This is a genomic window from Pseudoalteromonas sp. NEC-BIFX-2020_002, from assembly GCF_013002825.1.
Classification (GTDB): Bacteria; Pseudomonadota; Gammaproteobacteria; order Enterobacterales; family Alteromonadaceae; genus Pseudoalteromonas; species Pseudoalteromonas neustonica.
The window spans coordinates 57,672-115,342 of record NZ_JABEPJ010000006.1 but is presented as its reverse complement, the minus strand read 5'-3'; the positions used below and the strand labels follow the sequence as shown (position 1 = coordinate 115,342).

Sequence of the window (57,671 nt, the reverse complement as noted above, 5' to 3'; positions counted from 1 at the left end):
CAGATGCTGCATCATTGAAAACCAAAGCGGTGCGTGATGGCGACGAATACGTGATCAACGGCTCAAAAATGTTTATCTCTGGCGCAGGTGAAACCGAAGTATTGGTAGTTATGGCACGTACTGGCGGTGATGGCGCTGCCGGTATTTCTGCTTTTGTAGTCCCTGCTGATGCTAAAGGTGTTGAATATGGCAAAGCTGAAGAAAAAATGGGCTGGAACGCACAACCTACACGCTTAATTAGTTTTGAAGATGTACGCATACCCGCACACAACTTATTAGGCGCTGAGGGAGAAGGCTTTAAATTTGCAATGCAAGGCCTAGATGGCGGACGCATCAACATTGCAACCTGCTCAATTGGCACTGCCCAAGCCGCACTACAAACAGCCCGTGAATATTTAAAAGAACGCGAGCAATTTGGTAAACCACTGGCTGCGTTTCAAGCACTGCAATTTAAAATAGCCGATATGAATACTGAACTTGTTGCTGCGCGCCAAATGGTGCGATTAGCAGCGTTTAAGCTCGATTCAGGCGACAGTGAAAAAACCACTTATTGCGCCATGGCAAAACGTTTTGCCACCGATGTAGGCTTTACAGTGTGTAATGATGCATTACAAATTCATGGTGGCTACGGTTATATCAAAGAATACCCACTTGAGCGCCATGTACGAGATGTACGCGTTCATCAAATTCTTGAAGGTACTAACGAAATTATGCGGGTGATTATTGCTCGTCGTATTTTAGCGCAATCAGCAGCCGATATTCTATAAGGAACGCGAAATGTCAAACCCAAGTATTGATTTAACCATTGAAGGCCACGTAGCGATTTTAACCATGTCTAACCCGCCAGCGAATACCTGGACTAAAGACACCTTGATAGCCTTAAAAGACACGGTAAATGAGCTAAACGATAATAAAAACGTCTATTCATTAGTGATCACTGGTGAAGGTGAAAAGTTTTTTAGTGCGGGCGCTGACTTAAATGTATTCGCAGGTGGTGATAAAGGCGTAGCAGCGACCATGTCGCAGGTATTTGGCGAAGCATTTGAAGCATTAACAGCGTTTAGAGGTGTATCAATTGCTGCAATTAATGGCTATGCCATGGGGGGCGGTTTAGAAGTGGCTTTGGCGTGTGATATTCGTATAGCGGAAGAGCAAGCACAAATGGCATTGCCAGAGGCCAAAGTTGGCTTACTGCCGTGTGCTGGTGGCACACAAAACCTTGCTTGGCTTGTTGGTGAAGGCTGGGCAAAACGGATGATTTTGTGTGGCGAGCGCTTAAAAGCGGATAAAGCCCTGCAAATAGGTTTAGTCGAAGAAGTGGTACCACAAGGTGAAAGCTTTTCCGCAGCACTTAAACTTGCTAACCAAGTAGCCGATCAAAGCCCTGTTGCTGTAAGCGCTTGTAAAACGTTGATACAAAAAGGTCGCACTCAACCCATGGCACATGCATTACCACTCGAACGCGAGTTGTTTGTTGGTTTGTTTGATACAGAAGATCAGCAAGAAGGGGTTAACGCCTTTTTAGAAAAGCGTAAGGCAAATTGGGTGAACGGCTAATGGTTGAGTTAACGCTATTAAACACACAGGATGCCCCCGTCGTTTTTGAAACAGCGCGTGCAGAAAATGGCTCGTTGATTGGCTTTGCAACACTCAACGCTCCTAAATCGTTAAACGCCCTCAATTTTGACATGATCAAACTATTAGAGCCGCAGCTAATTGCATGGGCAGATGATAGTAATATTGCCATGGTTATACTCAAAGGTGCAGGGGAGAAAGCCTTTTGTGCTGGCGGTGATGTAGTTAGCTTACATAACGCAATGAAAACTGGCGAGCCTGCCAACTTAATTGAAGATTTTTTTACCCAAGAGTATCGTCTTGATCATTTAATCCATTGTTACGACAAACCGATCTTAGTGTGGGGTAACGGGATTGTAATGGGCGGTGGCCTTGGTTTAATGGCGGGTGCTAGCCACCGTGTTGTGACCGAAACATCCCGTATAGCCATGCCAGAATTAACAATTGGTTTATACCCTGATGTAGGCGGAAGTTACTTTTTACATAAAATGCCCCAGCATGTTGGCTTGTTTTTAGGGCTAACCGCAGCGTCTATTAATTGCGATGATGCGATGTTTGTATCGTTGGCTGATCACTACGTTAAAGCTGATAAGTACGACAGTATGATTGATCAACTCGCTGCGATTAAGTGGGGAAAAACAGCTGCGTTAAATCACGATAAACTCACTACATTACTAACCGAGCTTGATAACATATCCGGGCGCATGCCAAAAGGAAATGTAAAAGCTAATTTAGCGACTATTCAAAAACTCGCTGAGTTTACAGATTTAAAAGAGAAAGTTAATTACATTTTAAACCTAGACACTGATGACGTTTGGATTACACGTGCGCAAAAATCATTAAAGCATGGTTGCCCATTAAGTTGTGCTCTAGTTGAGCGCCAACTTGCTAACTCAAAAGGTAAAAGCTTAGGCGAGTGTTTTCAAATGGAATTGGCTATGTCGGTTCGCTGTGGTGAAGTCGGTGAATTTCAAGAGGGTATCCGCGCGTTACTGATTGATAAAGACGGTGCACCCAACTGGCAATTTAAAACAATTGAGCAATTACCTGCGCAATTAATTGAGAGTTTCTTTACTGCTCGCTGGGATAATGACTCGCATCCACTTAAACAACTTACACAAGGATAATGATATGTCACTTTCTATCGGTTTTATTGGTTTAGGAAATATGGGCGGCCCTATGGCTGCAAACCTTGTTAAAGCAGGCCATCAGGTTAAGGTGTTTGATTTAAACCAATCGGTCGTAAATCAACTTGCCGAGCAGGGCGCGATTGAAGCGACAGACGCCAAACACTGTGCAAGTGATGTTGATGTGTTGATCAGTATGCTCCCTGCTAGTAAGCACGTTAAATCACTGTACTTAGGTGAGACTGGCCTTGTACATATTTTAGCAAAATCGACCTTAGTAATAGATTGCTCGACCATTGATGCTGCATCGGCGCGTGAAGTAGGGGCTGAACTTAGTGAACATGGCATTGCTTTTGTAGATGCGCCGGTATCGGGTGGAGTTGCAGGCGCAACAGCAGGCACATTGACCTTTATTGTAGGCGGTGCTGATGAGCAATTTACTAAAGCACAACCTGTACTTGCTGATATGGGTAAAAATATTTTTCATGCTGGAGATATCGGTGCGGGGCAAGTCGCAAAAATCTGTAATAACATGCTACTGAGCATTTTAATGGCAGGTACCAGCGAAGCAATTCAAATGGGTATTAATAATGGTCTAGATCCAAAAGTACTGAGCGATATTATGACGGCAAGCTCGGGTCGCAACTGGACGCTTGAACTTTACAACCCGTGTCCAGGCGTAATGGACACAGCTCCCGCAAGTAACAATTATAAACCGGGCTTTATGGTTGATTTAATGGCAAAAGATTTAGGCCTTGCGATGGAAGCAGCGCAGCAAAGTAATTCATCAACCCCAATGGGGTCAATGGCAAAAAATCTTTATACTATGTTGCAGCATCAAGGTGCTGGCAGTGATGATTTTAGTGCCATATTTAAATTATTCTCAAAGGAGTAACAGGTGGAAATTAAAAACAACACCGTAGTGATCACCGGCGGCGCACAAGGCTTAGGCTTTGCAATGGCGCATAAATTTGCTCAATTAGGCGCTAACATTGCCTTGATTGATATGCAGCAAGACTTACTTGATGCAGCAGTGGCTGAACTTGAGGGGCATGGCACTACTGTAAAAGCATACGTTGCCAATGTAACGGATGAAGACGCCATAGTGAGTACGTTTAATACAATCAACAATGATTTTGGTCATATTGGGGTATTAATTAATAATGCAGGTATTTTACGCGATGGTATGTTTATCAAAGCAAAAGAAGGCAAAGTGGTTGCTAAAATGGCACTTGATCAATTTAAGTCAGTAATTGATGTGAACTTAACCGGTGTGTTTTTAGCGGGCCGTGAAGCTGCGTGTCACATGATTGAGTCGGGCAAAGGTGGCGTGATTGTAAATATGTCCAGTGTTGCTCGTGCTGGAAATATTGGTCAAACTAACTATGCAGCATCTAAAGCGGGTGTTGTTGCTATGACTACAGGCTGGGCTAAAGAACTTGGCCGTTTTGGTATTCGAGTGGGTGCTATTGCGCCAGGTGTTATTCGCACAGCAATGACCGACGCCATGAAACCAGAGGCAAAGCAGCGCATGTTAGCAGTAACGCCGGTTGGGCGTTTTGGTGAAGCGGAGGAAATTGCCCATACTGCGCAGTACATTATCGAAAACGACTTTTTCACCGGTCGCGTTGTAGAAATTGATGGTGGTATACGCTTGTAAAGCTAAGCAAGCAATAGTTATTATTACACGGTAAGCCTTGGCTTGCCGTTTTTTTAAGGCAGTAGCTAATACCAATCGGCTTAAAAATTTAACCATTCTAGCGGACTAAATAAAGCGCTAACTGCGTTAGTAATTTTTCATGTACGACTGCATGTCAAAATTTCTACCTTGTTATCACTGTATTTATCTTTCGCTATAAATGGTCATTAACTTAACACGATTGGTACAAATATACTCGCGATTCAAATTCACTGTATTTATGTACAGCTTTTTGTTTGGGAGCCATGCTAATGCTACTAATCATGTATTTTTTTGCTGTATTTATACATTTAAAGCCAATTTGCCATTGTCTCGATCACCTTCTAATATTAATACTCTATTTGTTCTTCGGTATTATTTAATAATCGACTTTGGGATTTAATATATATGATAGAAATTAATGAACAAATATTAACAGATATAAACAGAAATTTTATTATCCCACCAAAACCGCAAATACTCAGTGATTTACAAAATTTAGCAGCACTAGATGATGCTTCTATTGCTGATGCAGCAGATGTTGTTGTTAAAGACTTAGCGATTTCATCAGCGATACTAAAAATTATAAATTCCCCCGCCTATGGTCTATCTCGTACTGTGTCAGATATTAAGCAAGCCGTTATGTTTCTTGGTTGGGATGGTGTTAACGCGCTGGTACAAGGGCTTAAATTAAAGCATATGTTCGCTGCAGAAAATAGCTGTATCAGTTTAGAGCGATTTTGGGACACATCGACAGAAATAGCTAATGTAAATATGATGATTGGTCAGCGATTTAAGAAGCAAATAGCCATTGAATCTTTGTACACTTTAGGTCTTTTTCATGATTGCGGTGTTCCGCCAATGGCTATTAAATACGATAGCTACTTAAAAGCACTTCATTTATCTAACCAATCCGGTAAAGAAAGTATCACTGAGATTGAAGAGCGTTTATACAATACAAACCATGCGATTGTTGGGTATTATTTTGCAAACAGTTGGCACTTACCAAAAGAGATATGTAAATTAATACTCAACCACCATGACTTGAGTATTCTGGACGATGTTACAGACAGTGATATGCAAATTAGCTTTGCAATCCTTAAGATGTCAGAGAATTTAGTCAACTTAGTTAAGCGGGGGACCCCCTTAACTGAATGGAATACAATTGAGGTGAAAGCACTCGATGTTTTACATATGAATGATGATGAGTACGTTGATCTACAAGAGGATGTAATTGATTATTTAAACAGCGAGCACTAGGTCGTGTTGACCTTTGTGGATTGAAATTTGTTCAATCTAGGGGCGATTTAATCGCGGCGCGAGGTTTGTAACCTAGCGGGCTCGATAACTGCTCCTGCGTTTTTCTACTAGCTCACATCCATGTGAGAATAAGTAAAAACCGAGCAAAAAAGAGTCAATCGCCCCTAGGAAGAACCCTTTAGGCAGCGCATGTTTGGCATTTATACTGCGTTATCGCCGATTTATGCGGAACAACCACACACCATAGGCTCTGCCTTGCCTAAATACCAAACATACTGCTGCAAAATTAATCACGAAAGGTCAACACGCCCTAGCTGTTTAAATACCAGTTAATTAGGTTTATATACTATATTGACTCTCTTAATAAAGCCTGCATAAAATACTTAGCTACGCCTTACAAAACCAAGCTAACACCTTTAAGTCTCACTAAGGGTGGTTTGCTATTTTGCTCGATTACATACGTCATGTCTTGATTTGCTCACTGAGCTGAATGATTTTTAATCTGCTGTGCCAGCAGGTGCTAAATAGTCGTGGGGTTTTCTTGTAATTCAATGCTATAAAAAGAATAATTGAGCTCATAACGTATCAAAAACCACATTATTGAGATATTCAGTGAAAGCCAAAGAAATCCGTAATTTTTACATCAATGAAGAGCAGTCTGTGTATTTGCTTTCGCATCATGATGCTAAAAAACATCGCCAATGGCTTAATATCTGTATAAAACAGCTTACCTTACTTGGTTATTCTGATGTAGAAATGATTGGCTCTGGCGCATTTGGCTTTGTGTTTGCAGGACTAGATGACAAAAAACAACCATGGGTTTTCAAATTTTCTCGTATTACACTCGCTCAAAGTGTGCGTGATAGGCTTGAAGATGAAGCGTATATGCTTTCTCAGGTTGATAACCCACTAGTACCGAAATTTTATGCTTTTGAGAGAATAAAAAAGCAAGGGATCCTAATGATGGCCCGCGCTTTAGGAGAAGACTTAGAAAAGGTATCACTAAAACGAGGGCGTTTTAGTGCTGCTGCAATTACAGATCTTGCGCTTAAATTACGTAATGTATTAATTGATCTACGTAATCAAAAAAATGGGCTCACGCCTCAGCCTATAGTTCATGGTGATATCAAGCCTTCTAACTTAGTGTGGGATGAAGCTAACCAAGGGTTATCGCTGGTGGATTGGGGGAGTTCTGTGTATGCCCAAGTCGACAGTGCGGGTAACCCGATAGCCAGTAATTTTATGGATCTAATGTCTGGTGATTTAAGTACTACTAATGCGCGAATGGGGGATGTGTACTTTATAGGTGATGAGCAAATGTCAGGTGCCAAATCATCCCCACGATTTGATGAACAAGGGGTGGCTTCTACCTTATATGCACTGGCTTCTGCACAGTCATGCCGGTTTGGCGCTCAAGTTATTCCTGCAAGTTCATTAGGATTACCTATAGAGCTTGCTAAAGTAATTGATGGCATGCTGTCAAAAGACAAAGCAATACGCGATCGCGCGGGTGATTATTTTATACGCAATATGCCAAGTATGGCAAAAGCATATTTACCGCCAGTAACTTTAAATAAAGAGCTAAGAGCACATATTCCATTTTGGTACGGCAGTGATAATGAGCACCCAGATACAGTTGTTTACAGCTCACGAAAACAATTTTTGCGCCAAGCAGATCATAATCAGCAATTATTAGATGTAAACGATGCCCAACTTGATCGCTATTATAAAGAGTTTCTATTTGATACTGGTGATACTGAAAAAGCATTTTTAGCATCAATTAGTCGATTAGCGAAATATCCCGCAGTAGGAGGTTTAAGCTTTCATTGGAAAGAAGACTCGTTGTATGTGGAATCATCTTTAATTATGCATGATAAGAATTTAGGTCATGCATTCACGCAAGCTATTAATAATACGGTTATGCTAGCGCAAGGTATAAGCCAAAAAGGATTATTTAAGTGTTGCCTGTTTGATGCACGTAAGACGATTCAATTAGAGCGAGATGGCACCGGTGCATTTAAATTTGAACAACTTCCTGAACTTGATTATGAAGTTATGAATTTAAAAAGTTCAGATGTAACGAGACCGCATTCTTATTTTGAAGATGGTAAAGATCCTGACGAGCAATTAAAACTGCCAAATAAAGTGATAAAATGTGTATTTGAGCTTAATCAGATCCATCATACGGGGTGTATTATTTTTGAAGCTCTACCAGATCGAATGAAAATACATCATTACTATCGTTTATTGGATGCAAACAAAGAAACTGAATTTAAACGGCTGTTAAATAAATTGATGCAATATGCGGTGGGGATTATAGACGTAGGAGTTGCTGGCTTTATGAAGTTACCGTATAAAAATACTCGAGAGTTTTCATTATGTGATCAACAGCCTGAATTTTACTTCCCAAAAGATCCAAAACGTTTTGACAGTGATGCCACTGACCCAAAAGATAACTAAGGGGTGCCCTAGGGTTAATTAAAAAATATAATAGTGTAGGTTAACTTCAACTCACTAAGTGACTCGTAATAATTTATTAAGCCTATTAGGGCTTAATAAATTATGAATCAGTTTCAATTTATTATAATAAAGATCTTAAAATCTTATTTGAAATACAGTTGATGAGCCTTCGCATTCTAGTGACTTATCCAATGCCTCACCTAAATCAGAACTTTGAAAGTGCCAAACTCTACCATTATCTAATCTACATTCAACAACCCAATCACCTCTAGAAAAATTAGCGCCATTTGATGATATTGCAAAGTGGCTCATACACGATAATACTATTACTGTTCCTGCTAAGATTAATTTTTTCATTTTTATTCCATTCCTTAAAATTATAATAATATTAGATACTAAATTAGTGTCTGTATTAGGTACTAGATTGTAAATGAGGGTAATTCAAATTGTTTTTTTTGTCAGTGATTTTTCGAGGTAGTACCAGCTTAAATTTAGGGATAACGAAGCGACTAAAGGTAAGTAAAAACGAAAAAGCTATTAATACCAATCTGCATAAATGTTTGAACAATTTAACTAATTAAATCAAGACTATAACTTCGTTAAAAAATTTTTGCTTAGAACAATTAGATATAAAATTTTTTGCCTAGGGCGTGTTGACCTTTGTGGATTGAAATTTGTTCAATCTAGGGGCGATTTAATCGCGGCGCGAGGTTTGTAACCTAGCGGGCTCGATAACTGCTCCTGCGTTATTCTACTAGCTCACATCCATGTGAGAATAAGTAAAAACCGAGCAAAGCTTGTGCGTCCTGCTCACGCCCCTAGGAACAACCCTTTGGGCAGCGCATGTTTGGCATTTATACTGCGTTATCGCCTATTCATGGGGTACAACCACATACACAGGCTCTACCTTGCCTAAATACCAAATAGATTATTGCTGCAAAATTAATCACGAAAGGTCAACAGGCTCTAGTTATAGCGCAATTTTTTTGTCATTAAATAGACTCCATATCTATCCAGATTGGTATAAGTTATTGAACCCAAATAGCAACTCAGCTATGGTTTGCTTATCAACAAGGTAAAATAAGTCATTCTAGTGGCTTATTATGACGCTCAGGATTTATAATGAACTACGAAGAGTTTAATCAGTTTTGCAGATCCTTTCCAGCTACTACCTATATAATTCAATGGGGTAATTGCCATGTCTGGAAAGTTGACGGTAAAGTATTTGCTATAGGTGGCTGGTCAGATAATCAATCACCAGCTTTTACATTTAAAGCTTCAGAGCAAAATTTCGTTTTTCTAAGTGAAAGTGAAGGCTATAAACCAGCCCCATATTTTGCTAATCGTGGAATGAAGTGGATTCAGCAGTTTAATAATACAAACAAAGAAGATCTGCAATATTACCTTAAAGAATCATATCGCTTAGTTTCTTTAGGGTTAACTAAAAAAAGGCAGAAAGAGCTAGGTTTAAATCAAGAGGTAAGTGCATTGTGATCCGCAAAGTTAGAGGCTTCTAGTCAATAGCTTCAGTATAATAAGCATAGCGATATAAAATGTAGGATGGATTTGGTTTTTATACCAATCGTGTTGAGGTAATGACCATTTATAGCGAAAGATAAATACAGTGATAACAAGGCAGAAATTTTGACATGGTGTTGTTCTCGGCAATTGCTCCTGCATTGCTCTACCTCCTGAATCCATGCAGTCGTACATGAAAAATTACTAACGCAGTTAGCGCTTTATTTAGTCCGATAGAATGGTTAAATATTTAAGTCGATTGGTGCTAATCGTTATGTCTAAAAATAAAGCTGAGGTGCATTAAACTGGTTAGCTTGAGCGAACACCAAGTATAGTAGTTTAATTGCTCTTATCATAAAAGTCAGGATTGCCGACTTTTATGATTTATTCAAAAGCGGATTTATAATTATAAGGGCTTAGTTACCCCAAGGGTTACTTGCATTTGAGCGATTTTTACGGGTGCGAGCGCGGTCTTTCGCTTCTTTTTTAGCCTGAATACGTTTTGCATCACTAAAGCTTAGTTCACAAGGTTCACCAGGCTTATCACCTTCAGGAATAATACGATCACGAGGTGGGAGCTCATATTGTACGTCATCAGGCTTTGGTAGGTTTTTTAGGCGATAAAGATAAAAGTTATCAACTTTATCTTGGGCCCACTGAGTTTTTCGTAAAAACTTAACTGCAGATTTGATATCTGGATTATTTTTAAAGCAATTTAGTTGTAAATAAGCGTGTAAAAGTTCCCAGCCGTATTGATCGACTAACTCTGATACAACTTGTTCTAGTTTTACACCTTGCAGCGGATTATTGCTGAATAAATCTTCATTACTCATATTTACACTCTTTTTCAAAATCTAATGGAACAATTATAATTTTTATAAGCAAAATTTGATACAAGAAAATCAATCGTATTTATGATCATGAGTTTGCCTATAATTGGCAATTAACTACAACTCGACCTCGTATTGTTCCTGCCATTAAGTTATTAGCTGCTTCAATGACATCAGGTAGGCTAATTTCGGTCGATATTTTATCTAAGTAGCTACTTTCTACAAGCTCAGCTAAACGTTGCCATGCTTCTACTCTGTCAGGTTTTGGGCGCATAACACTGTCAATACCCATTAATGAAATCCCGCGCAAAATAAATGGGGCTACGGACGCAGGTAAATCCATACCTTGTGCCAAACCACACGCTGTCACAACGCCGCCATATTTTAATGATGCACAAATATTAGCAAGTGTGTGGCTGCCAACAGAGTCAATAGCCGCGGCAAATCGTTCTTTAGCTAACGCCTTACCTGGAGTTGATAATTCATCACGATGAATTACTTGTTTTGCTCCAAGTTGTTTTAAGTAATCTGTTTGTTCAAGGCGCCCAGTCGCAGCAACTACGCTGTATCCTAATAGGTTTAATAGATACACGGCAAAGCTTCCTACGCCACCGTTTGCACCTGTGACGAGTACATCACCAGAGTCAGGTGTTATGCCTTGTTTTTCAAGTGCAATAATACTGAGCATAGCAGTGTATCCTGCTGTGCCTATCTGCATCGCTTGTTTAGGTGATAATTTTACGGGGAGTGGAATAAGCCACTCTGAGTTTAACGATGCTTTCTGTGCAAGCCCACCCAAGTGTTTCTCACCCACACCAAAACCGTTGAGCAAAACGAGTTGACCGTTTTGGAATTCATTAGACTTAGTTTTAGTGATTTTACCTACTAAATCAATCCCGGGGATCATTGGAAAAGTACGTACAACAGGGCCTTTTCCTGTAATGGCTAAGCCATCTTTGTAGTTAAGGGTACTAAAAAGTACGTCTAACTCAATATTATTGTTGGGTAATAGATCTGTTGTTATTGTTTGCAACGCGGCTGTATAGGTATTATCAATGTTATTAATAACAATGGCTTTAAATTCATTTTTCATGTTGAATCCTTTTAGACCGATCGTCTTTTAATTGGGAAATAAAATGCGCAATTACCTAAGCAATGCGCGTAAAAACATTTCTGTGTAGAGCGTTAGTGGGTAGGGGGTTTTGGTTAGTTTTGCACGCATTACTGCACCTTCCCAGCCTATCCAAAAATACTCACTCATTTGGTGGGTATTAACAGTGCTTGAAATGACATTATCTTGCTGGGCTTGATCTAAACAAACCTGTATAAGGCTTTGCCATGATTCGTAGCATTGTACTAGTTTAGTGTTAAATTCATTATTTAAATGGTTTAACTCTTGATTTAGGTTACCAATTAAGCAACCTCGATTATAATCGTATTTATGCATCGAACGTGCAGCACTTTGTGTGAAATTAATAATGCGCTCTAAATACGGTGCATCACTTTGCGACAAGTAGCGATTGAGTTTGGCTATAAAGTAGCTGTTATAAGCATCAACAACCTCCAGTCCATAAGCTTCTTTACTGCTAAAATAATGGTAAAACGATCCTTTAGGCACACCTACTTTCTTTAAAATTGTATCGAGCCCTGTTGCACTAAAGCCAAATTCAGAGAGAGTTTCCACGCCTGCTGAAATCAATAATGCTTTTGTGTCGGCATTACTGCGATTAGCTTTTGGTGGGCGACCACGTCGCGGTTGCTGTTCGGTATTTTTTATCATATTCATATATTAGACCGATCGTATTTATATGTGCAAGTATTAATTTTATTCGTAAAAATATTGCGATTGTTAACTTATTGATTATGTTTTTTTCGATAAAGTAAGAAATATAAGAACTTCTTTAGATTTAAATAGTTGAAATAAAATTGTCATAATTACATTTATTTTAGGAACTATCAGAGATATTGACTGGTCATAATTAAAGCACATGAGTACCTCTGATTGATTAGATTGCCGTAATTTATGTATGAATATAAATCGCTGAGTCAGTGGTATGACCATATTGCTTTTTAAAATGTTAATTCATTTTTGCATCAGCAGCTTAGTTAATGTCAATTTATTTAATTGCATTTGTGATTTGAATTTAACAGTTTTATTAACTATTCATTAAATGTAGATGTCATAAACGCTACAAATATATAAATATAAAAGGTGAGGATTTACCTATGAAGAGACAGAAAAGAGATCGGTTAGAAAGAGCTCATTCTCAAGGCTTTAAAGCAGGCTTAGCAGGTCGTTCAAAAGACCTTTGCCCTTATCAACAAATAGATCCTAAATCAGAATGGTTAGGTGGTTGGCGTGAGGCGATAGATAGTCGTAACTTGTATAAGACCTAAAGGTTAGATCAAATTTAAGCAAAAACGCCTCGCTAAAATAGCGAGGCGTTTTTGCAGCAATGTTTTAAAATTAAAACGCGCTAGTATCTTGAAAAAGGCCTACTTTAAGATCTTTTGCTTCATAGATTACACGGCCATCAACTTCAACGGTGCCGTCAGCCATTCCCATGAATAAACGTCGTTTAATTACGCGCTTCATCGTTAAACGATAGGTGACTTTTTTAGCGGTAGGTAACACTTGGCCAGTAAATTTAACTTCACCTACACCTAAAGCACGACCAAGACCAGGACCACCTGACCAACCAAGGAAAAAGCCAACTAATTGCCACATCGCATCTAAACCAAGGCAACCAGGCATTACAGGGTCACCTTTAAAATGGCAATCAAAAAACCATAAGTCAGGGTTGATATCTAGCTCTGCAACTATTTCACCTTTACCGTGTTCACCACCATCATCAGTGATCGAAATGATGCGATCCATCATTAACATGTTATCACTTGGCAAGCGGCAATTGCCTTCACCAAACATATCGCCTTGACCACATAGGATCAAATCTTCTTTTGTATAGCTATTTTTAGGTTCCATAACACTTTTTCGTCGCTTAGAAATTGCAGAGTACTTTAGCGTACACTTGTACGCTAAACAACTCTGAGCAGTTAAAAAATAGTTGATTAGCACGTAAATCAATCTAAAAAGATAAATAACATGTTAATTTCACGTTTAAAATAAAAGAATTTTTATCAAATTCTGTCATCAAGACTTCAAAAAAATAGACGAAAAATTAAGGATATGCTTAAACTTAATGTTGCATATATCTAATTACGTCTTATTTTCATTAATGCGTTAGTTAAATGGCTTTTAATTCAAACCTAAACTCGCTTCTTGAGGTGGTTTGGGTATAATTAGCCTGATTTTTTAACCAGTATAAAGGAAGTTTATGATCCTTTTTGTTAACGCACTTACAGTAATTGATTTTTCTTATCTGTGTAATAAACGAGGCGCAGTTGGCGAAAGCTGGATTGTTGATTTAACGTTGCACGGTCAATTAAATGAAGAGTCGATGGTTCTCGATTTTGGTTTAGTTAAAAAACAGATCAAAGGTATTATTGATGATTGTATTGATCATAAGCTAGCGATACCGTCAATTATTCAAGGTGAAGTAGTCGCATATGATGACTATAGAACACTTGATTGTACTTTTGGTGACGGCCATCACTTAGCGATGAGTGCGCCGCATCAAGCATTTTGTATGATCGATGCACCTGTTATTAATGAACAATCAGTCATCGACTTTTTAATCGCTACAATTATGCCGCAACTGCCTAGTAACATAGACAAAATCGAGATTGAACTAAAGCCTGAGCATAGTAAAAGCTTTTATTATCATTACAGTCATGGGCTTAAAAAGCATGACGGGAATTGCCAGCGTATTATTCATGGCCATCGGTCACAAATTGGTATTGCATTAGATGGTATGGCTATGCCTCGTTTACAAAAACAATGGGCTGATAAATGGCAAGATATCTATTTAGCGACCGCTGAAGATGAAATTAAAGCAGAGCAATTAATTCACATCACAGCAAAAAAAGATGATTTATGTTTTGCATATACGGCTGCCCAAGGTTATTTCGAAATGGTACTGAGTAAGGTTCGTTGCGATATTTTACCCGTAGATACAACCGTTGAATGTATAGCAGCTTACTTAGCTGAACAAGTTAAATTAGTACACCCTGATAATGATGTAAAGGTTACGGCATATGAAGGTGTCGCTAAAGGGTCAATTTGTTATGCGTAATTTTATTTTAGTAGGCGCATTATCAACATTAAGCTTTTTTAGCCAAGCAGTCGAATTAAAAGGCCATTTAACGCAAGGTGGTTTAGTCACCGGGCAGCTTGAAGACGCTACTTTGATAAAGTTTAATGGTGAGCCATTAAAAGTAACAAAGGAGGGTTTTTTTGCATTTGGCTTTGGCCGTGATTCGCAGCTTAAGCACACTTTATCGTGGGTTGATAGCAACAGCAAGGCACACGAGCAACCTATATTGATCACCAAGCGTGATTATAATATCGATAAAATCACCGGTGTTGCTAAAAAATATGTATCGCCACCTAAAGAGGTGAGTGCACGTATCAGCCGTGAAGCTGTTGCTGTTCGTAATGCACGAAAAGTAGATTCAGAACTAACCTACTTTTTAGATCCTGTTTATAAACCTGCCGAAGGGAGGATTTCGGGTGTTTATGGTAGTCAACGTTACTTTAATGGAGAACCCCGCAGGCCTCATTTTGGCTTAGATATTGCCAATAAAACGGGTAGTCCAGTGTATGCGCCTGTAAGCGGTACTGTTGTTTTTGCTGATGTTGATTTGTATTATTCTGGCGGGACCTTAATTTTAGATCATGGGCATAGCGTTACATCAACTTATATTCATTTGAGTAAATTAGATGTAAAAGTAGGTGATAAAATTATCCGTGGGGAAAAAATAGCTGAAATAGGCGCTACAGGACGAGTGACTGGCCCGCATTTAGATTGGCGTTTTAATTGGAAGGGCGAACGCCTTGATCCAGCTCTTATGATGTTAGACACATTAGCAAACAAAAAGTAGAAACTATGACAACTGAAGTAAATCGTGAAAAGATTATTGCACAGCGAATTATTGATTCAACAACATCTGTTACTAAAACGGTATTCCCTGGACGGACTAATCACCACAATACTTTATTTGGTGGTGATGCATTAGCATGGATGGATGAAGTCGCATTTATTGCAGCGACTCGTTTTTGTCGAAAGCCACTAGTCACTATTTCATCTGATCGAGTCGACTTTAAAGAAGCAATTCCTGCAGGAACGTTTGCTGAACTAATATCAAAAGTTGTTCACGTTGGTAATACAAGCTTAAGAGTCGATGTTGAAATATTTTTAGAGACTATGCATAAAGATAACAAACACTCAGCAATTACAGGAAGTTTTACCTTTGTGGCTGTTGATGATAACCATCGTCCGACACCTGTTGTATGTGACAAAATGATTTATGGTTTCGATAAATAAAAAGTATGCGAATAAGCTTAAATTGGGCTTATTCGCAACGCAAATAAGAACACATCATACTTAATTTTAAATAAATAATAATAAGCACCTTTGATAATCTTTACTAAAATAATTATCAAAGGAGGGGTTATGGCAATATTTCTCGGTGGGGTTTATATTTTTGTATTGTTCTTGGCTTTTAACAAAATAGATAACTATGTGTTGGATTTAATAGCCTCTTTTAGAGGCCAGCTAATTTATTGCTTGGTCTTAATTAGTTTACTGCTATTTTTGAAGATTAAAAAAACGGCTATGGTTTTATTAAGTATTTCTTTTGTTTTGCTGTTAGCTCACTATGCACCATTTCAAAGTAAATTTAACATAACAAAAGAAGATAAAATCACGGTTAAATTAATAAACCTGCATTACTATAATCAGCATATTAAAACTGTGCTACAAGATTTTTATGAAGAAAATACATGGGACATTTTAGTTCTTCAAGAGTTTAATGATACACATCGTAGTGAATTAACTAAGTTTAATGAACAATTTTCACTCTACGGGTATGACTCAGTAGAAGGTTCCCCGTTTGGTATTGTGGTTGTTTCTAGACTGCCAATTATATTTCGATATTTAAATACACAGGAAAATCGAAAGCTTGGTTATATTAAGTTAGGTTTTTTAAAAAATGACGAAGTACTGTATGGCTTTTTTTTACATCCACCTTCACCTCGTTCAAAAGAGCTTTGGATGCAACGAAACCAGTTACTTCGTGTGTTAACTACAGCTGTTACAAGTACTGATAGTAGTTGGTTTATAACAGGGGATTTAAATACAGTTAGCTGGTCTCGTTATTTTCCAAGTGATCTCGGTGAAACATGCGTTGACGCCTACGGTATTTATTCTAGCTGGTCTCCTTTTAGTCAGTTATTTAGTGAAGTTACAGGGGTACCGATTGATCACTGTATTGTAAGTGAAAACATTAAACTTAGAGAGGTCTATTTATCAACAATAAGAGGTAGTGATCATCGTTCTTTAACATTTAAAATGATAGAAAGGTAGATAATGTTCACAGCATTTTTTTGCGTAAACAACTATTTTCAATTAACAACCTAATAAGCATCACTAATTCAAAATTATCCCATGGTTTGGATGTTATCAAATGAGCAATGTTTTGTTTAATCGCAGACTTAGATGTTTCTAAATCTGCATAGCCTGTGAGCAACATTCGTGAGCAGTCAGGTTGGATCTGTTTAAACTGCTCTAGCAAATTCAAGCCATCAATATTTGGCATAAGCAAATCAGAAATAACCAGATCTATTTCATTTTCTTTCGCATACTTAATCGCCTCTAAAGGATTAGTAAATAGAATAAGAATAAAGTCTGCTTTGAGTAAGCGATTTAAAGCTCGTAAAATCGCTTCGTCATCATCGACTATCACAATAGTATGTGACATTATTTATTTCCTACAAGGCTTTTAAGATCATAAAGTAGGTGTTTAAAATTTCGTTTATGAGGAAATAAATAAAATGCTTTTTGAGAACACATTAATGCTTTGCCTCGCTTGCCGACTTCTCTGTAAAACTCGCCATAACATTCATTAATTCTAGCTTTAACTTTAGCATTTTCTAAAAAACTTAAGTTTTTGATATTACGATTAACAATTTCAACCATCGCGGTCAGTCTGTTAAGTCTATTTGCTGTGATTGAATTACTTCTCATTAAGTAATGCATAGCACATTGTTGTGAATAGGCAACATTTCCAATATTCGCTAGTTTTAACCAGCAATCTAAATCACTTGCGCTGGTTAGTTTATTATCAAAACATCCAGCCTCTATAATTGCGCTTCGACGGACCATGACTGTTGATGTGCCGACTACGTTTGCGTACATTAATTTACTCAGCGCATCATCAAAGGTTTTGTAATCATTTATAAGAGACTTACTTTTAGAAAAATTAGCTTCAGGCCAATACTCAAAGCACTTAATAATCTCTTTGCCATCTTCTGTTATGTGCATGTAATCTGTAAACGAGAGAACACAATCAATATTTTTTTTCATATAATTAAATTGTGAAAATAACTTATCCTCGCACCAATAGTCATCAGCATCCAAAAAAGCTATATATTCTGATTGTGCTTTTTCAATTGCTAAGTTTCTAGCATTAACAACTCCTTGTCTGCTTTGTTTGATCAGTACAATCTGAGGGACAGTTTTTTGTTCATGTTCTATCCAGTCAACGCTACCATCTGTTGAACCGTCGTCGATAATAATAATCTCTACTAATATGTTTTTTTGCATAACAATACTATCGATACATTTAGCTAAGTAATCTATACAATTGTAATTTGGGATTATAACGCTAACATCAGGTTTCATATCCATTCTCTCTTTAATTACCTTAAGTAATACTACGCAATTACGAAGCCAAGATTTAATGCCCATTTAAACACTATTTTTAAGTTTTAATTTGTTAAACGCATTGCATTTTGCAAGTATTTTGCAAAGCGGTGATAATATGAGCGGTTTTAGTGGTTTTTTATAAGGCACGGATATTGCCACTTAATAGTTAATATATATTCTTTGGGAATTAACTATGAAACACATTGGCATCCTTGTACCAAGCTTTCCAATTGCATCTGAAACTTTTGTAATCACTGAAATTAACGCATTAGTAGCTACGGGTCATAAAGTGACTGTTATTACGTTTGAAAAAACAAAGCTGGTAACAGCTTTAGATATCAATGTTAATGTTGTAACAATAGATAAACCATCAATTATAAGCATCTCGAATTTTACTACAAAATTACCTACGCTTTTTAAAGCACTGAATTACTCAAATAAATTTAAATCTATTTCAACACCATCATTATTAGCTTATGGAAATGAGATTGCTCGTTTAATTAATAAATTCAATATAAACCATCTGCATTGTCACTTTATGCATGGTCCATTAGCTTATGGGATCATCGGCGCTAAAATTGCTGGGATCACTGTATCGTCTATAGGTCATGGCCATGATGTGTATGTTAATAAAGCTGATTTAGAGCAAAAAGTTGCATTGTGCGACTTCTCTGTTGCTGTATGCAAAGATATGGCTGACCAATTTAAGGAATACTCAAAAAACTCTATCAAATTACTTCATTGTGGTATCAGCCTTGAGCAATTTAGGTTCTCACCTAGATCACTTAATGAGTCTGTTAAGTTATTATTTATTGGTCGTTTAGTGGAGAAAAAAGGCTTACAATTTTTATTACCTGCTTTAAAGCAACTGCCTAATGAATTCAATATTACTTTAGATGTAGTAGGGGACGGCCCAATGTTAAATGATTTGATTTATATGGCTGAGAAACTAGGAATTCGAGATCAAATCAAATTTTTAGGCAAAAAGTCTCCTGATTGGATCGCTCAAAATACTATCGAATACTCTGCACTTATCGCTCCATTTTGCATTGCTAACAATGGCGACCGTGATACAGGTCCCGTTGTATTAAAAGAAGCTATGGCCTGCGGCGTACCTGTACTAACTACTAGCCTTATGGGGGCGAATGAAATAGTAACTAATCAAGTAGGTTATAAATGCTTACCAGGGAGTATTTCTGATATCACAAAAATGATCTATAAGTTTTACTTGCTAACACCACATCAACGCTTTGAAATGGGCCAAAATGCAAAGAAACTTGTTGCTAAACAATTTAATGCAACGCATCAGGCAAAAAAACTCTCACAATGGGTGCAAGCCCTATAGGAGAGCCTATGACAGGCTTAAAGCAAATACTATATTTTGGTATATCTGTTGTCGTTGTTAAAGGACTTGGGTTTTTATTACTGCCAGTAACGACAAGGCTTTTAGATTTAACAGAGTTTGGGGAATTAAACTTTTTGGTTTCTGTCTCCTCGGTGTGTTCACTTTTGCTATGTTTAGGTTTGCCAGAGCTTTTATTTAAACAACAGTATAATGACAACCGATTAAAGCTTGCTTTGTTTAGAGATTGTTTAGTTTTAAGCGCTGTTGTTTGTAGTTTATTTATTGTAATTGCTTTGATTTTTACACATAAAATTATTGTGCATTTACCTGCTAATGTAGCACCACTTGATTTTCAACTGTTATGTATCAACTTGTCCTTATCCGCTTTACTAGCAATACCTTATACATATTTTAGAGTTTACAATTTAGCTAAACATTATTGCGTATTAGCCGTCTGCCATGGTTTATTACAAACTGTAGTTACGATCTCATTATTACTTTTGGGAAAAGGCATCACCGGTGTCATGTTTTCAGGAATGATCAGCACGTTACTGATTTTGCTCATTGCGCTATTTTTTGTAATAAAAAAATTAACAATTACCTATGCATCCATTTCATGGCGACTCAATAAACAACATAGCGCTTTTTTATTGGCTATCATAGTATCGTCACTATGTGTGTACGCAGGCAATGGCGCTGAAAACTGGTTTATTGTTGCGCATGAGGGAGAAGCCGTCTTAGCCCAATATTATGTTGCTGTACAGTTTGCAGTTATGACTTCTTTCACGTTCGAACCAATTAGAATGTGGTGGTTTGCCAAGCGTTTTGACTTTATAAAAGAAGACAAAGTTAACTACAGTTTTAGTGCGGTGCGCAGTCTTAATATTGGTTTAGCGTTATGCGCTATTATGTTGATACTAGCTCCAATATTATTCAATCTGGTTTTACCTTCAGCATATCAAACAAACACTTGGTGGTTACCCGCCTTAATAATTATTGTTGCAATAAGGCATCATAGCGATATTTTAAATATAGGCTGTTTTATGCATAAAAATGGTTTGTACGTAACATTAATAAATGCATGTGCAGCAGTAATCGCAATGATTGGGTTATGGTTGTTGGTTGCAAATGAAGGTGTTAACGGTGCAATTTTAGCATTGTTAATAATGCAGTTATTTAAAGCAGCCAGTTTTTTTGTGATAAGCCAACGACTTGAAAAAATACAAATTAACGTCAAAGACTTAATAGTGAGTTGGATTTCACTTGCTTGTTTGTTCTGTAGCGTAGTCTTTTACCCACAATGGTTTGTTTTACATATTGGTATCCTCACTGCATTTTTAGTTTTTCTTTCATTACTCTATAAAACAGATATTCAGCGAGTAATTAAAGCTTTCCCTACAAGGCATGTTGATGCATCAATTCTATAAAAATAATAGTCATCTTATTAATGCAAGCTTAGTTACATTTTTAGTAGTTGGGTTGTATCTTCAACTAGGACCTATTGCTGTATTTGCTTTTTTGATTCTACCTTTTGCCGCATTTACAGCAGTTAAAGTAAGTGTGGCCTTTATTATTTTATTTATTTTATTTAGTTATTTTAGACTACACGAAGCATTCCCTGTGCTAATGCCTCTGAAGATCCCCAAGCTTTTAGCATTGGCGTCTATTTTAGGGATCGTGTGGCATTTATTTATTTCAAAAAAACTTAAGCCACATTGGAGTACAACTCATCTAATTTTTGTAATTTGGTTTGTGTGGCTCACAGTGTGTGTATTTAGTGCTGCAAATAAAGGGATCGCAATAGAATATTGGTCAGGTGTATTGGTCAAAGTGCTAATTATGGTTTTCGCTATTAGTTGGTGGATGACATCTCTTTCTCATTTTAATAGTGTTCGCCTAGGTATTATGGTGTCGGGGGTTACCATAGCAATTGTTGCTTTAAGCAATAAAATCAATGGTATTGGCCTAGTAGAAGGCACTCGGGTTACGATTTCTCGCGATATTCGCTCTCAATTAGGCGACCCAAATGATTTGTCTTTAGTATTGATGTTTCCAGTCTCTTTTTTAGCCGCCGAGATGTTTAACACAAATGCACACTCGTTGCGTAGATTGCTAGCTGCAATCGGTTTGCTATTAGCAATATCAGGAGTTATAGCAACACAAAGCCGAGGAGGGTTACTCGGTATTGCTGCAATTATATGTTTTTTCTTATACCAAAAAATTAAAAATCCGCTAATCGTTGCTGGTATCGGCGTAGTGGGGATGTTGGTACTTATGATTTTTGCCGGTATTACTGATCGTCAAAGCGGAGGGGCTCAAGAAGGCGGCGTTGATGAGTCGGCAATGGGACGTATTTATGCATGGCAAGCGGCTATTAATATGGCGCTTGCTAATCCTTTAACAGGGGTTGGAGTGAATAACTTCTTTGTTAATTATTACTTTTACAGTCCGCATTGGGATGGCAAGAATCATGCAGTGCATAGTACATGGTTTCAAGTATTAGGAGAAACGGGCTTTGTTGGACTATGTATTTTCATTCTAGTTATAGTCAGCATTTATAGAAGTTTGTCGCGAGTTTTTACGCTTATAAAAATTAACCGTAACGACAACATTGCAATAAATGCTTCGGCACTAAAAGCCGGTTTAATTGGCTTTATGGTATCTGGAACCTTTTTAACTCAAGCATTTACTTGGCCTTTGTACATAATTTTAGCACTGACAATTGCATTAGAAAAGCTTGCACTTGAAAGTCAAAAGGAGTTATAGCATGATTTTAAATTTCAAAATGTGGTTAAAAAATAGTGATAGTTCATTAGCTAAGTCACTTTTTAAAATCGCAAAAACCATTCGAAATCCGCAAATGTTCGTCATTCCAGGTTTGCATTTTGCGATCTATAAATTACATAATTTTCTCATTGCAGTGGTGAGTGAATTAATGCGCATTTTTTATTTTACGCCACTTTTCAAAAGCCAAATTAAGGGTTCAAAACAAGGGCTCTTCCTTTATTCCGGTATGCCGCAACTACTGGGTAATATTGAAATTAGTTGCGGTAATAATAATCGTATTTCGGGAATAAGTACGTTTTGTGCAAGAGGGAGTAACGGTATGACGCCGAAACTTATTATTGGAAACAACGTTGATATTGGATGGCAAAATGCATTTTCAGTAGGTCGATTAATAGTGCTTGAAGATGATGTACGCCTAGCTGGACGTGTCTTTTTAGCTGGTTTCCCAGGGCACCCAATTGACTGTGATAAACGCGCAGCAGGCTTACCCGATGATGAGTCTCAAGTAGGTGATATAGTCATAAAACAAGGCGCATGGATCGGCACAGGCGTTACTATACTCGCTGGCGTAACAATAGGTCGCGGGGCAATAATTGGGGCAGGCAGTGTAGTGACCAAAGATGTTCCAGCAATGACTATCGCTGCGGGTAATCCAGCTAAAGTCGTAAAAAATATAGAGGGCTGATATATGAAGTTTGTTGTTTTTGGAGAAGATTGGGGGAGACACCCAAGTAGTACTCAGCACTTGTTTAAAGAATTATCTGAAAAGCATGAAGTGCATTGGATAAATTCAATCGGAATGAGGAAGCCAAGCATTAAAGTTGTTGATATTAAAAGAGTTTTCCAAAAGTTGATGCAACTCTTTAGCAGCAATACGAACAAAAAAAATCAAGCAACGTCTGCTGAAAACGATAAGTTAATGAAAGTGTATAATTTATTTATTTTACCATGGCATGACTTTAATTTAGCGAGGATGTTTAACCGTTATTTATTTTCACGCTGTTCATTCTTAAATGAACAGCCTATTATTTATTGGTTAAGCGTACCCACTGCCATTTCTCTAATATCCCCACGAAAAGGAATCGATCGTGTTGTTTATTACTGTGGTGATGATTTTAGCGCATTAGCGGGGGTTGATCATCAAATGGTTGAGCCATTTGAATCTGCATTGATAAAAAAAGCTGATTTAATCTACGTTATTAGCGATTTTTTGGCTGATAAAATGCCCAAAGAAAAAGTAGAATTACTAACTCATGGTGTTGATTTTGATTTATTTCATAACAGAGCAGTAAAAGCAATTGAACTCAAAGGCATAAATAAACCAAAAATAGGCTTTTATGGCTCTTTAAATGCTTGGCTAGATAAAGCGCTATTATACAAATTAGCTACAAATCGTACTCAGTATGAGCTGGTTCTTGTTGGAAATATAAGCGATGATTTTAGCGACTTGTTGGCGCTTTCCAATGTGACGCATATAAATGCTGTTGATCATGCTAGGCTTGCTCAATTTTCACAACATTGGCAAGTTTCGTTACTCCCTTTTATAGATAATGAGCAAATAAGAGCTTGTGATCCCCTCAAACTAAAGGAATACCTTGCATGTGGTACTCCGATCGTAGCCACCAGTTTTCCTGCTGTAAATAAATACCAAGAAACTATTTTAGTTGCTCATGATCATGATGGATTTATAACACGCGTTGATATAGCAGTTCAATTAAGCTGCGCAACTGAGTTCTCTTTCAGCGAGATACAGTCAAACTTAGCAAGTAACCACAGCTGGCAATCGAAAGCATCATTAGTGGAATCCCATTTAGTAAACCTCAGCGACTAAATTTGCCTGATTTAATCTGAACCTCAAATTTTACTGTTGGTGTGCTTATTCCTCTAAATTTTTCATCATTGTGGCTCACAACCTGCAGCTATTAATTTAATAGTTTGTTTTAGAGATGAGTTTCTCAAAATGCAAATAGATTCGAGAAACGAATTAGCAAAATGCGAAATATCGGTGGTAAATAGATGTTGGTAAAAGAGCAAATTAAAAGGTTACTTTATTTGGCGCTGTACGCTCTGTACACCCGCGCTAAACTATTTATGATCCCACTATGCATTGTACCTATTGTCGTTTTCGTTATGTCAGCAACTGCACAAAAGCAATACATGAATCATGCAACAATTTTAATTGAAGAATCTGCATTACTAAATCCTTATTTAGATGATTTATCTTTTTCTTTTCAATTGTCTGACCGTATGGCCGCACTTCGCACATTAGTAATAAGTCGTAAAGTCTTGATTACTGTAGCAAGGGAAACTGAACTAATTAATGAAAACTCAAAGCCAAAAGAAGTTGAAGAAATACATCAAAAATTAGCAAAAGCGCTGTCATTATCTTTAATTGGCGATGAATTAGTACGTGTTAATTTTACTTGGCATGACCAGACACAAATGAAAGCAGTACTGGAAAAAATCGTTGAGAAATTTATAGAAAGCTTGCTTGCACCAACTAAAGCCTCACTTGATACATCTGAGCAATTTTTTTATCAACAGCTAGTGAGTTTAAGAGATGAACTGGAACTATCTGAAGAGTTGCTTGCTCAATTTAAAGCTAAAAATAGCAGCACGTTACCAGCCGTTTTACACAGTAACCGTCAGACATTTGATAAATTACTATCAGATCAGCAGCAGAAATCTATCGTACTTTCAGGGGCTAAAGCTAAACTTAAAGCACTAATGAACAAAATGGGACAAGCAAACCCCATTCTTGGACGAATTGAAGAGAAAATAATTAGAACTGAATCAGAACTGAGTACATTAAGATCACGCTATACCGACAAACACAGTAAAGTTGTTGAAAAGAAAAGGGCACTTACGAATCTTAAAAACCGACAGCAGGCTTTACTTGAAACCAGTAAAGAGGTTGATATAGAGAACATCGATCAACTTTGGCAAATGGTTAATACCTTACCCACAGATAAAAATAACGAAACCAGTGTTTTAGTTTCACAACTTTTAGCACTTGAAGAGGCAAAGAATCAAGTACTTCAGCAAGAGCAGGAATTCGAGATGCTTTCTGAGCAAGTTGAACTGGTTAGCAATCGGCTATTAGTAACAAGCGATGTTGAAAAGCAATTAAGAAAATTAGAGCGTGACTATGACGTGAAGCAGTCACTTTATAAAGACATGCTGAGCCGTTACGAAATGGCCAAAGTCACGGGTAAGTTAGTTAAATATGAAGGCCCGGATAAAGTTAAAAATATCGAGCGGGCATATAGTCCTACTCAGCCAATTAATACTTCACTTATTTTATCAAGTATCGTGGGAGTGTTTCTAGGCATTTTTACAGGTATAGCGAGTGTGTTCGTTGCTGTACTTTGTGATAGTAGATTGAAGGATATACAGACAATTGAAAAGCTAGCATGTTGTGAAGTCGTTACAGTATTACCAATTATTGATAACGATTTTGAGTTTGAACACAGTGATCAAAATATGGTGAAAGAGGGTGAATTATCATGAGGGTTATGCACTTAGTACAACATCTTAAAATTGGTGGTCTTGAAAAAATGGCTGTCACTTTATTACAAAAAAGTCGTTATAGCCAAAGTAGTATTATTGTCGCTTTAGAAGGAGATAAAGACACCGCTATAGCTTCGTGGCCTGAACTTGCTGAGCTTAATCCACAAATAATCTGTTTAGACAAACAACCTGGCTTTAAACTGGATGTTGTAAACAAACTAGTTGAGTTAGTTGAGCAATACAATATTAATATTATTCATAGCCATCATATTGGACCAATGCTTTACGGAGGTCTTGCCTGTGTTTCTGCTAAGAATAACCAACTTAAGCACCTATCGACAGTACATGATGCATGGTATTTAAATAACTTTAAACAACGTTTTATTACTAAAGCGCTAAATAGTTTATCAAATGTACACTGGGTTGCCGATGCAAAAGTTGTTGCTGATGACTTCCATTCAAAAACAGCCATTAACACAGACTCAACTATTTTAAATGGCGTTGATTGCTGTAAGTTTTCATCAATTGACAGTGATCATGCACGATATGAATTCAGCTTACCTAAATTTGCAACACTCATTGGATGTTCTGCACGTTTAGAGGAAGGTAAAGGACATAAAGATCTAATCATGAGCTTGCTGGATCTTCCTAGCGATTATCATTTAGTTTTTGCCGGTGATGGGAGTTTAAAAAGCACATTAAATGCTTTGACTTTGAAAATGGGTTTACAAGAACGGGTTCACTTTCTAGGGAACGTTCAGAATATGGAAGTCTTTTATTCCAGTATTGATGTTATGTGTTTGTTTTCACAACGAGAAGGACTGCCATTATCTATATTAGAAGCTATGGCATGTGGTAAACCTATCGTTGCCTCTGATGTAGGTGGTATTCATGAAGTAGTAACTCCAGAGCAAGGTATTCTAGTGTCTGCATCAGAGCCTCATAATTTAGCTCCCGCGTTGATTAAAGCAACAACTCTAATAAGTGGTATGGCAATTCGAAATCATGTTATAGCTCTTGCAGATGCTAAGGGAATGAGTAGCCAATACGATAACTTATATGCAGGTTTGACAGTTTAAGGAATAAAAAATGGAAATATTTATGGTTATCTTCATTTTGTTGGTGAGTATCGTATTATACCACCACTTAGGCTATCCATTACTACTCAGGTTATTAAAACCAGAGCTTGCTTCGCAGCCTCAAGATAAAGCGACAGACAATACTGCGGTAAATACGGATGAATTACCCACTATTGCAATATTAATGTGTGTTTATAATGAACAGGCACATATAAGTGAAAAGCTGCATAACCTTGCTTCTTTACTTTATCCGACAACAAAATTTGATATACATGTCTATTTCGATGGTTGTACAGATAATAGCTTTGATTTAGCGCAGAAGGCTCAAGCATCTCTTTTTGATCAACAAGTAAACTGTTTTTTTCATGTAAACCCAGATAACCAAGGGAAAATTAAAGGTATTAATACCTTAATAAATATTGCTCGTTCACAATACGATATTTTATTGTTTTCAGATGTTAGTGCATTACTAAGCATTGATGCATTAAATAAAATCGCAAACCAATTTGAAGACCCTGATGTTACCGTGACCACCGGGCTATATACACTTGATGAAGCAGCGACAAATGAACAAAAAGGTTACTGGCAATATCAAAATAAACTTAAACAGATGGAATCTGAACGTGGTGCTGTAATTGGAGTGCCTGGTGCAATGTTTGCGATGAGATCTGATCATGCATTTGAGCTTGAGAATGGAACAATTAATGACGATTTTGTCTTATCTATGCGAGCTATGCAAAGTGGCGGCAAAGCAGTCATCGATAAAGATATTGTTATATATGAATTGGACTCGGATCAACAAGCACAAGACTATGCTCGTCGCGTGAGGTTGGGGGCTGGTAACTGGCAGCAAATAAAATCTTTAATGTCATTGCTCAACCCTAGGTTAGGCTGGACGTTTATTAACTTTTTTTCGCATAAAGTACTGCGCGGGGTGATGCCGCTAATCTTAGCTGCAATTTATATTACCGTTTTTTGTGCTGCAATAGTTATCCATGCACCTTGGGCTATATTAATAAGTACTGGAATAATAACGATACATAGTATTGACTTTATAAAACGCCTTTTTAATGTGCAAAAAAAAATCCCTATTGTCGACAAAGCTATCTATATCATCAATAGCTATTTTATGGCGCTCTTAGGTATTATTAAATATGAATTTGGTAGTTTTAATAAGCCATGGCGACGTGTAAATACATTATCGAAACAAAAATTTCCGGTAGTTAGAGTTATTAAGCGAGTAATTGATATCATCGGGTCAATTGTTGGGTTAGTTCTTGTGCTTCCTATTCTGCTTACTACAGCCATCGTTATTAAATCAACGTCGAAAGGGCCTGTGCTATTTAAACAATTTAGGGTTGGTGAAAGCACAGATACATTCGTCTCATTATTCAATGTTTATAAATTTCGCTCGATGGTTGTTGATGCTGAAGCTGTAAGTGGTGCTGTCTGGGCTTCGAAAGATGACCCTCGGATAACGCCGGTTGGTCGCTTTATTCGTAAAACCCGAATTGATGAATTGCCGCAATTGTGGAATGTATTACGAGGCGATATGTCTTTAATAGGCCCAAGACCAGAAAGGCCTATATTTTACGGTAAATTAGAAAAAGAAATCCCATACTTTTGTCAACGAACCTATGGCATCAAACCCGGCATATCAGGCCTTGCGCAAGTAATGAATGGTTATGATGAAACCTTAGAAGATGCGAGAAATAAAATAGGGTGGGATTATGCCTATGTACTCAGTTTATCGTCGCCAATGTCCTGGTTAAAAATGGAAATATCAATTTTAACTAAAACTTTTATCGTTGTTTTTACTGGGAAAGGGCAATAAAGCCGCCAAACAAGTTCGCAAAATGCAAAGGATGACTATAGTTATGTTGCATTTTGCGTATTTATTTTCATTCCTTAATCTTTATCATTTATATATCAATAAGTTAAACATTGGCACTTAAGTTGTACTATATTTAATTAGCTAACAACATAAAGGTTAATATTATGACTTCATCAACTAATGCAAATAGCGATATTCAAATTATCGCACTCCCCACAGATTTCTCAGGCCTAACCGTCGATACATTTAAAGATCAATTTGAGCAATTAGCTCACAGTCCTGAACCGCAGATTATTTTAGACTTCTCTAAAACTGAATTTATTGATTCATCAGGTATTGGTGCGATGGTCTTTTTATATAAGCGCATTGAAAAAAATGGACAAAAACTAGCTTTGCTAAACGTATCAGGGCAACCCCATAAACTGATGAGCTTGTTACGTGTAGATAAAACAATTCCATTTATCGAGCAGTCTGACGTAATTTAAGGACAAACTATGAATTTGAAGCACATAATATGTTTAGTTTTAATAATATTAATGGGAGGCTGTGCTTCTTGGCCAGATGAAGGGCAAGGTGGATGGGCTGAAAGATATCAAAATTACCCGTTAACGGATGAACAAGAAGATAGGATCTTCCAATCAGAAGAAACCCTCGTTATTAGTGAATTTGAGCACCAAGTACTAAAACTTGATTTACTTAAAGCTCAAGGGATTCAACAATGCATGCCAGGACAATTGCTTAGAGCACAAATCTATGAAAATCGTATTAGAAGATTAGTGTCTGCACAAATGTGGCAAGACGCAGAGCATGATTTATTAATACATCATCATGCTCTAACACAGTTGAGTAATCATTTTGAAACTGTAAGCAAAATGACATCTTGTGCGGGTGTAAAAGTTGAGGCTCAAGAAAAAGCAACACGGTCAATTAGAGATCAAATTAAAAACCTACTTAACAGTGATAATCAATTTGCTGTTGATGATTTTCAAATTACGCCTAAATACATGGCCCAGCTAGCACAGGCATCAGACTTAATTAAACAAGTTAAAAATATATCACTATTACTAATTGGTCATACTGATGAATCCGGCACTCGGAATGATAATTTTGAACTGGCACTCAAAAGAGCAGAAACAGTAAAGCATTGGCTAGGTATTTATGGTGTGAATCCTGAATACATAACAACCCTAACTCAAGGTAATCTAAAGCCTTATAGTAGTGATGCTGATTCATTTGCTAAACGTCACTCTGACAGAAGAGTCGAAGCGATTGTGATTGATATTACAGCAGATGATGAATCTACCAATCCTAAAGCTAAATCTTTATCTAATTGGACCAAAATATTAAATGGTCCGAAGGAGTATTAGTATGAAGTTTATTGTGATCATTTTAACTATTCTATTGAGCTATTCTAGTGTTTGCTTAAGTAATGAAAATGCTGAAAATAACACTAGAAATATTGAAGTGGGCAATAAATTATTTTTGTATTTACCTGGAGAACCTGAATTCGAAAATGTATTTGAAGTTAATAAAGACGGCACCATTTTATTACCTGAAATTGGTAAGGTGATTGTTATTAATAAACAAGTAAGTCAAGTTGAAGGTGAGTTAAAAACGCTCCTAAGCGATATTTATGTGGCAATGGAAGATTTTTACGTGGAAGTAAGATCTCGTGACATTATTATCAATGTATTAGGTTATGTTAATACTCCCTCACAAGTGAGTATCCCATTTGATGGAAATATTCAAATGGTTATATCTGCGGCGGGGGATTTAAAACCAGGGGCTCAGTTAGATCGTCTACAAATTCGTCGAGGTGAAGAAGTTATAGAGTTTAATTACAAAGCGTATCTTGATTCTGGTAATAGCAAATTACTGCCAAAACTTAAAAGTGCAGATACAGTATTTGTGCCAGTATCGCCATTACTTGGTAATGTACAAATTGACTTTGACGCACAAACATTAAGTGCATCTGGTGACGCAAGCGATAACAGTGCAATTACATTATTAGGAGAGGTCCATAACCCAGGAAGTTTCTCTTTCAAAGAACAGATGAGCGTACTAGACGCTTTAATGAGAGCTGAAGGGGTAACACGTTACGCTGATGTAACTAAAATCCGTGTAATTAATGATAAAACACCCATAATTTTTGATTTAAAAGCGTATCTTGATAAACCTAATAATGACACCATGCCTAGGTTAAAACCAGGTTCCACTGTGTATGTCCCTATTATGGTTGATGATGTAAATACAACTTCACGCACAGTATATATAATGGGTGAAGTACAAAAACCTGGCGCTTATGAGGCAGCTGACAGCACTAATTTTTTGGATATATTAGCTAATGCAGGTGGACCAACTCGTTTTGCTGAAACTCGACAAATTAAAATTTTAACACCTGATGGGGAAAGTATTCTTTTTGACCTTCAAGGTTATAGTGAAGGCTTAACGTCAGTAACAGTACCAGATTTGAACCCAGGTGATGTAATCTTTGTTCCAGAAAAAACAGATCAAAATGAAAAAAGCTGGCTTAAAATCCCACCCAAAAGAGCAATCAAAATTATTGGTGCTATTACATCCCCAGGTCGCTATGAATGGAGCACAGAGATGGACTTCACCGATTTACTAGCGCATGCGGGGGGGCCGACTAAAGGCGCAAACATTAATGATATAAAAATTGTCCGAAATGGTGATGTGACACAGCGCTTCGATTTAGAAAAATACACAATCACAGATGGCCAATTAACATTACCTCAATTAATTGCTGGTGACACAATTATTGTTGAAGAGTTACCCGTCGATCCTGGAAACAATAAGTCACAGTGGATACGTCAAGAATCTAGCAAGTCTATTTATATAATGGGTCAAGTTGGCTCTCCGGGTCGCTACGCATTTAATGACAACATGCACTTTATTGATATTTTAGCTGCGGCGGATGGTCCAAACGCAAACGCTGATCTTCGTAACATTAGAATCACCCATCGAAATGGCAATACAGCACGTGTTAGTAAACTTGACCTAGCCCTGTATTTTGAGACTGGCGATGAAACATTGTTTCCGTACGTTTTACCAGGCGACACCATATTCGTTCCAGAAAAAGATAAAGATTGGTTGCGTACTCCCAAAGAACAAGTAGTTAGAATTATGGGGGCTGTTCAAAAACCTGGGCGTTATACTTTTAATGACACAATGAGTATTCTTGATGCACTAGCCGAAGCTGGAGGTCCTTCAAGTTCGGCATTAATTGATAAAATAGTCGTTGTAAATCACTCTTGCTGCAAGGAGCAATCTAGGGTATTTGATTTAGAAGCTTTTGTTAAAAACCCAAACTCCGTAAATTTACCTGTATTGCGAGCGGGCGATACGTTATACGTACCTGATAAAGGTCAAGACTTACTTAGCCAATTTAGATCCAACTTTCTTGATTTTGTAACAATAATTGCATTAGTGGTTGGCCTATGAAACTAATTCCTGTTCAATATCAAGAGCTCGAAGAGGTGTGTAATGAAATTAATAGCCACCAAGCCCGATGCATAACTTTTATGTCATTATCTGGCGAAGAAGGCTCATCATCACTATGTGCAAGTATTGCAAGACGTCTTAATGCACAAGGAGCAAAAGTTTTAATCATTGATTTAAACCCGTTACATCCTTTTCAAATAGGGAACTCCTTACCATCTCTTAGCAACGAATGGTGCTTCAGCGATATTTCATGCCAACTGAACATTGTTAAGTATCAGCATGTTGACTTGTTGACGATGCAAAATTTAAGTGAAACTGAATCAGTCAAAAACAAGCAAATATTAAACGATGGAATTGATAGACTAAAACAAGAATATGACTATATTTTACTTGATATGTCACCTGCATTAAAACGAAACAGAGGGAATGTTCCATTGCATGCGCTTAGTTTATGCTCTGACTTAACACTTCTTACAGTTGCTTTAGGTGTGAATGATGAAGAATCATTATGCAGTGCTGTTAAGAATTTAAAACATGCGGCGCATAAACATATAAGAATAATTATTGGCCAGCATAAATTTGCACCACTAGGCGTTAGAATGATTGCTTCCTTAAAAGCAAGGCAGCATAAATGGCCACGACTTACACGTTTTTTAATTAATAAAATTAACCGCCAGCAATGGTTATTTCATCCCTATTGAGCCAATTATGGATACATTATATCAACGAAAGTTCACATTACAGTGGTCAGCAGTAAGCGAAATACGCCAAGTACTTAAACATGTTTTAACTGCTTTATCGGTACGTAATAGCGATATAGATTCTGCCGGTTTGGTGAGTACGGAATATTTAACAAATCTAATTCGTCATAATATGAGTGATGTAATAGAAAGCCTGACTTTAAAGATATATCGCAGCGATGATAAAAAAATTACTTTAGAGTTCATTGATAATTTAGAGCCATATGATTTATTCGCTAACAATGATTCAAACTGGGATATAGGGAGTGGGGAACTTGTTGAAGGGGGCATGGGAGTTGCTCTTATAAGGCATTACTATCCTAAAGCGTCATATCGTAATTATCAACAATACAATTACTTCTCATTTACATTACAGAATATAGATAAGCGTCCTACGCTTATTTATATAGATGATGATAAAAGCCAACTCGCTTTGTTAGAGGCCTATTTAACACCTTATTTTCAGGTTATTACCTGTCTTGATATTGAATCAGGTTGGCAAGCAATTTTAACATCGGGCGCCACTATTTTATTACTCGATCACAAGCTAAAACAAGGCACATGTGAGCCGCTGCTAAAGAAATTAAACCAATCAAATTTAAAAATGCAACTATCAGTAGTGATGCTTACAGGGGATGATAGTGAAGAAGTTATAAGAACAATTAATCACCTTGGTGTTGATGATTACTTAATTAAGCCAGTAAAAAAGATGCGCCTATTACAAAGTATTGAGCGCGTTATACATCGTTTCTCGGCTTTAAAATATTATACATCCGATAACCAAACACCAGCAGTAATTGATATTGAAAATAATAGAAAAGCCCGTGTTTTTGGTTCAATAACGACCAATAATGGGGGGGATTTTTGTATGCTACCTGAACATGAACTACAGCCAATTGTATTGGGTGATATGATGGGACATGGCCTTCAGGCACTAAAAGAAAGTTTTGCTGTTAAAGGGTTCATAAGTGGTTATTTATCTAGTAATCCATCTCTTACCTCATTATTACCAAGTTTAAACAAAGCGCTTTATGATCAAAAAATATGTAAATCAAGCATAGTTACATTACTGATCGCCTTTATTAACAATAATCGCTTTTACTGGCTAAATGCAGGCCACCCATCACCAGTTATAATTACTAAAAAAGGGGAGATAATTGATTTAAAAGGCACAGATCCATTATTAGGTTTGTCAAAAGATCATCATTATAAGTTGTTTGATTATCCCATGGACGATATTGAGCATATATTACTTTACACTGACGGGTGGCTAGAGAATAGAGAAACTCAGCAAGATGATATTACTTCACTGCGTGTAAATTTGCCTGGGGGGGAATTAGCGCATAATGAATACGCAGAACAGCTTTGGCGTAGTACACAAGTATCGTTAACAAAAGAGATAGATGATGCGTCTTTGATAGTAATTAGCTAGCATTTTACTATTAGTGTTTACAAATCTACCTAATACACACTAAGCTGTAGTAAGAGATCCTATATTCTGTAGTTGGTTGTAACCAAAAGGAAGTACTTTATGCCCCCTAAAGTTTTAATAATAGAAGATACAGAATCTTTAGCACTTATGTACCAATCTTATTTAATTCCGACAGGTGTTAATACAAAGATTGCTCATACGGGTCAACAAGCGTTGGATGCCCTCGATGAATTTCAGCCTGATTTAGTTATTTTAGATGTAATGTTACCTGATATGAATGGCTTAGATATTTTATCTTCTTTTAGTACGGAAAATTCACCTCAAGTTATTGTGTTAACTGGCCATGCGACAAAAGAAATGGCTATACAAGCGATTAAGTTAGGTGCTAGTGATTTCTTAGAGAAACCTATTGAAGCAGATCGTTTTCGAATCACAGTTAATAATGCATTAAAGTTAAAAGCATTAAAACAAACAGTCAAAACTTATAAGACAACTTATGAAAATGGAAAATATTTCGATTTAATTGGTAGCTCTCGTGTTATGCAATCTGTTTATCAGATAATTAATTCGGCATCGGTAAGTAAAGCAACGGTATTTATAACTGGCGAAAGTGGAACTGGTAAAGAATTATGCGCAAAAGCCGTACATTTAGCATCGCCTCGATCAAATAAACCTTTTGTAGCGTTGAATTGTGCTGCAATACCGAAAGATTTGATCGAAAGCGAAATTTTTGGCCATTTAAAAGGTGCATTTACCGGCGCAATATCGAATAGAGAAGGTGCAGCTGGCCAAGCGAACGGCGGAACTCTATTTTTAGATGAACTTTGCGAAATGGATATCAATCTGCAGAGTAAATTATTACGTTTTATTCAGACTGGATGCTATCAACAAGTTGGCAGTGAGAAAGAGACAAAAGTAGATGTACGTTTTGTTTGTGCAACGAATAGAGATCCATTGCTAGAAGTAGAAGCCGGGCGTTTTAGAGAGGATTTATATTATCGCTTACATGTAATTCCAATTTCATTGCCACCTTTAAGGGACCGTGAGAATGATGTAATAGAAGTTGCAGATGCATTATTTAAAAAGATCAGTAAAGAAGAAGGTCGCGTTTATAAAGGTATGTCTGCTGAAGTTAAAAGCTTATTTGAACGCTATGAGTGGCCTGGAAATGTAAGACAACTCGAAAATACTATTCGTAATATAATAGTCTTGAATAATGCCGAGTTTATTGAAATAAGTATGATCCCAATTTTTCCATCTACATCGCCTATTCATAACGCGGTTAATAAGCTTAACAGTGTTTCGCCTTTCAATCAGCATGAGCACATAAATGAAGAGCTAAACAAACCGGCAAAACTAAATGATAAAAACCAGATAGAGCCGTTATGGGTTGTGGAAAAACGCTACATCGAAAATGCAATTTCAATTTGCAATAACAATATCCCAAAGGCTGCTGCATTGTTGGATGTGAGTCCATCGACTATTTATAGAAAAATTAAAGGCTGGGAAGAGTCCGCGGTAAGCTAGTTTTATACGCCTGTTGTAATAAGTTAAATTGTAGATCGCCACAAAAGCGCGGTTTAGCTGATATTAATGCTGCGTTTTTTATTTTATTAATTTCCACTGAGCTCTGCTTGCTTATTAAGTTCAATACTCGATACATCTCTTGAACTGTATGATTCTTGAGTAAATAACCAGTAATGTTATTTTCAATAATGTTAGGTACTTCACCAACTGGCGTACTGACTACGAGAACATTATTGGCAATGGCTTCAATCAATACCATAGGTAAACCTTCTTCCAAAGAACAAATTAATAAAACATCGATAGTTTTCCATATTTTATCCTGGGGTTGTAAGCCATGGTAAGTTAGATAGCTAAGGTTCAGTTTGTCTTTCATTGGGCCTTCACCAAATAGATGAAACTGCACACCTAAGTTGTTTTTAAACATCTCTGAAAGTTGAGTAAATTTATCTGGTGCTTTTTCGTAAGATAAGCGCCCAACATAGCCAATATTCAAAATGCCGCCATTCATTTTTTGTACGTTAGATGACTTAAATTCAATAAAATTTTCGAGTAATTGTGCTTTATATATTTTGTTTTTTATAAGTGAAGATACAGCAAAATTGATGGAAAAATAGCTCATAAGGGTATCAAACTGATTATATAACCATACTTTACCTTTACCAGCTTCTCCTGCATGATAGGTAGAAACACAGCGCTTACCATGTAATTTGCAAATTAACTTACCGTATATACTCGCTTTGTAACCATGTGTATGTAAAACCGTATTTATATCTATTTGATTTACTAATCTGGCTGTCGTAGTGTAGCTGCCGTCCGAAAATGTATAGCTGATGTTAGCGTCATCTAGAAGCGCGTAAAAAGGTTCATTGTTATGATCTTGAATAAATAAAACTGTCGATGTTATCTGGTTTTTTTTTAAAAGTTTGTTAAGCTCAATTATATGGGTTTCTACACCACCTAACAGTGAAGAATCTATTAACAACAACACTTTATAATACATAACACCTCCAAGGAGTAGGAATGATCGATAACACTGTATTCTCGCAGCTCGAACAAGATGTTGGCCCTGAACTGGCAAAAAAATTATTACAAGTCTATGTTACAGAGTCTAAAAAAGTAATCGATAACCTAATAGACCCAACAAAACAGCAAGAAATAGAAATTAATGCGCACAGCTTAAAAAGCAGCAGTCTAAGCTATGGTGCGCTCGAATTAGGCAAGCTTTGCGGCCAAATTGAGGTCAAAGCAAACGAGCGACAATTCGACTCTCAATTAAGCAACCTGATTTCACAAGCTGAGCATCAAAGTATTACCACCTTTAAACACGCAGAGCGACTAATTAATGGTAGTTGATGTACTGTGATCGCGCATAGGTATCTTTAGAATCTCTGAAAATACCTGACTCAGCTGGCTAATATCATGCTGTTGGTCGTTTACTTTAATTTCTTCATTAAAATGGAGCAAAATATCGTTAATTGCTTCCGCAGAAATACTTAAGTCACAAAACTGATAATCAAGTTGGGTTTCTAGCCAGTCTACGCCATTTAATGGTATATTTTTCATAACACTTTTTTCTGTAGTGATGTTCTCAATAAATATTCTGCATGCCGATGTTTTTTTAATTGCATCGGCTATTTCAGGAATTAGCAAAGAAGGCATAACACTTGTTATTAAGCTACCTGGACCAATTAGAACAAGATCAGCTTCCATAATTGCATCTACTGAGCCTGGGGCTGCTTTTATGTTTGATGACAAACTGATGGTATTCGGTATCTCTGTAAGAGCATCTATTTCACATTCACCGACTATACGTTCACCGTTTTGTAGTGTTGCGACTAAATCTGTTGGTTGATCTGACATTGGATAAATTGTCTCAGCATTTCCTAACATTGCATTAAACCAAGCTACCGCTTCAGTTGGTGATTCTGTCAGCTGAGTCAGCCCTAATAAGGTTAAGTTACCAAGACTATGGCCATCTAATTCACCACCATCAAACCTATGTTTGAAAATAGAATGAATAAGAGACTGATCATCCGTCAATTGTAAACAACACCTACGAATATCGCCTAATGCTACACATTTTTGGGCCTCTCGTATCCGTCCAGTGCTTCCACCATTGTCTGTAGTAGCAACAATTGCTGACAACTGACTGCATAATGGTCTTATTGCACTTAATACCTGCGCTAAACCATGGCCACCACCTAAACATACTATCTTCATAATTTAATCACCTTAATAATGTTGTTTATATACAGCATTATTTATTCCATGATTAAGTTACTTTGTAAGCTAATGAAAATTAAAGAACAAAATTATTAAACTTAGTGGATAAAAACAACAAGAGCATCTATATTTGCAATGTGCAATGCATATTATAAATAGGTGATAAGTGCAAATAAAAAACAACTATAGCTCAAGTAGACTCAAAGACGATTTAGCACTTTTAACAACCAGCAAGGATGAACAAGATGCATATGACAACTTAAAAAAAATTCTTTGTAATTATATAGATTATGATGAGTGTGCCATATTAGGAAAACAAGGTAACAGCTACTCTGTACTTTATAGTAATTCTACCGTTCTTAAGGTTAATGATTTAATAGATAGCTCCGAATTATTTTATCCAAAAGGATCACGAATAAAAGCTGACGCTGTGAAAGTTAATGCACTTTATGAGGTTACACATCGTGATTTTTTAGTCTTTACTTGTGTATTAAAAGAATGCTGGTATCAATTTATTGAGCTTCAGCTTATCGACATTTTATTGCAACAGTTTTTTTTATTTATAAAGCACTCTGCAAGTACAAAAGTAAAAATGGATATTTCACAATCCTTGCTTCGAGATTACTCACTACGCAGCGACTTATTTAAAGATTTTGCAAGTGAGTGGTTCTGGCGTACTGATACCAATAATATATTTTTAAATGTACTGAGCAATGATAATTATCATAAGATTTATCATAAAAAATTTACTAATAAAACCTTTGATGGAATTGTGACTGAAAATGAAAAAAAACAGCACAAAAAATGGCTTCAGTTTAATCACTTATTAGTGTGTAAAGAGGAGTTCCTTGACTTCGAATTCGAGATAGATAGCGACCCAAATGCATGGGTTTCCTTAAGTGGAAAGCCACAATACGATCAGCAAGGAAATTACATCGGCTATTTAGGTATCGCTAAAGATATAACCGTTGCTAAAGATAGAGAGCAAGCTCTGCAGCAAGCTAAAGAAAGAGCCGAAGAAGCGAGCACAGCTAAATCTCTTTTTTTAGCTGTGATGTCTCATGAAATCAGAACCCCCATGAATGCTATTTTAGGAATGCTAGAGCTGCTGTCAGATACTGAGTTGACCCAAAAACAAACACGTTGGTTAAACTACGCCAATAGTAGTGCAGACTTATTATTAGGTATTATTTCTGATGTCCTTGATTTTTCAAAGATAGAATCAGGAACCGCAGAGTTAGAGCTTAGACCTACGAATGTTGCATCATTAGCAAAAAATATTGCGGCGCAATTTTTAATTACCGAGAAATCTTCATGTATTGTTTTTAATACAGATATCTCACCTACACTACCTAAACTCGTGTTAATTGATGATATTAGATTAGGACAAATCTTATTTAATATTTTAGGCAATGCGTTTAAATTTACAAAAGTAGGTACTATTCACTTACATGCATTTTGTGCTGAGAACTGTTTAAAGTTTGAGGTGAGTGATACTGGACAAGGTATTTCTAATGACAAAATAGATTCAATTTTTGATGCATTTAATCAAGCTGATAACAGCGTAAACCGAGGGCAACAGGGCATAGGCTTAGGCCTAACCATAACGAAGAGTTTGATTGAATTAATGAATGGAACTATTAACGTTGATAGCGTTTTAAATATAGGAACAACCTTTTCAATTAGCATACCTTACCAGATATATGAGGAAGTTGACCACAGCACAGATAAGGAGTTCACATTAAAATCGCTGTCTATTTTAGTCGTCGAGGATAATACAACAAACCAAGTTCTTGTTAAGGCCTTTTTAGAAAAGTTAAATCATGCTGTTACACTAGCGGATAATGGGCAAGTGGCATTAGATAAATTAAATGATCAGCAGTATGATTTAATTTTAATGGATATGATGATGCCTATCATGGATGGGATAACTGCGACAAAAATAATTCGCAATAAATTGGGGCTAAGTATACCTATATTTGCCTTAACTGCCAATGCATCTAACCAAGATAAGGTGACTTGCTTAGATGCTGGAATGGATAAGGTGCTTACTAAACCTATACGCTTTCATGATTTAAATAAAGCGCTCAAGACGTACTTTACTCAGTAATATATGATAACGGTACTATTTAAGGAACTTACTATAACAACATGGCTGCAATCCAACCAAATATAAGAAGTGGAATATTAAAGTGAATGAAGGTTGGAACCACTGAATCCCAAATATGATCATGTTGTCCATCAACATTCAAACCGGATGTTGGCCCAAGTGTTGAATCTGAAGCAGGCGAGCCGGCATCGCCTAAAGCACCGGCAGTTCCCACTAATGCAGCTGTAGCCATAATTGAGAAATCTAACTCTAAGCATAAAGGAACAAATAAAGTTGCAATGATTGGCACGGTCGAAAATGAACTACCAATTCCCATTGTGATCAATAAACCAACAAATAAAATTAAAGCAGCGGCTAATGGTTTATTTCCATCTATAATAAGGGCTGCACTTTGAACTAAACTGCCAACATCCCCCGTTGCTTTCATAACAGCAGCAAAACCTTGAGCCGAAATCATAATAAAACCAATCATGGCCATCATAGCAACACCTTTACTAAATACGTCGCTATTTTGTTCCCACTTAACCACCCCGAATAAACTAAAAATCATTACACCAACAAGCCCGCCTAATATCATCGAACCACTGACATTTTGAGCCAGAAGAGAAGCTAAAACAGCAGTGACACCCACGATCAAAACTTTTTTAGGATGCTCTATAATAACGTTTACTGCATTTTCTTCTTCTTCATCTTGTTTATAAATACGGCGCTTTTTATAACTGAAGAACACCGCAATGAGTAAGCCAAAGAGCATACCGCAAGCCGGTATAATCATTGCCATTGGCACTTGGGTATTAATAATTTCAAGGCCATTATCTACAAGATTTTTATGCAAAATAGAATATAAATAAATACCACCAAATCCATAGGGTAGAACCATGTAAGACGTCGCTAGACCGAATGTCAAAATACATGCAATTGCGCGTCTATCTAGTTTTAATTTATTAAATACCACAATAAGGGGAGGTATCAAAATTGGGATAAAGGCTATATGAACAGGTACAAGGTTTTGTGATGATATCGCGCAGACCAATATGATAAATAAGATAAAATAGCTAAGTAGATTTTCACTTTTGCCGCTGTTATCGTTCACTTTTTGTAATAGTTTTGCTGCTAAAATCCTTGTTAATCCAGATTTAGATATTGCAACTGCAAATGCTCCGAGCATCGCATAGCTCAAAGCTATTTCTGCGCCGCCAGAGAGGCCAGCATTAAAAGCATTCAGTGTATCCGTTAACCCAAGACCCGCAGTTAGGCCTGCCACAAGAGCACTTAAAGTCATTGCAACAATCACATTCACCCGCGCTAAAGTTAGGCCTAGCATCAAAATAACGCCAATTACGACTGCATTCATTGTTTTCTCTTTGTTTTTGTTTTAATTAATTTTACCAGATCTGAGCTTCGTTTTTTACGATAAGCGCTAAATACTAATTGGCGATAACGGACATCACTATATAGTTGCTTGAACTGTTCTATATAGTTGCTTTTTTCAGGAAGTGCATATGAAGCGCGTTGTAAATACAGTAATGGGGTCTCATTTGACTCAGGTTTAATATTTTTTTTAATAAGCCATTGCTCTATTTTCAGATAATCATTAACAATTGGATGGGTGGATGACTTAGATGAATAAGGCCAACTTAAATAAATAAAATAGCCAATAAATATCAAGGTAACAGTTGCTAACGCTATCAATGCAATTTGCCAAAGCTGCTTATTACCAAAAATGTCTTTTAGGAAAGAAGATTGCTTTTGTTGATCAAAGCCTAACACCCAGCTTGTCCATTGATAATCGAGGTTTTCAAGTTTTAACCTTAACCAATTAAATCCGGCAATATTACTTAAACGCAGTAAACCAAACCCTAGATTACTGGTAAATTCATCACTAAGTGATTGATGTTGCGAGAGAGAGCCATTTAATCGTTCTGGTGAAACAACAGCAGTAGCATCAAAAATGGTCCAACGATTTTTGATATAAACTTCAACCCAAGCATGCGCATCATATTGGTAAACACTCATATAACCACTTTTTATATTATATTCACCACCTAAATAACCGGATACAACACGTGCAGGTATGCCTATAGATCTAAACATAAATGCAGCAGAACTCGCATAATGCCCGCAAAATCCGCGCTTATTGGAGAATAAGAATTGATCGAGCGTGTTATCTCCAGTCATCGGATCCGGTGTTAAGGTATAGCTAAACCCATTACTGGAAAAGTAGTTATACATTGCACTGTAAAAGCGTTGTGGATCATTGTCATTAGCAGAAAATAAATTTTTAGCTAAGGATTGAGTCTGCTGGTTTGTATTTTCGGCTAAATCAATTTGTATATTTTGCAAGCGTTGCCAGCGAGATATAGGCATTGATGATAGTGGGGCGCTTTTAACGCTGTAATTTATACTGTTGCTTAAAAATTGGCTACGAAGTAATAGGCCATCTTCAGTAACTTTAATATCGCCGTGCTCAGAGGTCGCCACTGCTAATCCATATAACCAAGGCTGCGAAGACGGTTCTGCGAATATCTGATAGCGCTGTAGTGACTCATTCGCTACATTATGCTTAATCGGTTTATGAGTTTGTGTTTGTTTTAAAGTATCAGATATCAGCCACGTTTTACCATCAAACTCATCATGGATAATTGCCCGCCAATAATAGGGGCCTTGTGGTGGCTTTTCATCATTAAATTGAGCTCTAAAAACGAGTTCATCTGAATTTGATAGCTTAGCAATATCGAAAGGATTTACGCTTTCAGACAAACCTGTTTTAGCCAATTTAGGTCCAGGCAATTGCCAAAAAGCGGGAAGTTTAGGTAAAAATAAGAGTAAAAAAACAGCGATAGGTAATGCTAAAAGCAGCAATTTAGCACTCTTTTTTGATGCTACTTTCAAGTTATGCTTAGATTCAATAAGGGCTAAGACAGAAAAATTTAGAATATAAAGTGTACTAATTATCAAGGTAGCTAAAATACTTTGTGAGAATAAATAAACGGTAGATAAACTAAAAAAGCTTAGCAATGTGATGGTTTGATAATGCTTTTTAGTTGTGGCTTGCAACAGTTTAAACAAGCTAGATAAAATGAGCATTGCGACAAAAAGCGTAACGGTATCGCTAAAACCCACATCATAAAAAAGTACAAATAAGCTCAACGCTGCAAGTATATTCGCAATAACAGCGTTAGGTTTATTTCTATTGGATAGAATGGTTACCCCATTCCAGATACATAAAGCCACTAATAATGAATTGAATACCGGTGGCAACTCTGGAAAAATAAAACATAAAACCACGCTGTAGATGACACAAAGCGATAAATTGATCGCTTTGTGATTAGGAATTATGTTCATTTTCAGCCTTCGTCAAGTTTGAAAAACGACTAAGGGCTTGTAAGCAATTTTGCATATGCTCTTTACCTTGGCTAATGGAATAGTGTGTTGAGGCTAATTGTAATCCAAAGGGCACACCTGAATCATGCGCGTTGCTAATTAAAAAACTTAATTGTTGTAGCCGAAATTCGGTACTTCCTTTAAGTTGGTTAAAATCAAAAATTTGGCTGTCGGATGAAAAGCTAACAAACTCCTTCATCATAAGCTGTTGAGTTTTTGCATAATGCTTCCAAGAAATTCGTTGCATCCCCATGCCAACTTGATGAGTGATTAAACTATCAAATTCATCAGCACCATTTAGATGTTTATTATTCCCATCATTGAGGGTTTGATTATTTGTTATTGCAACGTCTTGCTCTGGCTTTTGCTGTTTGGGATAAACAAAAACATTTAACGAAATCTGCATATAACTCCAGACTGATACTAAGCCAAAAGGGTAGCGACTTAAAAACTTCAAACGATTAAGTGAGTATTCGCCTCGTGTATTAAGGCCTAAGTCTAAGTGAGTTATGCATTTTTCAGAGGTAACTTCATCAATTGTAGAAAGCAGTTTACCTTCGTAAAAAATCTGTAGCGCTTGGCAATTTTTTTCAGTATGGATTTGTAAAAGGAGTAAAGCAGAGGAGGGAGCATAACTAGAAATGTTTTTTATATATTCAACGGTTAACCCTTTTGCATTACTGTAAGCCATTAATAATGAAAGTACCATAACAACGAGCATAAGATAAGCCATTGCTAGTATTAGGTTATTTTGATAATTAATACCAAGCACAAAGTTAAGTAACGTTACTAATAAAAAACCAGCCCCCATTTTAGAGGGCAAAATATAAATAGTATTATGTTTTAGTATTAAACGCTCGGTGTTGTGTTTTTTCTTTAGCAATGCTTTAAATACAACCGTTTTTAGTTTATACCAAATTGAAATACGTTGATTTTTTTTATTCTTCATAAATTAAAGTGGCACATTAACAGCATTTAATAATTGGCTAATTTGTTGATCACTCATATCATGTTGCAGGCCTAAGCGATGCTGCGCAACACTTGCAAAAATAGCTTGAACATCATCCGGTGTAACAAAATCTCGGCCATCAATAAAAGCCCATGCTTGCGATGCTTTTCCAAGTGCAATGCTGGCTCTAGGAGAAAGTGCGTTTGCAAATTTATTATCTGTTCGTGTATAAGTTACCAATGCTAAAATATAATCAACTACAGGCGCACTTATCGTCACAGCTGTTACTTGTTTTTGTATCTCTATTAACTGTTGTGGAGCAATACGTACAGGTAAGCCATCATAATCTCGATTGTTAGTACCGAGAATTAATTTACGTTCAGCTTCCTTTGGTGGGAAACCTAAGCTTATTCGCATAAAAAAACGATCTAATTGAGATTCAGGCAACGGATAAGTACCTGATTGATAAGAAGGGTTTTGAGTTGCTATAACAAAAAATGGTATGGGTAGGGCATGTTTCTCACCATCAATAGTAACTTGGTTTTCTTCCATTGCTTCTAATAAAGCACTTTGTGTTTTTGGTCCAGCACGGTTGATTTCATCGGCTAAAACTACCTGGCTAAATATAGGTCCTTTATGAAAAGTAAAAACGTGTTCGTTGGAATTAAATATACTTGCACCAAGTATATCTGAGGGTAGTAAATCACTCGTGAATTGGACTCGCTGATACGATAGACCAAGTACCGTAGCAAGCGCGTGTGATAACGTTGTTTTTCCCATACCGGGTAAGTCTTCTATCAACAAATGTCCTTGGCTAAAAAGACACGTTAATGCCAATTTAATTTGTCGTTGTTTTCCAAAAATAACCTGTGATAAATCTTCAATAATTTCGTTTACAGAGCTTTGCATAATAACCTTAAATTAGTTCCAAACGTTTCATTACCGTATCTACTTTTTTAGCGTTGAAGGGTTTTGCAATAAAACCTTTTGCGCCAAGTTCCCACGTATTTTGTACATTTTCGAGACTATTGTGGCCAGAGCACATAACAACATGAGTGTGCGGATAATGATCATTTAGGTACTCAAGTATTTGTGTACCATCTGTATCTGGAAGCTCAATGTCGAGGAAAATAACATTAGGGGACTTTTCATCAATGACTGATTTTGCTGATTCAAAATCTCTACTTTCAAGGATATCTTCAAATCCTAGTTCAGTTAAAATTTGATTTAAGTAGTTACGAATATCCTGAACATCGTCAATGATTAGGATTGGTTCTAGCGGGCGCACAAATTCCATATTGTTTACTTCTTATTACGTACAGCTCAAATTGTATTTTCAATACTATGCTAAGCGATAGATAACCTCAAGAAAGATACGCTAATAAAGTAACTTTAATGAAATAGGACTAATTATAAATTAGTCCTATTTAAGTGATTATAGTAAACAGAAGTGTGAACTTATGGTCTAGAATAATAACAGTAACTAATAAATAATTTTTAGTTCAACTAATATTATAACTATTGAGTTGATGTTATTTAAAATGCATTAAATGTCCGATACCGTCTAGTATTGGACATATCAATAGATAATGCAGTAGTTTACAGGAAGTAATCACCAAATCATTAATATCCTATAATTTACATTATGTTAAATAAGTAAATTTACAGGATATTAATGATGATGACCCATTGCAGTAAGTGTAAGGGGTTGTTCGTTTGTAGAATAATAAAGATATGGATATTTTCGCCCTTGCCTTGCGGAAACCCGCGCCGTTACTGGGTTTGTACTGATTTTAGCGTGTAAATCCTTAACTTTGAATTACGCTTGTTTTTAGACAAAACCGTTCAAAATGACCCAAAACCCGCTTATTCCTGCTCATTTTACGTTTAAAAATAGATATTTTTTGATTGTTAACGTGCTTAAAACCAAGTTTAAACGCCATAAATCCACATATTCCTGCTTATTTGGCGTTTTAAACGGGATATTTTGAGTGTTAACATGCTTAAAACTGAGTTTAAACACCATTTAAACGCTCTTTAAATCTTCAAAACGTGGTTATTTAAACCTTTTCGGCAAATATAATCGTATTAAACTGTGGTCCTAGTTCAATTGTGACCATGTAGCCTTGATATGATAATTTTATTTGGTTGCCTATATAAGCAAACGTATTTAGTTTTTGAACTGCGTTCATTAGATCATGTATTTGTTCAAGACTAAGTTGACCCGCTAAAAGTTTTTCAATTTGAGTGCTGCCAACTGTAACGGCGCTACTATATATAGGTGCGTTTTTACGTGACAATTCATTTAATAAATTTGCAGGCAAGTGCCCTAGCGTAAATTGCTGGCCATCAGCTCTGGATTTTTTAAGCGCTAACTTTGCTGCGTGTAAATTTACCTGCTTTATATAGTACTGCTGAGATTTCAAAACGGCTTCGTTAAATTGTGGGATTGCTAATTTTTGTAAGCCCGTTGATAAATTTATAACTGATTTTCCTGCTGCTATATCTGCACCTAACCATGCTTTGCCCGGATTATAATCCCAACCTAAATCTATGCCTGGCAATTTATTAAGTTCTTCACCTGTTGATGAATCTACAACTTTGAATGACTCCATAAATTTATTAACTTTTTCAGGTTTGCTAACTGATAAACCCATGCGTGCAATTTTCACCTTTATTAATTGCTAACACTTATAAGTATTTACGGGTAATCAATTCAGTAAAATCTAATCCCACTTATTGTGATTGGATCTAACGCGACGAATGTCTGTTGTTAAATATAATTAATATATTGTCTGCGATTTTTAATGTTTTTTGTGATCTATTTTTTGCTGCTCGCGCGGTGTTTTATTATTTTGAAAAATGACTTTCGATAGCCAGCCTCCAGCCTCGTTTACCATTGTATGATCAACCATGGTCACTAACTATTTTTAACCGACTCTCAAAAGTCCGATATTTTTTCGGTCAATCATTATAGAGTTACTTCTTTGTAAAATTATTTAAAGATATTAATTAGAAGAGATAATATATAAGCACTAAATACAAATAAGGTGTAGAGGATTTACGATTTTACTAAAGAAGATTAGAGTTTTTATTTCTAAAATGAGGCAGCGTCGAATTCCCTGCCACCTTTTCTTTGAATTGTCAGATTGTATGCTCAATTTTAAATTACTGGCACTGGGTAACAGTGCCAATAATGATTAATGAAGCGCAGCTGTAAATGGAATGTTCTTACAAATTTCAGCTTCTGCGATTAGTATTTCTTCTAATCGTATATCTACTTCATTTTTATCAAAATATTCATAAGCGAGTTCAACAAATAAGTTTTTATGTTTTTCTTCAGATTTTGCGATCGCAGCATAAAACTCTTTTTCTTTACCATCAGGTAGTGCTTGCGCTACTAGAGAAAAACGCTCATGCCCCCTCGCCTCTATAACAGCTCCAACTAACAAACGATCCATAAAAAATTCGTCACGGCCATTTCTAAATACAGCACGAATTTTTTTTACATAAGGATCTTTTTGATCATTTCCTAAATTTACATCTCGGTCAATCAACAGCTTTAAAACTTGTTTGAAATGAATCATTTCTTCAAGTGCGAGATCGGTCATTGCTTTTACAAGCTTACGACGATCTGGGTAATGCGATAACATAGACATTGCCATGCCCGACGCTTTTTTTTCTGCTGCAGCATGATCTTGTAAAAAGGTATCAAAGTCAGCCATAACTGCTTCGGTCCATGAAAATGGGGTGTGATATTTTAATTCAAACATAATATTTTTACTTAAGATCTAATAGTCAGATTTTAACGTAAATGGATTATAAAATCTTGTTGTTAGATATAAATTTACAATTACATTAACGCATAAAAAAGTTATAAATTTCCATTAGGATATAGCAACTTGTCAATTTTCCCATGAGCAGTTGAAGCTACCTTTAATGGGTGTTTTATTTCGTTCCATGCTGTTACTTTGCCACCAATGTTCATTCTTTCAAAATTAGTTAGTTCGCTTTTTATATCTAAAAATTGACACAACTTATTAAAACTATTTATATCAGAAATATCAATCGACAGAAAGTCATCAGGACGATTCGAAAAATATTGCTTTGCGCCATTTAAATGTGTTGTATAACATTGCTGTAAATATGCGTCACATTCTAATTTATCAAGGGACAAATCTTTAAATGTATTGAGGTAACAACGTTTAATGTGTGGGTTGAATCCCCCATCCTCTCTCATTAAATTTTTGTACATACGCGTTAAAAGCTGACGAATGGATGGGATCCATTTAACGAGCTCACGCTCTAAATAAATAAATTTTGAATCTGGGTAAAGAGTATCTAAATTTTGGTAATCATTAAAAATAGGCGTATCCGCAATAACTTTTGCGTCAATCATACAACGTTTAGTATAAGCCGTATGTGCGCAGCTAAAGTCCAGCTGTAAAAAAGCATTACACACACTCGTTGTGCCAGTTCTTGGTAAACCGATTATAAAAATTTTGGTAGGTGCATTCATAACTTACTTATCTAATTATAGGTTTTTTGGAGTAAACCATAGTTCGCTGTCGTTAAGCGGTGTTAATTTAGAGAGATGTTTGTTATCTAATTTAATGATTATTTTTTCGTGCAGCTTTGCATTTGCAATACTAGTGGCAAAATATTGATTAAATAACCTATCGAACTCCCCATTTTGTTGCATTCTTTCAAGGCCGATTTTTATAGCTTGATGTATATCTGGGCGCTTAGAGTTAACAAAATAATATATAGCTGCGGGATAGGACAAAGCTATATTGGGCACCGTTACAATATTTTCCTTGACCGATAACTGTTTTTTTTCCCATTCAATTTCTAAAATTGAGCGTGGAAAAGCATCGCCTCGGTTTCTAATAAGCATATTAAATAATGCGGCATAACTTGTCGATGTTGAGACCTGTAACCCGTTATCTCTCAAGATATCGGTATCAGGCCAGTCATGTCCTTGGATAAAATCAATATTATGAAAATGAAATTCATCTTTTATATCTTTAAATAACGGAAGCTTATCTTTCGTGGTAAACAATAATCGCCACCCATATAAACCTTTATAAATGGGAATACGTATCGGAGTAAAAATTCGCTCCCGCTCTTTACTTGTCATTGACCAACCAACATTGATCAGCTCCCCCTGCTCTAGCTCTTTTAAAGAACGACTTTGCACCATTTTTACTGATGATTGGAGAGTATGAGGTTGTTCACTATGCTCTAAAGCAAGTTTAAGTAATACAAGTGGATACCAATTATCCTGTTCATTCTCGCGTTCAGGCTTTGGATAAATAACATGTAATGGTTCACTGTTTTGCTTATTGTTAGCGTGAACATTCAATGTATATAAAAATAATATACTTAATAGTGTAAACTTACTAATTGCCATAACTAGAAAAGCCGACCCATCAACAAGATAGATGCGCTCAATGCAAGTGTTGCAAATGTTGACAGCATACCTATTACACGAAGTTTTAGTGTATCGTCGTTAATGGCTACAAAATGACAAATTCTCCCAAATACGAGTAATGTCCCTAAAGCATGGCAATAGTGGCTGCTTAATCCTTGATATTCAGCTAAAAAAATCAAGATTAAGGCAAAAGGTACATACTCGATAAAATTTCCATGAGCTCGCATTGCTCTTAATAATTGTGGGTTATTATCAGTTCCTAATGATATTTTGTTCGCTTTTCTTACTTTAACGACATTCATACTTAAATAGATATAGATAAAGGTCAGCACCGCTGCATAGAAAGATATAACCATAATAATAATCCCTTTTATTTTTTTATATAGTAACACAAGATTAATCAACAAATAGCCAGCAGTTACACTGATTTATATGCTAACGTGCTAAATATATACTGAAAAAAGGAAAGTTATGTTCGCACCTAGAAAAATAGCTGATAATTATAGAGAGCTGATCAATAGTATTGGTTTTTACCCATCAATGTTAGCCGTTGTATTTTTATTATTTGCTGTCTTTACAATGTCGATCGAGTATGCAGAATTTGTTAAAGCGCTTAAAAAATATCTATCAGTCGTATTAGTTGATAGTGAAGAAAATGCGCGAACTATTTTAAGTACGCTAGCTGGAAGTATAATATCTTTAACTGTTTTTAGTTTTTCAATGGTTATGATTGTACTTAATACAGCAAGTGCTAGCTTGTCGCCAAGAGTAATCCCGGGGTTAATAACCCGAAAATCACATCAAATGGTATTAGGGTTTTATCTCGGTAGTATTATTTATTCTATTATAATGTTAATAAACATAAAAAAAATCGATGACAATACAGTTGCGATCCCTGCTCTTGGTGTGCTTTTTTCGTTGATATTTGGGCTAATATCACTCGCCCTTTTTGTGTATTTTATTCACTCGATATCCAAGGCGATTCAAGTTGATAATGTACTAAATGATTTATTTAAACATACCAAAAACGTTATTAAGCATATCATTGCTCGCCAAGATGAGCATAAAGTAGATTGTTTTCCAGATTTTAATCAATGGTACTCTATAGAAAGTAGTACTGAAGGTTATTTCAAAGGCGTGCACAGTGACAAATTATGTGCTGTATTAGCTGAACATAATTTACAGCTTTATATTGTGGTGAACCAAGGTTTTTTTACAGTCAAGGGTTACCCGTTTTTAAAGTCCAGCCGAGATTTGAGTGAAGAGCCTGAATTAGTAGAAAAGTTATTGAACTGTTTTATTTTCTATATTGAAGAGTATATTAGCGATCATTACCGTTACGGCTTAACACAGATTTCTGAGATTGCAGTCAAAGCAATGAGCCCGGGTATAAATGATCCTGGGACAGCCGTTAAAGCAATTGATATGTTGAGCATATTACTGATCGAACGATTGAAAATAGCTGACACAAACTATTCGTTTAAGCACAGTGACAGCTCTCCTTTGCTGTATTTACATGAAACATCATTTGATGAACTATTGCACGATAATTTCACACCAATTCGTAATTACGCGAAAAGTGATGCATATGTAATGACCAATGTTTTGGAGGCTTTTAAAAATATTTTATTTGTTGCCAACGACAATGAAGATGCAACATGTAGTTTATTTAATTATTTAACTGCGATAATTGATGATATTAATCAGCAGATAAATAATGAATATGATCGAAAGGAAGTAACCAACATGCTAAATGCAATCTCTCGAATTAGCCCTAATCAAGGAGAGCAATTACTGGCACGTTTTAACGCGCCAGCAAAATGATTGTCACGTTTTATTTATTATCAATTAAATAAATAGCATAGCTAGAAGCGCTAATAACTAATTCACCAGCATGGTAAGCATCTGGTACAAAACTACCTGATTCGGCATCAGCCATGCTGGCCATTTTAGCTCTCATATAAGGTTGAGAGCTTGTTTCTATTGGCTTTAAAGATGCGCTATAAAGACCTTTAATTTCTACGTCGTAATCGGATGCGAATTCTTTTGCGGCACTTTTAGCATCTTGTATCGCCATTTTTTGCGCTTTTTGCTGTAATTCGTCATACCTGCTTGATATAAATTGCGTATTATTAATTTCGTTAATTCCGCCACTTACAAGGTTTTGCAATAATAATGGGTATTTATCAACTTCTTTTAACGTTAATGACAAGCTACGTGAAACCCTAAAGCCAACAAACTCTTGCTTGTTTGTCTCTCGGTTATATTGGTTTTCTCGGTGGATACTAATTTGGCCAGCATTAATGTCTTTATCTAATACACCAGCTTGTTTAGCTAGCTTAATGGCTTTTGCCATTGTTGTGTCAGCTTTTTGTTTTGCTAGCATTAAATCTTTATGTATTTCAACAATACCTACACTCAGCTTGACATTATCAGCTACAGTTGTAACTTGTGCTTGGCCTTGAATATATATATGTGGGGCATCAGGAGTTGTATTTGCAAATGTATTGAAACTTAAAGCTGCAGCTAACAATGATAAATAACGCATAAAGATCCTTAATAGTTTTAGTGTAGCTATTAGATACCCTAAGTGGTTAATTGAAAATGAACAAGTATAAAAAAACAGACCGAAGTCTGTTTTTATTTTTTAACGGTTAAATACTACAACGTTTATAATTGCGATATTTTGGTAACCAATAGTTTCTATCAATGGCTGCCCATAACATATCATCACTGATCTCAAGTGCAACGCCTTCTTCAATTGCTTTTTTAGCAACGCCAAATGCAATACGTTTACTTAAGGTTTCGATCTCTGTTAGTGCAGGAAGCAAACTGCCTTTCCCGGTGTTAGCTCGTGGCGATGATTCAGCTAGTATTTCACTTGAGACCATCAACATTGCATCGGTAATACGTGTTGCTTTAGCCGCGATAACACCTAAACCAATACCAGGGAAAATATAGCTATTATTGCACTGCGGTATAGTAAATGTTTCACCATTGAATACAACAGGTGCAAATGGACTGCCGGTTGCAACAATCGCGTTACCTTCGGTCCAGTTGATTACATCTTCAGGAAGTGCTTCGACTTGCTTTGATGGGTTACTTAGCGGGAAGATAACTGGTTGCGCGCAGCCACTATGCATAGCACGGATGACCTGCTCAGTGAATAAACCCGGTTGACCAGATACGCCAATTAAAATATCAGGCGCGGCACAATGCATCACATCTAATAACGAAGCAAATTCGCCACTGTATGTCCAATCTGCTAACTTTTCTGTCGGTTGTGCAAGTGATTGTTGGAAGTCACGTAAACCTTGCATACCAGCTGTCACTAAGCCAAAACGATCAACCATAAACACTTGGCTGCGCGCTTGTTCGTCTGTAATACCTTCCGATATCATTTGTGTGATGATTTGTTCTGCAATACCACAGCCTGCAGAACCTGCTCCAACAAACACAACTTTCTGCTCAGATAACTTTGAGTTTTTTACACGACATGCAGCAAGCAATGAACCAACAGTGACAGCCGCAGTGCCCTGTATATCATCATTAAAACTACAGATCTCATCACGGTAGCGCTTTAATAACGGCATAGCGTTTGGCTGTGCAAAATCTTCAAATTGCAACAGCACGTTTGGCCAGCGACGCTTAACTGCTTTGATGAAGAGATCTAAAAATTCATCGTATTCATCTTGTGCAATACGTTTATGGCGTGCCCCCATGTACATTGGGTCGTTTAATAGTTTTTCGTTATTAGTTCCTACATCAAGCATAACTGGTAATGTGTACGCAGGGCTTATACCACCACATGCGGTATAAAGAGACAACTTACCGATTGGAATACCCATACCACCGATCCCTTGGTCGCCTAAACCAAGAATGCGCTCACCGTCGGTTACAACGATGACTTTTACTTTACCTTTGGTCGCATTACGCAGTATATCGTCGATTTGGAAGCGATCTTCATAAGATATAAATAAACCACGAGCACTGCGATAAATATCAGAGAATTTTTCGCAGGCATCGCCCACTGTTGGGGTGTATATGATAGGCAGCATTTCTTCAAGATGGTCACGCACTAAACGATAATAAAGTGTTTCGTTGTTATCTTGAATCGCACGCAAATAAATGTGCTTATTAAGGTTATCGTTAAAGCTTGAATACTGTTGGTAACAACGTTCAACTTGTTCTTCGATTGTTTCGTAGCGAGGAGGCAGTAATCCTGCAAGGTTGAAACTTTCGCGCTCTTTTTGAGTAAATGCACTGCCTTTATTTAATAGAGGAGTTTCAATCAAGCCTGGGCCTGAGTGATGAATATAAAGATAATTTGGATCGGTATTTGTAGTCATAATTCCAAGCTTAACGAAGTCTTTAATTTTGATCTGCCATTATTACCGTTGAATATTAAAAAGCAATGACATTCAACCTTGTCAGACCATTGACGATACGAGAAATACGCACATTTATTATGTGCGTAGCGTGTTATTGTACATTAAGTTAGTACTGTGATTAAGGCTTATTCACAGCGTTTTTATGTTCTTTAAGAACAAAATTCTGTTCGCTTAATGCGATACCCTCTCTGCGTGGATCAGCTGCACCATATAATTTACCGTTGAGCAGCTCAACTGCATGTAATCCAGAGTTTAAATCAACTTGTCTTACTGTATGACCACGCTTTTTTAGATCGGGAATGATACTTTCAATAGCGGTGCCTTTTTCTACACTGGTATAGTTATTACGATTAGTGATACGTGGTAAGTCAATTGCTTGTTGCGCGGTTAATTGCCAATCAAGTACGCCAATTACAACATGCGCTACATAATTTATGATACGACTTCCCCCCGGTGAGCCTACAACTAAACGTAAACTGCCGTCTTTATTAAAAACCATCACTGGCGACATTGAGCTTCGAGGTCGTTTACCTGCCTCAACTCTATTTGCTAATAACATGCCATTTTTGTAGGGTGACAATGCAAAGTCAGTAAGCTGATTATTTAATATAAACCCGTTAACCATGACCGTTGAACCAAATGCCATTTCTATCGAACTGGTCATTGAAACGGCATTACCTTTTGCATCCACAATTGATACATGAGTGGTTGAAGGTAACTCGTAAGCATCATCTTGTGCGTAACTTAGTAATGGACGGGGCTGACCTGCTTCTGCTTTTTTATCATGTTCTGTAATTAGTGTTGCTCGTTGACTCACGTAACTATGAGCGAGTAACTCTCGAGTGGGAATGTCTGCAAAGTCAGGATCCCCCATATATACATTACGATCAGCAAAGGCTAATCGAGATGCTTGGCTAAAGTAATGAATCGCTTTGGCCGAATTAGGCTGGTATTGGCGCATATTTTTGTCTTCAAGTAATGCAAGTATTTGTAATACAGCAACACCACCACTGCTTGGTGGTGCCATAGAGCAGACGTTGTATTCGTGATATGGCGTACAAACCGCATCACGTTGTTTACTTTTATAATTAGCTAAATCAGTTAATGCGAGCGTACCGGGTGCTACGACTGAATGCTGTACCGCATCCACCATTTTTATCGCGTTATCGCCTTTGTAAAAAGCATCGATCCCCTTACTGGCTATCTCTTTATATAGATCAGCTAAGGGTTGGTTGGTTTTTAGCACACCTGCTGCCAAAGGCTTACCATCTGGGAAAAAGTAATCTCGGATCGCAGGAAGCTTGGTCACACCAGGGTTTATCTGTTTCACTAATAACGCATGCAACCGCGGTGATACAATAAAACCGTGTTCTGCAAGTTCAATGGCAGGCTTAAAAAGTGCAGCCCATTCAAGGTTGCCGTATTCTTTATGGGCTTGAGCCAATGCATGTAATACACCTGGCACACCGACTGAACGCCCTCCAACGACTGCATCAATCCATGATGCAGCTTTACCATCTTTATCTAAAAACAGCGATTCGTCTGCATTGCTTGGTGCTGTTTCTCTACCATCAAATGTTGTTAACGCATTCTTTTGTTTGTCGTAATGAAGTAAAAATGCCCCACCACCAATACCAGACGATTGTGGCTCAACAAGTGTTAATACCAATTGTGTTGCTATAGCGGCATCAACCGCACTCCCACCGCTTGCTAATATTGTTTGACCCGCTTGTGTTGCATATGGATTTGCGGCTGCAATCATATATTCATCACCAACAACGTGTTGTTTTTGCTCAAGTCCAGTAGCAGCTTCTGGCTCACGTATTTCTGGGGGTAATTGGCTTGCAAAAACAGGCAGTGTTAATAACGTTAAACTAAAAATGATACTGGTATGGGCGTGTGAAAACATAAAAAAGCTTAATTGCATTGAGATATTTGGCATCTTAAAGTTAAACGGGCACAATATGCAAAATATTATGTAAAAAATAAGAATAAAATGGTCAATTTACCAATTCAACCCAGCTATATATTACCGCCTCTGTGTTTAATGGTACTGAGTGCACTTTTTGCTTTATTTAGCCTCAATGATTCCTTAGAGTTTAATCGCCAATTAATTGAACAAGGCCAAGTGTGGCGTTTAATAAGTAGTCAATATGTACATACTAATTGGGCACATTTAGGATTAAATTGCGCCGGTATCATTTTAATTTGGGCATTGCATGCTGAACACACAAAACCGCTTGTATATGGTGCACATACAATTGTGCTCGCCACATGGTGTGGTATATGTATTTACTATTTTTGCCCTGATATTGAAATCTATACAGGGTTAAGTGCATTACTGCACGGGGTTATTGTGTGGGGTGCTATAAAAGACATTACCGTTGGAATGAAGACGGGATGGCTATTATTCTTTGGTATTTGGGCAAAAATATTATTTGAACAACTTGAAGGTCCTAGTGCACAAGTAAGTGAACTTATTGCCTCTAATGTGGCTATTGATGCACATCTCATTGGTGCAATTGGAGGCGTGTTATTAGCTATACCGCTAATTTTTAAGTTAATAAAAAAACGCCAAGCATAAACTTGGCGTTATTTTTTATTTACAGACTGTGATTAAAGAGTCTCTTTAAACATTTTGTAAATACGGCGATACTCATCTAACCAACTTGATGGTTGTCTAAAACCATGCGGCTCAACTGGGTAAATGGCTGTTTCAAAGTTTTCTTTTTCAAGTTCTATCATACGCTGTACAACACGTACCACATCTTGAAAGAACACGTTGTCATCAACCATTGGGGCATTGATCAATAAGCGGTTTTTTAGGCCCTCAGCAAAATAAATTGGTGAACTGCGCTCATATGCGATTGGATCTACATCTGGGTGGTTTAAGATATTTGACGTATAAGGTCCGTTATAATGTGCCCAATCAGTTACAGGGCGAAGCGCTGCACCCGCTTGAAATAAATCAGGCTGAGTAAATAATGCCATAAAGGTCATAAAACCACCATATGACCCACCATAAGTACCTACAGCGGCTGTATCAACATTCGCATTGTCAGCCATCCAGCTTACACCATCGGCTAAATCTTGAATTTCTGGTGTGCCCATCTGACGATAAATAGCGGTACGCCAATCACGGCCATAACCTTTTGACGCCCTGTAATCCATGTCCATTACCACATATCCT

Annotated in this window: 54 protein-coding genes (2 of these 54 cut by a window edge); 31 read left to right on the top strand and 23 right to left on the bottom strand. The window is 36.8% G+C overall.

The window, feature by feature from the left end; translation table 11 throughout:
* The 7 genes from HJP15_RS08925 to HJP15_RS08895 form a co-directional block, all read left to right on the top strand.
* A protein-coding gene (locus HJP15_RS08925; protein WP_054203669.1) for an acyl-CoA dehydrogenase family protein crosses the window boundary here: on the top strand, positions 1 to 767 show its 3' portion. Its footprint begins 391 nt before the window's first position; the window shows 767 of its 1,158 coding nt (coding positions 392–1,158); its start codon lies off the left edge, out of view; its stop codon occupies positions 765 to 767.
* A gap of 10 nt (positions 768 to 777) precedes the next feature.
* Positions 778 to 1,557, top strand: a complete 780-nt coding sequence (locus HJP15_RS08920; protein ID WP_054203670.1) for an enoyl-CoA hydratase — start codon at positions 778 to 780, stop codon at positions 1,555 to 1,557.
* Positions 1,557 to 2,702 (top strand): enoyl-CoA hydratase/isomerase family protein, encoded by a 1,146-nt coding sequence (locus tag HJP15_RS08915; RefSeq protein ID WP_054453508.1) that lies wholly within the window; start codon positions 1,557 to 1,559, stop codon positions 2,700 to 2,702. Before HJP15_RS08920 ends, HJP15_RS08915 begins: the two co-directional genes overlap by 1 nt.
* 4 nt (positions 2,703 to 2,706) lie before the next feature.
* Complete coding sequence (mmsB, locus tag HJP15_RS08910) at positions 2,707 to 3,597, top strand: 3-hydroxyisobutyrate dehydrogenase (protein ID WP_170173563.1); 891 nt, start codon at positions 2,707 to 2,709, stop codon at positions 3,595 to 3,597.
* Positions 3,598 to 3,600: 3 nt separating this feature from the next.
* Complete coding sequence (locus HJP15_RS08905) at positions 3,601 to 4,362, top strand: SDR family NAD(P)-dependent oxidoreductase (protein WP_169326377.1); 762 nt, start codon at positions 3,601 to 3,603, stop codon at positions 4,360 to 4,362.
* A gap of 426 nt (positions 4,363 to 4,788) precedes the next feature.
* Positions 4,789 to 5,640 carry an HDOD domain-containing protein gene (locus HJP15_RS08900; protein ID WP_054203674.1) on the top strand — a complete coding sequence of 284 codons (852 nt, stop codon included), beginning with the start codon at positions 4,789 to 4,791 and terminating at the stop codon, positions 5,638 to 5,640.
* Between the two features lie 612 nt (positions 5,641 to 6,252).
* Entirely contained in the window at positions 6,253 to 8,100 is a 1,848-nt protein-coding gene (locus tag HJP15_RS08895; RefSeq protein ID WP_054203675.1) for a protein kinase domain-containing protein, read from the top strand.
* A gap of 135 nt (positions 8,101 to 8,235) precedes the next feature.
* Here HJP15_RS08895 and HJP15_RS08890 read toward each other — a convergent pair whose 3' ends face one another.
* Positions 8,236 to 8,457: a hypothetical protein gene (locus HJP15_RS08890; protein ID WP_170173562.1), complete on the bottom strand. Its 222-nt coding sequence runs from the start codon at positions 8,455 to 8,457 to the stop codon at positions 8,236 to 8,238.
* A 765-nt stretch (positions 8,458 to 9,222) separates the two neighbouring features.
* Between HJP15_RS08890 and HJP15_RS08885 the strand changes: the two genes are divergently transcribed.
* Positions 9,223 to 9,594: an MmcQ/YjbR family DNA-binding protein gene (locus HJP15_RS08885; protein WP_054204563.1), complete on the top strand. Its 372-nt coding sequence runs from the start codon at positions 9,223 to 9,225 to the stop codon at positions 9,592 to 9,594.
* Positions 9,595 to 10,034: 440 nt separating this feature from the next.
* Here HJP15_RS08885 and HJP15_RS08880 read toward each other — a convergent pair whose 3' ends face one another.
* The 3 genes from HJP15_RS08880 to acuR all read right to left on the bottom strand — a co-directional run bounded on the left by HJP15_RS08880 (position 10,035) and on the right by acuR (position 12,228).
* Positions 10,035 to 10,451: a VF530 family protein gene (locus HJP15_RS08880; protein WP_170173561.1), complete on the bottom strand. Its 417-nt coding sequence runs from the start codon at positions 10,449 to 10,451 to the stop codon at positions 10,035 to 10,037.
* Positions 10,452 to 10,548: 97 nt separating this feature from the next.
* Complete coding sequence (acuI, locus tag HJP15_RS08875) at positions 10,549 to 11,541, bottom strand: acrylyl-CoA reductase (NADPH) (RefSeq protein WP_170173560.1); 993 nt, start codon at positions 11,539 to 11,541, stop codon at positions 10,549 to 10,551.
* 51 nt (positions 11,542 to 11,592) lie between these two features.
* On the bottom strand, positions 11,593 to 12,228 hold the full coding sequence (acuR, locus tag HJP15_RS08870; protein WP_170173600.1) for an acrylate utilization transcriptional regulator AcuR: 636 nt from the start codon (positions 12,226 to 12,228) through the stop codon (positions 11,593 to 11,595).
* Positions 12,229 to 12,674: 446 nt separating this feature from the next.
* On the opposite strand from acuR, the gene rmf reads away from it, so the two are divergent.
* The gene (rmf, locus tag HJP15_RS08865) at positions 12,675 to 12,845 is read left to right on the top strand and encodes a ribosome modulation factor (protein WP_054204567.1); all 171 of its coding nucleotides are present in this window, start codon (positions 12,675 to 12,677) and stop codon (positions 12,843 to 12,845) included.
* A gap of 70 nt (positions 12,846 to 12,915) precedes the next feature.
* Here the strand turns inward: rmf and fabA are convergent, their stop codons facing one another.
* Complete coding sequence (gene fabA / locus HJP15_RS08860) at positions 12,916 to 13,431, bottom strand: bifunctional 3-hydroxydecanoyl-ACP dehydratase/trans-2-decenoyl-ACP isomerase (protein ID WP_054204568.1); 516 nt, start codon at positions 13,429 to 13,431, stop codon at positions 12,916 to 12,918.
* Between the two features lie 352 nt (positions 13,432 to 13,783).
* Here fabA and HJP15_RS08855 point away from each other — a divergent pair, with 352 nt between their 5' ends.
* The 4 genes from HJP15_RS08855 (at position 13,784) to HJP15_RS08840 (ending at position 16,933) form a co-directional block, all read left to right on the top strand.
* On the top strand, positions 13,784 to 14,641 hold the full coding sequence (locus tag HJP15_RS08855; protein WP_054204569.1) for a 6-carboxytetrahydropterin synthase: 858 nt from the start codon (positions 13,784 to 13,786) through the stop codon (positions 14,639 to 14,641).
* Positions 14,634 to 15,449 carry a M23 family metallopeptidase gene (locus HJP15_RS08850; RefSeq protein ID WP_054204570.1) on the top strand — a complete coding sequence of 272 codons (816 nt, stop codon included), beginning with the start codon at positions 14,634 to 14,636 and terminating at the stop codon, positions 15,447 to 15,449. The genes HJP15_RS08855 and HJP15_RS08850 overlap by 8 nt, the downstream gene beginning before the upstream one ends.
* A gap of 5 nt (positions 15,450 to 15,454) precedes the next feature.
* Positions 15,455 to 15,892, top strand: a complete 438-nt coding sequence (locus HJP15_RS08845; RefSeq protein WP_054204571.1) for an acyl-CoA thioesterase — start codon at positions 15,455 to 15,457, stop codon at positions 15,890 to 15,892.
* Positions 15,893 to 16,021: 129 nt separating this feature from the next.
* A complete protein-coding gene (locus tag HJP15_RS08840; RefSeq protein WP_170173559.1) occupies positions 16,022 to 16,933 on the top strand; it encodes an endonuclease/exonuclease/phosphatase family protein in 912 nt (303 codons plus the stop codon).
* 7 nt (positions 16,934 to 16,940) lie between these two features.
* Here HJP15_RS08840 and HJP15_RS08835 read toward each other — a convergent pair whose 3' ends face one another.
* Together HJP15_RS08835 and HJP15_RS08830 are read right to left on the bottom strand one after the other, a co-directional pair.
* On the bottom strand, positions 16,941 to 17,327 hold the full coding sequence (locus HJP15_RS08835) for a response regulator (protein ID WP_054204573.1): 387 nt from the start codon (positions 17,325 to 17,327) through the stop codon (positions 16,941 to 16,943).
* Positions 17,327 to 18,316 (bottom strand): glycosyltransferase family 2 protein, encoded by a 990-nt coding sequence (locus tag HJP15_RS08830; RefSeq protein ID WP_316244662.1) that lies wholly within the window; start codon positions 18,314 to 18,316, stop codon positions 17,327 to 17,329. The genes HJP15_RS08835 and HJP15_RS08830 overlap by 1 nt, the downstream gene beginning before the upstream one ends.
* A 151-nt stretch (positions 18,317 to 18,467) precedes the next feature.
* On the opposite strand from HJP15_RS08830, the gene HJP15_RS08825 reads away from it, so the two are divergent.
* The 14 genes from HJP15_RS08825 to HJP15_RS08760 all read left to right on the top strand — a co-directional run bounded on the left by HJP15_RS08825 (position 18,468) and on the right by HJP15_RS08760 (position 35,990).
* On the top strand, positions 18,468 to 19,619 hold the full coding sequence (locus HJP15_RS08825; protein ID WP_169326381.1) for a glycosyltransferase: 1,152 nt from the start codon (positions 18,468 to 18,470) through the stop codon (positions 19,617 to 19,619).
* A gap of 8 nt (positions 19,620 to 19,627) precedes the next feature.
* The gene (locus HJP15_RS08820) at positions 19,628 to 21,046 is read left to right on the top strand and encodes a lipopolysaccharide biosynthesis protein (RefSeq protein ID WP_082355622.1); all 1,419 of its coding nucleotides are present in this window, start codon (positions 19,628 to 19,630) and stop codon (positions 21,044 to 21,046) included.
* Positions 21,030 to 22,385 (top strand): O-antigen ligase family protein, encoded by a 1,356-nt coding sequence (locus HJP15_RS08815; protein ID WP_170173558.1) that lies wholly within the window; start codon positions 21,030 to 21,032, stop codon positions 22,383 to 22,385. Before HJP15_RS08820 ends, HJP15_RS08815 begins: the two co-directional genes overlap by 17 nt.
* 1 nt (position 22,386) lies before the next feature.
* Positions 22,387 to 23,091, top strand: coding sequence for an acyltransferase (locus HJP15_RS08810; RefSeq protein ID WP_170173557.1), 705 nt, complete (start codon positions 22,387 to 22,389; stop codon positions 23,089 to 23,091).
* A gap of 3 nt (positions 23,092 to 23,094) precedes the next feature.
* Positions 23,095 to 24,237: a glycosyltransferase gene (locus tag HJP15_RS08805; RefSeq protein WP_170173556.1), complete on the top strand. Its 1,143-nt coding sequence runs from the start codon at positions 23,095 to 23,097 to the stop codon at positions 24,235 to 24,237.
* A 185-nt stretch (positions 24,238 to 24,422) separates the two neighbouring features.
* Positions 24,423 to 25,916, top strand: a complete 1,494-nt coding sequence (locus HJP15_RS08800; RefSeq protein ID WP_054453546.1) for a GumC family protein — start codon at positions 24,423 to 24,425, stop codon at positions 25,914 to 25,916.
* Positions 25,917 to 25,921: 5 nt separating this feature from the next.
* Entirely contained in the window at positions 25,922 to 26,995 is a 1,074-nt protein-coding gene (locus HJP15_RS08795) for a glycosyltransferase (protein ID WP_249365824.1), read from the top strand.
* Between the two features lie 10 nt (positions 26,996 to 27,005).
* On the top strand, positions 27,006 to 28,829 hold the full coding sequence (locus tag HJP15_RS08790; protein WP_054453550.1) for a sugar transferase: 1,824 nt from the start codon (positions 27,006 to 27,008) through the stop codon (positions 28,827 to 28,829).
* A gap of 164 nt (positions 28,830 to 28,993) precedes the next feature.
* Complete coding sequence (locus HJP15_RS08785) at positions 28,994 to 29,314, top strand: STAS domain-containing protein (protein ID WP_054204582.1); 321 nt, start codon at positions 28,994 to 28,996, stop codon at positions 29,312 to 29,314.
* A gap of 9 nt (positions 29,315 to 29,323) precedes the next feature.
* The gene (locus HJP15_RS08780; RefSeq protein ID WP_235575728.1) at positions 29,324 to 30,196 is read left to right on the top strand and encodes an OmpA family protein; all 873 of its coding nucleotides are present in this window, start codon (positions 29,324 to 29,326) and stop codon (positions 30,194 to 30,196) included.
* Between the two features lies 1 nt (position 30,197).
* On the top strand, positions 30,198 to 32,291 hold the full coding sequence (locus HJP15_RS08775) for an SLBB domain-containing protein (RefSeq protein WP_170173554.1): 2,094 nt from the start codon (positions 30,198 to 30,200) through the stop codon (positions 32,289 to 32,291).
* Positions 32,288 to 32,992 (top strand): AAA family ATPase, encoded by a 705-nt coding sequence (locus HJP15_RS08770; protein WP_054204584.1) that lies wholly within the window; start codon positions 32,288 to 32,290, stop codon positions 32,990 to 32,992. The genes HJP15_RS08775 and HJP15_RS08770 overlap by 4 nt, the downstream gene beginning before the upstream one ends.
* 7 nt (positions 32,993 to 32,999) lie before the next feature.
* Positions 33,000 to 34,463: a SpoIIE family protein phosphatase gene (locus HJP15_RS08765; RefSeq protein WP_170173553.1), complete on the top strand. Its 1,464-nt coding sequence runs from the start codon at positions 33,000 to 33,002 to the stop codon at positions 34,461 to 34,463.
* A gap of 99 nt (positions 34,464 to 34,562) precedes the next feature.
* Positions 34,563 to 35,990 (top strand): sigma-54-dependent transcriptional regulator, encoded by a 1,428-nt coding sequence (locus HJP15_RS08760; RefSeq protein ID WP_054204586.1) that lies wholly within the window; start codon positions 34,563 to 34,565, stop codon positions 35,988 to 35,990.
* On the opposite strand, the gene HJP15_RS08755 is transcribed toward HJP15_RS08760, so the two are convergent.
* The gene (locus tag HJP15_RS08755; protein WP_054453560.1) at positions 35,959 to 36,990 is read right to left on the bottom strand and encodes a glycosyltransferase family 4 protein; all 1,032 of its coding nucleotides are present in this window, start codon (positions 36,988 to 36,990) and stop codon (positions 35,959 to 35,961) included. The two genes, HJP15_RS08760 and HJP15_RS08755, sit on opposite strands and share 32 nt — an antisense overlap.
* Before the next feature lie 20 nt (positions 36,991 to 37,010).
* Here HJP15_RS08755 and HJP15_RS08750 point away from each other — a divergent pair, with 20 nt between their 5' ends.
* Entirely contained in the window at positions 37,011 to 37,343 is a 333-nt protein-coding gene (locus HJP15_RS08750; protein ID WP_054204588.1) for an Hpt domain-containing protein, read from the top strand.
* Here HJP15_RS08750 and HJP15_RS08745 read toward each other — a convergent pair.
* The gene (locus tag HJP15_RS08745; protein ID WP_054204589.1) at positions 37,326 to 38,210 is read right to left on the bottom strand and encodes a gluconeogenesis factor YvcK family protein; all 885 of its coding nucleotides are present in this window, start codon (positions 38,208 to 38,210) and stop codon (positions 37,326 to 37,328) included. The genes HJP15_RS08750 and HJP15_RS08745 overlap by 18 nt on opposite strands.
* Before the next feature lie 169 nt (positions 38,211 to 38,379).
* Here HJP15_RS08745 and HJP15_RS21890 point away from each other — a divergent pair, with 169 nt between their 5' ends.
* Entirely contained in the window at positions 38,380 to 40,323 is a 1,944-nt protein-coding gene (locus HJP15_RS21890) for a response regulator (protein WP_170173552.1), read from the top strand.
* Positions 40,324 to 40,354: 31 nt separating this feature from the next.
* On the opposite strand, the gene HJP15_RS08735 is transcribed toward HJP15_RS21890, so the two are convergent.
* The 10 genes from HJP15_RS08735 to HJP15_RS08690 all read right to left on the bottom strand — a co-directional run bounded on the left by HJP15_RS08735 (position 40,355) and on the right by HJP15_RS08690 (position 50,446).
* Positions 40,355 to 41,677: a Na+/H+ antiporter family protein gene (locus HJP15_RS08735; protein ID WP_054204591.1), complete on the bottom strand. Its 1,323-nt coding sequence runs from the start codon at positions 41,675 to 41,677 to the stop codon at positions 40,355 to 40,357.
* Entirely contained in the window at positions 41,674 to 43,668 is a 1,995-nt protein-coding gene (locus tag HJP15_RS08730; RefSeq protein WP_054453570.1) for a transglutaminase TgpA family protein, read from the bottom strand. Before HJP15_RS08730 ends, HJP15_RS08735 begins: the two co-directional genes overlap by 4 nt.
* Complete coding sequence (locus HJP15_RS08725; protein ID WP_170173551.1) at positions 43,652 to 44,656, bottom strand: DUF58 domain-containing protein; 1,005 nt, start codon at positions 44,654 to 44,656, stop codon at positions 43,652 to 43,654. Before HJP15_RS08725 ends, HJP15_RS08730 begins: the two co-directional genes overlap by 17 nt.
* A 3-nt stretch (positions 44,657 to 44,659) precedes the next feature.
* Positions 44,660 to 45,565, bottom strand: coding sequence for an AAA family ATPase (locus tag HJP15_RS08720; protein ID WP_054204594.1), 906 nt, complete (start codon positions 45,563 to 45,565; stop codon positions 44,660 to 44,662).
* 7 nt (positions 45,566 to 45,572) lie between these two features.
* Positions 45,573 to 45,953 carry a response regulator gene (locus tag HJP15_RS08715; protein ID WP_054204595.1) on the bottom strand — a complete coding sequence of 127 codons (381 nt, stop codon included), beginning with the start codon at positions 45,951 to 45,953 and terminating at the stop codon, positions 45,573 to 45,575.
* Between the two features lie 763 nt (positions 45,954 to 46,716).
* Positions 46,717 to 47,313, bottom strand: coding sequence for a hypothetical protein (locus HJP15_RS08710; protein ID WP_249365823.1), 597 nt, complete (start codon positions 47,311 to 47,313; stop codon positions 46,717 to 46,719).
* Between the two features lie 543 nt (positions 47,314 to 47,856).
* The gene (locus HJP15_RS08705; protein WP_054204596.1) at positions 47,857 to 48,429 is read right to left on the bottom strand and encodes a MiaE family protein; all 573 of its coding nucleotides are present in this window, start codon (positions 48,427 to 48,429) and stop codon (positions 47,857 to 47,859) included.
* 101 nt (positions 48,430 to 48,530) lie between these two features.
* A complete protein-coding gene (locus HJP15_RS08700; RefSeq protein ID WP_054204597.1) occupies positions 48,531 to 49,175 on the bottom strand; it encodes a sulfotransferase in 645 nt (214 codons plus the stop codon).
* Positions 49,176 to 49,190: 15 nt separating this feature from the next.
* Positions 49,191 to 50,069 carry a transporter substrate-binding domain-containing protein gene (locus HJP15_RS08695; protein ID WP_170173550.1) on the bottom strand — a complete coding sequence of 293 codons (879 nt, stop codon included), beginning with the start codon at positions 50,067 to 50,069 and terminating at the stop codon, positions 49,191 to 49,193.
* Between the two features lie 2 nt (positions 50,070 to 50,071).
* A complete protein-coding gene (locus tag HJP15_RS08690; protein WP_170173549.1) occupies positions 50,072 to 50,446 on the bottom strand; it encodes an MAPEG family protein in 375 nt (124 codons plus the stop codon).
* A gap of 115 nt (positions 50,447 to 50,561) precedes the next feature.
* Between HJP15_RS08690 and HJP15_RS08685 the strand changes: the two genes are divergently transcribed.
* Positions 50,562 to 51,914, top strand: a complete 1,353-nt coding sequence (locus HJP15_RS08685; RefSeq protein ID WP_170173548.1) for a DUF2254 domain-containing protein — start codon at positions 50,562 to 50,564, stop codon at positions 51,912 to 51,914.
* A 10-nt stretch (positions 51,915 to 51,924) separates the two neighbouring features.
* Here HJP15_RS08685 and HJP15_RS08680 read toward each other — a convergent pair whose 3' ends face one another.
* From HJP15_RS08680 to ggt, 3 genes are all read right to left on the bottom strand, one after another.
* On the bottom strand, positions 51,925 to 52,638 hold the full coding sequence (locus HJP15_RS08680; protein ID WP_170173547.1) for an SIMPL domain-containing protein: 714 nt from the start codon (positions 52,636 to 52,638) through the stop codon (positions 51,925 to 51,927).
* A gap of 106 nt (positions 52,639 to 52,744) precedes the next feature.
* Entirely contained in the window at positions 52,745 to 54,439 is a 1,695-nt protein-coding gene (locus HJP15_RS08675; protein ID WP_054204602.1) for an NAD-dependent malic enzyme, read from the bottom strand.
* A 160-nt stretch (positions 54,440 to 54,599) separates the two neighbouring features.
* On the bottom strand, positions 54,600 to 56,390 hold the full coding sequence (ggt, locus tag HJP15_RS08670; RefSeq protein ID WP_249365822.1) for a gamma-glutamyltransferase: 1,791 nt from the start codon (positions 56,388 to 56,390) through the stop codon (positions 54,600 to 54,602).
* 87 nt (positions 56,391 to 56,477) lie between these two features.
* On the opposite strand from ggt, the gene rrtA reads away from it, so the two are divergent.
* Positions 56,478 to 57,065, top strand: a complete 588-nt coding sequence (gene rrtA, locus HJP15_RS08665) for a rhombosortase (RefSeq protein WP_170173545.1) — start codon at positions 56,478 to 56,480, stop codon at positions 57,063 to 57,065.
* Positions 57,066 to 57,097: 32 nt separating this feature from the next.
* On the opposite strand, the gene HJP15_RS08660 is transcribed toward rrtA, so the two are convergent.
* Positions 57,098 to 57,671, bottom strand: partial view of a S9 family peptidase gene (locus HJP15_RS08660; protein WP_170173544.1) — the 3' portion only. The gene runs 1,916 nt beyond the window's last position; only the last 574 of its 2,490 coding nucleotides appear in the window; its start codon lies beyond the right edge, outside the window; it ends in the stop codon at positions 57,098 to 57,100.

Excerpts from the sequence above, each read along its gene's own strand:
- HJP15_RS08920 (WP_054203670.1), top strand. The coding sequence starts at position 778 with ATGTCAAACCCAAGTATTGATTTAACCATTGAAGGCCACGTAGCGATT.
- HJP15_RS08915 (WP_054453508.1), top strand. The coding sequence starts at position 1,557 with ATGGTTGAGTTAACGCTATTAAACACACAGGATGCCCCCGTCGTTTTT.
- mmsB (WP_170173563.1), top strand. The coding sequence starts at position 2,707 with ATGTCACTTTCTATCGGTTTTATTGGTTTAGGAAATATGGGCGGCCCT.
- HJP15_RS08900 (WP_054203674.1), top strand. The coding sequence starts at position 4,789 with ATGATAGAAATTAATGAACAAATATTAACAGATATAAACAGAAATTTT.
- HJP15_RS08890 (WP_170173562.1), bottom strand. The coding sequence starts at position 8,457 with ATGAAAAAATTAATCTTAGCAGGAACAGTAATAGTATTATCGTGTATG.
- HJP15_RS08885 (WP_054204563.1), top strand. The coding sequence starts at position 9,223 with ATGAACTACGAAGAGTTTAATCAGTTTTGCAGATCCTTTCCAGCTACT.
- HJP15_RS08880 (WP_170173561.1), bottom strand. The coding sequence starts at position 10,451 with ATGAGTAATGAAGATTTATTCAGCAATAATCCGCTGCAAGGTGTAAAA.
- acuI (WP_170173560.1), bottom strand. The coding sequence starts at position 11,541 with ATGAAAAATGAATTTAAAGCCATTGTTATTAATAACATTGATAATACC.
- acuR (WP_170173600.1), bottom strand. The coding sequence starts at position 12,228 with ATGATAAAAAATACCGAACAGCAACCGCGACGTGGTCGCCCACCAAAA.
- rmf (WP_054204567.1), top strand. The coding sequence starts at position 12,675 with ATGAAGAGACAGAAAAGAGATCGGTTAGAAAGAGCTCATTCTCAAGGC.
- fabA (WP_054204568.1), bottom strand. The coding sequence starts at position 13,431 with ATGGAACCTAAAAATAGCTATACAAAAGAAGATTTGATCCTATGTGGT.
- HJP15_RS08855 (WP_054204569.1), top strand. The coding sequence starts at position 13,784 with ATGATCCTTTTTGTTAACGCACTTACAGTAATTGATTTTTCTTATCTG.
- HJP15_RS08850 (WP_054204570.1), top strand. The coding sequence starts at position 14,634 with ATGCGTAATTTTATTTTAGTAGGCGCATTATCAACATTAAGCTTTTTT.
- HJP15_RS08845 (WP_054204571.1), top strand. The coding sequence starts at position 15,455 with ATGACAACTGAAGTAAATCGTGAAAAGATTATTGCACAGCGAATTATT.
- HJP15_RS08840 (WP_170173559.1), top strand. The coding sequence starts at position 16,022 with ATGGCAATATTTCTCGGTGGGGTTTATATTTTTGTATTGTTCTTGGCT.
- HJP15_RS08835 (WP_054204573.1), bottom strand. The coding sequence starts at position 17,327 with ATGTCACATACTATTGTGATAGTCGATGATGACGAAGCGATTTTACGA.
- HJP15_RS08830 (WP_316244662.1), bottom strand. The coding sequence starts at position 18,316 with ATGGGCATTAAATCTTGGCTTCGTAATTGCGTAGTATTACTTAAGGTA.
- HJP15_RS08825 (WP_169326381.1), top strand. The coding sequence starts at position 18,468 with ATGAAACACATTGGCATCCTTGTACCAAGCTTTCCAATTGCATCTGAA.
- HJP15_RS08820 (WP_082355622.1), top strand. The coding sequence starts at position 19,628 with ATGACAGGCTTAAAGCAAATACTATATTTTGGTATATCTGTTGTCGTT.
- HJP15_RS08815 (WP_170173558.1), top strand. The coding sequence starts at position 21,030 with ATGCATCAATTCTATAAAAATAATAGTCATCTTATTAATGCAAGCTTA.
- HJP15_RS08810 (WP_170173557.1), top strand. The coding sequence starts at position 22,387 with ATGATTTTAAATTTCAAAATGTGGTTAAAAAATAGTGATAGTTCATTA.
- HJP15_RS08805 (WP_170173556.1), top strand. The coding sequence starts at position 23,095 with ATGAAGTTTGTTGTTTTTGGAGAAGATTGGGGGAGACACCCAAGTAGT.
- HJP15_RS08800 (WP_054453546.1), top strand. The coding sequence starts at position 24,423 with ATGTTGGTAAAAGAGCAAATTAAAAGGTTACTTTATTTGGCGCTGTAC.
- HJP15_RS08795 (WP_249365824.1), top strand. The coding sequence starts at position 25,922 with ATGCACTTAGTACAACATCTTAAAATTGGTGGTCTTGAAAAAATGGCT.
- HJP15_RS08790 (WP_054453550.1), top strand. The coding sequence starts at position 27,006 with ATGGAAATATTTATGGTTATCTTCATTTTGTTGGTGAGTATCGTATTA.
- HJP15_RS08785 (WP_054204582.1), top strand. The coding sequence starts at position 28,994 with ATGACTTCATCAACTAATGCAAATAGCGATATTCAAATTATCGCACTC.
- HJP15_RS08780 (WP_235575728.1), top strand. The coding sequence starts at position 29,324 with ATGAATTTGAAGCACATAATATGTTTAGTTTTAATAATATTAATGGGA.
- HJP15_RS08775 (WP_170173554.1), top strand. The coding sequence starts at position 30,198 with ATGAAGTTTATTGTGATCATTTTAACTATTCTATTGAGCTATTCTAGT.
- HJP15_RS08770 (WP_054204584.1), top strand. The coding sequence starts at position 32,288 with ATGAAACTAATTCCTGTTCAATATCAAGAGCTCGAAGAGGTGTGTAAT.
- HJP15_RS08765 (WP_170173553.1), top strand. The coding sequence starts at position 33,000 with ATGGATACATTATATCAACGAAAGTTCACATTACAGTGGTCAGCAGTA.
- HJP15_RS08760 (WP_054204586.1), top strand. The coding sequence starts at position 34,563 with ATGCCCCCTAAAGTTTTAATAATAGAAGATACAGAATCTTTAGCACTT.
- HJP15_RS08755 (WP_054453560.1), bottom strand. The coding sequence starts at position 36,990 with ATGTATTATAAAGTGTTGTTGTTAATAGATTCTTCACTGTTAGGTGGT.
- HJP15_RS08750 (WP_054204588.1), top strand. The coding sequence starts at position 37,011 with ATGATCGATAACACTGTATTCTCGCAGCTCGAACAAGATGTTGGCCCT.
- HJP15_RS08745 (WP_054204589.1), bottom strand. The coding sequence starts at position 38,210 with ATGAAGATAGTATGTTTAGGTGGTGGCCATGGTTTAGCGCAGGTATTA.
- HJP15_RS08735 (WP_054204591.1), bottom strand. The coding sequence starts at position 41,677 with ATGAATGCAGTCGTAATTGGCGTTATTTTGATGCTAGGCCTAACTTTA.
- HJP15_RS08730 (WP_054453570.1), bottom strand. The coding sequence starts at position 43,668 with ATGAACATAATTCCTAATCACAAAGCGATCAATTTATCGCTTTGTGTC.
- HJP15_RS08725 (WP_170173551.1), bottom strand. The coding sequence starts at position 44,656 with ATGAAGAATAAAAAAAATCAACGTATTTCAATTTGGTATAAACTAAAA.
- HJP15_RS08720 (WP_054204594.1), bottom strand. The coding sequence starts at position 45,565 with ATGCAAAGCTCTGTAAACGAAATTATTGAAGATTTATCACAGGTTATT.
- HJP15_RS08715 (WP_054204595.1), bottom strand. The coding sequence starts at position 45,953 with ATGGAATTTGTGCGCCCGCTAGAACCAATCCTAATCATTGACGATGTT.
- HJP15_RS08710 (WP_249365823.1), bottom strand. The coding sequence starts at position 47,313 with ATGGGTTTATCAGTTAGCAAACCTGAAAAAGTTAATAAATTTATGGAG.
- HJP15_RS08705 (WP_054204596.1), bottom strand. The coding sequence starts at position 48,429 with ATGTTTGAATTAAAATATCACACCCCATTTTCATGGACCGAAGCAGTT.
- HJP15_RS08700 (WP_054204597.1), bottom strand. The coding sequence starts at position 49,175 with ATGAATGCACCTACCAAAATTTTTATAATCGGTTTACCAAGAACTGGC.
- HJP15_RS08695 (WP_170173550.1), bottom strand. The coding sequence starts at position 50,069 with ATGGCAATTAGTAAGTTTACACTATTAAGTATATTATTTTTATATACA.
- HJP15_RS08690 (WP_170173549.1), bottom strand. The coding sequence starts at position 50,446 with ATGGTTATATCTTTCTATGCAGCGGTGCTGACCTTTATCTATATCTAT.
- HJP15_RS08685 (WP_170173548.1), top strand. The coding sequence starts at position 50,562 with ATGTTCGCACCTAGAAAAATAGCTGATAATTATAGAGAGCTGATCAAT.
- HJP15_RS08680 (WP_170173547.1), bottom strand. The coding sequence starts at position 52,638 with ATGCGTTATTTATCATTGTTAGCTGCAGCTTTAAGTTTCAATACATTT.
- HJP15_RS08675 (WP_054204602.1), bottom strand. The coding sequence starts at position 54,439 with ATGACTACAAATACCGATCCAAATTATCTTTATATTCATCACTCAGGC.
- ggt (WP_249365822.1), bottom strand. The coding sequence starts at position 56,390 with ATGTTTTCACACGCCCATACCAGTATCATTTTTAGTTTAACGTTATTA.
- rrtA (WP_170173545.1), top strand. The coding sequence starts at position 56,478 with ATGGTCAATTTACCAATTCAACCCAGCTATATATTACCGCCTCTGTGT.